Origin of the sequence: Actinoplanes flavus (assembly GCF_017592555.1) — a bacterium.
GTDB lineage: Bacteria > Actinomycetota > Actinomycetes > Mycobacteriales > Micromonosporaceae > Actinoplanes > Actinoplanes flavus.
Map to the genome: position 1 here is coordinate 247,699 of NZ_JAGFNS010000002.1, position 57,671 is coordinate 305,369.

At 69.9% G+C, this 57,671-nt stretch carries 56 protein-coding genes, 1 tRNA gene and 1 pseudogene (2 of these 58 only partly in view); 48 read left to right on the plus strand and 10 right to left on the minus strand.

What is annotated here, in order from left to right:
• The 22 genes and pseudogenes from J5X75_RS04135 to J5X75_RS04240 all read left to right on the plus strand — a co-directional run.
• Window positions 1-26: the 3' portion of a nucleotide kinase domain-containing protein gene (locus J5X75_RS04135; RefSeq protein ID WP_208465925.1), read on the plus strand. The gene continues 1,009 nt to the left of window position 1, outside the view; 26 of the gene's 1,035 nt are visible here — the last part of the coding sequence; its start codon lies beyond the left edge, outside the window; it ends in the stop codon at window positions 24-26.
• Window positions 27-173: 147 nt separating this feature from the next.
• Window positions 174-713, plus strand: a complete 540-nt coding sequence (locus tag J5X75_RS04140) for an NUDIX hydrolase (protein ID WP_208466152.1) — start codon at window positions 174-176, stop codon at window positions 711-713.
• 543 nt (window positions 714-1,256) lie between these two features.
• Entirely contained in the window at window positions 1,257-1,481 is a 225-nt protein-coding gene (locus J5X75_RS04145) for a hypothetical protein (RefSeq protein WP_208465926.1), read from the plus strand.
• Window positions 1,478-2,266 (plus strand): CDP-alcohol phosphatidyltransferase family protein, encoded by a 789-nt coding sequence (locus J5X75_RS04150; RefSeq protein ID WP_208465927.1) that lies wholly within the window; start codon window positions 1,478-1,480, stop codon window positions 2,264-2,266. The genes J5X75_RS04145 and J5X75_RS04150 overlap by 4 nt, the downstream gene beginning before the upstream one ends.
• On the plus strand, window positions 2,263-3,570 hold the full coding sequence (locus J5X75_RS04155) for an MFS transporter (protein ID WP_307797914.1): 1,308 nt from the start codon (window positions 2,263-2,265) through the stop codon (window positions 3,568-3,570). The genes J5X75_RS04150 and J5X75_RS04155 overlap by 4 nt, the downstream gene beginning before the upstream one ends.
• Entirely contained in the window at window positions 3,567-3,785 is a 219-nt protein-coding gene (locus J5X75_RS04160) for a hypothetical protein (protein ID WP_208465929.1), read from the plus strand. The genes J5X75_RS04155 and J5X75_RS04160 overlap by 4 nt, the downstream gene beginning before the upstream one ends.
• Before the next feature lie 28 nt (window positions 3,786-3,813).
• Window positions 3,814-4,296, plus strand: coding sequence for an NUDIX domain-containing protein (locus J5X75_RS04165; RefSeq protein WP_208465930.1), 483 nt, complete (start codon window positions 3,814-3,816; stop codon window positions 4,294-4,296).
• 53 nt (window positions 4,297-4,349) lie between these two features.
• On the plus strand, window positions 4,350-4,865 hold the full coding sequence (locus J5X75_RS04170) for an HIT family protein (protein WP_208465931.1): 516 nt from the start codon (window positions 4,350-4,352) through the stop codon (window positions 4,863-4,865).
• 2 nt (window positions 4,866-4,867) lie between these two features.
• A complete protein-coding gene (locus tag J5X75_RS04175; protein ID WP_208465932.1) occupies window positions 4,868-5,710 on the plus strand; it encodes a carbon-nitrogen hydrolase family protein in 843 nt (280 codons plus the stop codon).
• 23 nt (window positions 5,711-5,733) lie between these two features.
• Window positions 5,734-6,651: a protein-L-isoaspartate O-methyltransferase family protein gene (locus tag J5X75_RS04180; RefSeq protein ID WP_208465933.1), complete on the plus strand. Its 918-nt coding sequence runs from the start codon at window positions 5,734-5,736 to the stop codon at window positions 6,649-6,651.
• 302 nt (window positions 6,652-6,953) lie between these two features.
• Window positions 6,954-7,886, plus strand: coding sequence for a tyrosine-type recombinase/integrase (locus J5X75_RS04185; RefSeq protein ID WP_208465934.1), 933 nt, complete (start codon window positions 6,954-6,956; stop codon window positions 7,884-7,886).
• The gene (locus tag J5X75_RS45855) at window positions 7,883-10,498 is read left to right on the plus strand and encodes a tyrosine-type recombinase/integrase (protein WP_307797915.1); all 2,616 of its coding nucleotides are present in this window, start codon (window positions 7,883-7,885) and stop codon (window positions 10,496-10,498) included. Before J5X75_RS04185 ends, J5X75_RS45855 begins: the two co-directional genes overlap by 4 nt.
• Before the next feature lies 1 nt (window position 10,499).
• On the plus strand, window positions 10,500-11,138 hold the full coding sequence (locus tag J5X75_RS04195) for a DUF6262 family protein (RefSeq protein ID WP_208465935.1): 639 nt from the start codon (window positions 10,500-10,502) through the stop codon (window positions 11,136-11,138).
• 126 nt (window positions 11,139-11,264) lie between these two features.
• Window positions 11,265-11,579: a thioredoxin family protein gene (locus J5X75_RS04200; RefSeq protein ID WP_208465936.1), complete on the plus strand. Its 315-nt coding sequence runs from the start codon at window positions 11,265-11,267 to the stop codon at window positions 11,577-11,579.
• Entirely contained in the window at window positions 11,576-12,148 is a 573-nt protein-coding gene (locus tag J5X75_RS04205) for a bleomycin resistance protein (protein ID WP_208465937.1), read from the plus strand. Before J5X75_RS04200 ends, J5X75_RS04205 begins: the two co-directional genes overlap by 4 nt.
• Window positions 12,145-12,518 (plus strand): annotated as a pseudogene (locus tag J5X75_RS04210) (ArsR/SmtB family transcription factor). Before J5X75_RS04205 ends, J5X75_RS04210 begins: the two are co-directional and overlap by 4 nt.
• 281 nt (window positions 12,519-12,799) lie before the next feature.
• Window positions 12,800-13,063, plus strand: a complete 264-nt coding sequence (locus J5X75_RS04215) for a hypothetical protein (RefSeq protein ID WP_208465938.1) — start codon at window positions 12,800-12,802, stop codon at window positions 13,061-13,063.
• Window positions 13,064-13,106: 43 nt separating this feature from the next.
• Entirely contained in the window at window positions 13,107-13,997 is an 891-nt protein-coding gene (locus J5X75_RS04220) for an NUDIX hydrolase (protein WP_208465939.1), read from the plus strand.
• A complete protein-coding gene (locus J5X75_RS04225) occupies window positions 13,994-14,512 on the plus strand; it encodes a deaminase (RefSeq protein WP_208465940.1) in 519 nt (172 codons plus the stop codon). The genes J5X75_RS04220 and J5X75_RS04225 overlap by 4 nt, the downstream gene beginning before the upstream one ends.
• Window positions 14,513-14,585: 73 nt before the next feature.
• Window positions 14,586-15,251: a ribonuclease FAU-1 family protein gene (locus J5X75_RS04230; RefSeq protein WP_208465941.1), complete on the plus strand. Its 666-nt coding sequence runs from the start codon at window positions 14,586-14,588 to the stop codon at window positions 15,249-15,251.
• 172 nt (window positions 15,252-15,423) lie between these two features.
• A complete protein-coding gene (locus J5X75_RS04235) occupies window positions 15,424-16,278 on the plus strand; it encodes an AAA family ATPase (protein WP_307797916.1) in 855 nt (284 codons plus the stop codon).
• Window positions 16,175-17,116 carry a GNAT family N-acetyltransferase gene (locus J5X75_RS04240; protein WP_238487292.1) on the plus strand — a complete coding sequence of 314 codons (942 nt, stop codon included), beginning with the start codon at window positions 16,175-16,177 and terminating at the stop codon, window positions 17,114-17,116. The genes J5X75_RS04235 and J5X75_RS04240 overlap by 104 nt, the downstream gene beginning before the upstream one ends.
• A 147-nt stretch (window positions 17,117-17,263) precedes the next feature.
• Here the strand turns inward: J5X75_RS04240 and uppS are convergent, their stop codons facing one another.
• Window positions 17,264-18,244, minus strand: a complete 981-nt coding sequence (uppS, locus tag J5X75_RS04245) for a polyprenyl diphosphate synthase (protein ID WP_307797917.1) — start codon at window positions 18,242-18,244, stop codon at window positions 17,264-17,266.
• Between uppS and J5X75_RS04250 the strand changes: the two genes are divergently transcribed.
• The 4 genes from J5X75_RS04250 (at window position 18,153) to J5X75_RS04265 (ending at window position 21,033) form a co-directional block, all read left to right on the plus strand.
• Complete coding sequence (locus tag J5X75_RS04250) at window positions 18,153-18,365, plus strand: hypothetical protein (RefSeq protein ID WP_208466171.1); 213 nt, start codon at window positions 18,153-18,155, stop codon at window positions 18,363-18,365. The two genes, uppS and J5X75_RS04250, sit on opposite strands and share 92 nt — an antisense overlap.
• A 16-nt stretch (window positions 18,366-18,381) precedes the next feature.
• Window positions 18,382-19,191, plus strand: coding sequence for a phosphotransferase (locus J5X75_RS04255; protein WP_208465944.1), 810 nt, complete (start codon window positions 18,382-18,384; stop codon window positions 19,189-19,191).
• Between the two features lie 96 nt (window positions 19,192-19,287).
• Window positions 19,288-19,749 carry a peptidase inhibitor family I36 protein gene (locus J5X75_RS04260; protein WP_208465945.1) on the plus strand — a complete coding sequence of 154 codons (462 nt, stop codon included), beginning with the start codon at window positions 19,288-19,290 and terminating at the stop codon, window positions 19,747-19,749.
• An 843-nt stretch (window positions 19,750-20,592) separates the two neighbouring features.
• The gene (locus J5X75_RS04265; RefSeq protein WP_208465946.1) at window positions 20,593-21,033 is read left to right on the plus strand and encodes a hypothetical protein; all 441 of its coding nucleotides are present in this window, start codon (window positions 20,593-20,595) and stop codon (window positions 21,031-21,033) included.
• Window positions 21,034-21,233: 200 nt separating this feature from the next.
• On the opposite strand, the gene J5X75_RS04270 is transcribed toward J5X75_RS04265, so the two are convergent.
• Complete coding sequence (locus J5X75_RS04270) at window positions 21,234-21,512, minus strand: hypothetical protein (protein ID WP_208465947.1); 279 nt, start codon at window positions 21,510-21,512, stop codon at window positions 21,234-21,236.
• Between the two features lie 416 nt (window positions 21,513-21,928).
• On the opposite strand from J5X75_RS04270, the gene J5X75_RS04275 reads away from it, so the two are divergent.
• From J5X75_RS04275 to J5X75_RS04285, 3 genes are all read left to right on the plus strand, one after another.
• Entirely contained in the window at window positions 21,929-22,702 is a 774-nt protein-coding gene (locus tag J5X75_RS04275) for a poly-gamma-glutamate hydrolase family protein (RefSeq protein ID WP_208465948.1), read from the plus strand.
• Window positions 22,703-23,164: 462 nt separating this feature from the next.
• Window positions 23,165-23,605, plus strand: a complete 441-nt coding sequence (locus J5X75_RS04280; protein WP_208465949.1) for a DMT family transporter — start codon at window positions 23,165-23,167, stop codon at window positions 23,603-23,605.
• 158 nt (window positions 23,606-23,763) lie between these two features.
• Window positions 23,764-24,231 carry a class I SAM-dependent methyltransferase gene (locus J5X75_RS04285; RefSeq protein WP_208465950.1) on the plus strand — a complete coding sequence of 156 codons (468 nt, stop codon included), beginning with the start codon at window positions 23,764-23,766 and terminating at the stop codon, window positions 24,229-24,231.
• Window positions 24,232-24,256: 25 nt separating this feature from the next.
• Here J5X75_RS04285 and J5X75_RS04290 read toward each other — a convergent pair whose 3' ends face one another.
• Window positions 24,257-24,895 carry a hypothetical protein gene (locus J5X75_RS04290; protein ID WP_208465951.1) on the minus strand — a complete coding sequence of 213 codons (639 nt, stop codon included), beginning with the start codon at window positions 24,893-24,895 and terminating at the stop codon, window positions 24,257-24,259.
• 147 nt (window positions 24,896-25,042) lie between these two features.
• Window positions 25,043-26,287 (minus strand): IS110 family RNA-guided transposase, encoded by a 1,245-nt coding sequence (locus J5X75_RS04295; protein ID WP_208465952.1) that lies wholly within the window; start codon window positions 26,285-26,287, stop codon window positions 25,043-25,045.
• Window positions 26,288-26,815: 528 nt separating this feature from the next.
• Here J5X75_RS04295 and J5X75_RS04300 point away from each other — a divergent pair.
• From J5X75_RS04300 to J5X75_RS04310, 3 genes are all read left to right on the plus strand, one after another.
• Window positions 26,816-27,028, plus strand: a complete 213-nt coding sequence (locus tag J5X75_RS04300; RefSeq protein WP_208465953.1) for a helix-turn-helix transcriptional regulator — start codon at window positions 26,816-26,818, stop codon at window positions 27,026-27,028.
• A gap of 409 nt (window positions 27,029-27,437) precedes the next feature.
• Window positions 27,438-27,971: a hypothetical protein gene (locus tag J5X75_RS04305; protein ID WP_208465954.1), complete on the plus strand. Its 534-nt coding sequence runs from the start codon at window positions 27,438-27,440 to the stop codon at window positions 27,969-27,971.
• Entirely contained in the window at window positions 27,968-29,107 is a 1,140-nt protein-coding gene (locus J5X75_RS04310; RefSeq protein WP_307797918.1) for a tyrosine-type recombinase/integrase, read from the plus strand. Before J5X75_RS04305 ends, J5X75_RS04310 begins: the two co-directional genes overlap by 4 nt.
• Window positions 29,108-29,282: 175 nt before the next feature.
• On the opposite strand, the gene J5X75_RS04315 is transcribed toward J5X75_RS04310, so the two are convergent.
• Window positions 29,283-29,366, minus strand: a tRNA-Leu gene (locus J5X75_RS04315).
• 167 nt (window positions 29,367-29,533) lie between these two features.
• Here J5X75_RS04315 and J5X75_RS46605 point away from each other — a divergent pair.
• From J5X75_RS46605 to J5X75_RS04340, 5 genes are all read left to right on the plus strand, one after another.
• Window positions 29,534-31,816 carry a tetratricopeptide repeat protein gene (locus J5X75_RS46605; RefSeq protein ID WP_208465955.1) on the plus strand — a complete coding sequence of 761 codons (2,283 nt, stop codon included), beginning with the start codon at window positions 29,534-29,536 and terminating at the stop codon, window positions 31,814-31,816.
• Between the two features lie 89 nt (window positions 31,817-31,905).
• Entirely contained in the window at window positions 31,906-34,497 is a 2,592-nt protein-coding gene (locus J5X75_RS04325; RefSeq protein WP_208465956.1) for a fibronectin type III domain-containing protein, read from the plus strand.
• Window positions 34,491-35,465: an AAA family ATPase gene (locus J5X75_RS04330; protein ID WP_307797919.1), complete on the plus strand. Its 975-nt coding sequence runs from the start codon at window positions 34,491-34,493 to the stop codon at window positions 35,463-35,465. The genes J5X75_RS04325 and J5X75_RS04330 overlap by 7 nt, the downstream gene beginning before the upstream one ends.
• A 43-nt stretch (window positions 35,466-35,508) precedes the next feature.
• Entirely contained in the window at window positions 35,509-36,618 is a 1,110-nt protein-coding gene (locus J5X75_RS04335; RefSeq protein WP_208465958.1) for a DUF58 domain-containing protein, read from the plus strand.
• Entirely contained in the window at window positions 36,612-38,975 is a 2,364-nt protein-coding gene (locus tag J5X75_RS04340) for a transglutaminase TgpA family protein (RefSeq protein ID WP_208465959.1), read from the plus strand. The genes J5X75_RS04335 and J5X75_RS04340 overlap by 7 nt, the downstream gene beginning before the upstream one ends.
• A gap of 13 nt (window positions 38,976-38,988) precedes the next feature.
• Here J5X75_RS04340 and J5X75_RS04345 read toward each other — a convergent pair whose 3' ends face one another.
• From J5X75_RS04345 to J5X75_RS04365, 5 genes are all read right to left on the minus strand, one after another.
• Window positions 38,989-39,330, minus strand: coding sequence for a 4Fe-4S dicluster domain-containing protein (locus J5X75_RS04345; RefSeq protein WP_208465960.1), 342 nt, complete (start codon window positions 39,328-39,330; stop codon window positions 38,989-38,991).
• The gene (locus tag J5X75_RS04350) at window positions 39,327-40,904 is read right to left on the minus strand and encodes an FAD-dependent oxidoreductase (RefSeq protein WP_208465961.1); all 1,578 of its coding nucleotides are present in this window, start codon (window positions 40,902-40,904) and stop codon (window positions 39,327-39,329) included. Before J5X75_RS04350 ends, J5X75_RS04345 begins: the two co-directional genes overlap by 4 nt.
• A 348-nt stretch (window positions 40,905-41,252) precedes the next feature.
• Window positions 41,253-42,230, minus strand: coding sequence for a hypothetical protein (locus tag J5X75_RS04355; protein ID WP_208465962.1), 978 nt, complete (start codon window positions 42,228-42,230; stop codon window positions 41,253-41,255).
• Between the two features lie 84 nt (window positions 42,231-42,314).
• Window positions 42,315-42,650, minus strand: coding sequence for a hypothetical protein (locus tag J5X75_RS04360; RefSeq protein WP_208465963.1), 336 nt, complete (start codon window positions 42,648-42,650; stop codon window positions 42,315-42,317).
• A 2,406-nt stretch (window positions 42,651-45,056) separates the two neighbouring features.
• The gene (locus J5X75_RS04365) at window positions 45,057-46,085 is read right to left on the minus strand and encodes a polysaccharide deacetylase family protein (RefSeq protein ID WP_208465964.1); all 1,029 of its coding nucleotides are present in this window, start codon (window positions 46,083-46,085) and stop codon (window positions 45,057-45,059) included.
• Window positions 46,086-46,110: 25 nt separating this feature from the next.
• On the opposite strand from J5X75_RS04365, the gene J5X75_RS04370 reads away from it, so the two are divergent.
• The 11 genes from J5X75_RS04370 to J5X75_RS04420 all read left to right on the plus strand — a co-directional run.
• The gene (locus J5X75_RS04370; protein ID WP_208465965.1) at window positions 46,111-47,169 is read left to right on the plus strand and encodes a hypothetical protein; all 1,059 of its coding nucleotides are present in this window, start codon (window positions 46,111-46,113) and stop codon (window positions 47,167-47,169) included.
• Window positions 47,170-47,758: 589 nt separating this feature from the next.
• A complete protein-coding gene (locus tag J5X75_RS04375) occupies window positions 47,759-48,190 on the plus strand; it encodes a PPOX class F420-dependent oxidoreductase (protein ID WP_208465966.1) in 432 nt (143 codons plus the stop codon).
• A gap of 20 nt (window positions 48,191-48,210) precedes the next feature.
• The gene (locus J5X75_RS04380) at window positions 48,211-49,086 is read left to right on the plus strand and encodes a DUF6929 family protein (protein WP_208465967.1); all 876 of its coding nucleotides are present in this window, start codon (window positions 48,211-48,213) and stop codon (window positions 49,084-49,086) included.
• 183 nt (window positions 49,087-49,269) lie between these two features.
• On the plus strand, window positions 49,270-50,043 hold the full coding sequence (locus tag J5X75_RS04385) for a slipin family protein (protein ID WP_208465968.1): 774 nt from the start codon (window positions 49,270-49,272) through the stop codon (window positions 50,041-50,043).
• A 73-nt stretch (window positions 50,044-50,116) separates the two neighbouring features.
• Complete coding sequence (locus tag J5X75_RS04390; RefSeq protein ID WP_208465969.1) at window positions 50,117-50,665, plus strand: hypothetical protein; 549 nt, start codon at window positions 50,117-50,119, stop codon at window positions 50,663-50,665.
• Entirely contained in the window at window positions 50,665-51,342 is a 678-nt protein-coding gene (locus J5X75_RS04395) for a PIG-L deacetylase family protein (RefSeq protein ID WP_208465970.1), read from the plus strand. Before J5X75_RS04390 ends, J5X75_RS04395 begins: the two co-directional genes overlap by 1 nt.
• Window positions 51,339-52,670 carry a glycosyltransferase family 2 protein gene (locus J5X75_RS04400; RefSeq protein WP_208465971.1) on the plus strand — a complete coding sequence of 444 codons (1,332 nt, stop codon included), beginning with the start codon at window positions 51,339-51,341 and terminating at the stop codon, window positions 52,668-52,670. The genes J5X75_RS04395 and J5X75_RS04400 overlap by 4 nt, the downstream gene beginning before the upstream one ends.
• The gene (locus J5X75_RS04405) at window positions 52,667-54,850 is read left to right on the plus strand and encodes an ATP-grasp domain-containing protein (protein WP_208465972.1); all 2,184 of its coding nucleotides are present in this window, start codon (window positions 52,667-52,669) and stop codon (window positions 54,848-54,850) included. The genes J5X75_RS04400 and J5X75_RS04405 overlap by 4 nt, the downstream gene beginning before the upstream one ends.
• Window positions 54,847-55,998: a non-hydrolyzing UDP-N-acetylglucosamine 2-epimerase gene (wecB, locus tag J5X75_RS04410; RefSeq protein WP_208465973.1), complete on the plus strand. Its 1,152-nt coding sequence runs from the start codon at window positions 54,847-54,849 to the stop codon at window positions 55,996-55,998. The genes J5X75_RS04405 and wecB overlap by 4 nt, the downstream gene beginning before the upstream one ends.
• Complete coding sequence (locus tag J5X75_RS04415; RefSeq protein ID WP_208465974.1) at window positions 55,995-56,690, plus strand: HAD family hydrolase; 696 nt, start codon at window positions 55,995-55,997, stop codon at window positions 56,688-56,690. The genes wecB and J5X75_RS04415 overlap by 4 nt, the downstream gene beginning before the upstream one ends.
• Window positions 56,691-56,774: 84 nt before the next feature.
• A protein-coding gene (locus tag J5X75_RS04420; RefSeq protein ID WP_208465975.1) for a hypothetical protein crosses the window boundary here: on the plus strand, window positions 56,775-57,671 show its 5' end (the start). It continues 1,698 nt past the right edge of the window; the window shows 897 of its 2,595 coding nt (coding positions 1-897); the start codon lies at window positions 56,775-56,777; its stop codon lies off the right edge, out of view.

Consider the following 57,671-nt stretch of genomic DNA (forward strand, 5'->3'; position numbering starts at 1 on the left):
TCGAGCCCCAAGGAACGTTGTTCTAGAAAGAGATCGCGCCGGGTGGTGGTCGATGGCCAACATCTTCACGTCGGATAGGGCTACGCATACATGTGTGATCTTGGTGAGCAGAGCCCGGCAATCGTCGATTCATGATCCAAATGCGGGAGCCCTGCGACGGTCCACGGGCTCTGATGCGCTGCCGATGCGATGATCCGCACCACAGAACAATCGAAATCGGGAGGTGGCTCCTGAAAGGTATTCCACGTTTCGCCGTCCACGTCATCAGCAAGGCCCTGCAAACCTACTGGAAGGTTTGCAAGCCCAGGACCTTCGGCGTCAAGGCACTGATCCTGCACCCGGCCGACCCCGGGTTATGCGTAATGATCAGGCACTCCTACACCGATCAAGAGCGCTGGGGATTACCTGGTGGGGGCTATCGCCCTCGGAGGGAATCGGCCGAGGACGCTGTCCGTCGGGAGTGCATGGAGGAGCTGGGGGTCGAGTTTGCCGCAGCAGTCGATGTGCTAAAAGAAGTCGCGACGGAACTCGAAGGAAAACGAGACCATCTGACCATTTTCAGGGGCACCGCGTTGTCGGCTGAACTTCGGACGAATGAAGAGGTCGCGGAAGCCCGATGGACGCCCTCTGATTATTCCGGGATTCCTTCTGGAAGGCTGCTTTCTCGGTGGGCAAATATTGCCATTTCCGCCCACCGGGAAGCTAAGGCTTAGGCCGCGATGCTGAGCCTCAGTTCACGGGCTACCCGAACACCACAGCGCGCGTCTGTCCAGGTCGGCGACATAAATCCCCATGCAGATTCCCGGCGAATTCCTCTGTGTTTGGCCTTCCTGCCGGTTCCCTGGTGCTGGATCGTGGGCCTACACAACAACGCCTGACCCAATTTCGGAGAACGAGTCGTTCGGCATCAACGGTTCCACCGAGCGCCACCGCCAGTGATGGCCAGTTCACCGGCCCGTGCCGCCCGGGCCGGTTGGCTACAGCGCCGTTGGGTGACCCCGGCTGGTGGCGCCGACACGCGTAGTGCCAGGCCCGTCGAGCGTCCGTACGAGGGTTCGATCCCCAACGACTCGCAGGGGTAGCCCTCTCGAACGAATGTACTACCCGATGTGCGGACTTCGTCGTCTCGCCGACACCGCAGGCGCGTCGGCCCCCGATATCAGTAGAGACACGGCGCCCCGATCGGTGTCCGCATCCCTCCCGGCCATCGAGCCGGCAAAACGGATCGCCCCCAGAGGGCAGGAGGGCAAGGTCAGGTGAGTACCAGCGTCGACGACACCCGCCGGGGCATCGTCCCTACTCAGTCCGATGCGGGTGCGCAGCCCGAGCATCGGCCGATGTGGTGGGAGCAGAGGATGCAGGCCCACGCGGATGCCGGCCTGTTCAGCCTGTTCGCGAACATGCCGCGCCTGGTGGTGCAGGCGATGAGGATGGGCTGGCGTGTCGACCGGTGGCGCACCGAGGCCGGGGAGGCTCGGTGACCGGTGAACAGAAGGGCCGGGTATCGGCGGCGGCGCGGTTCCGGGCGCAGGCGCGCTCGGATGCGGGGTTGTTCACGCGTTGGGTGAACTATCCGGTGGCGGCCCAGTGGTGTGTGTTCGCGTACCGGATGCGGCTGCGGCCGACCACGCTGACGCTGGCGAACCTGCTGCTCGGCAGCGCCGGATCCGTCCTGGTGATCGCGGCTGCTCCGACGATCGCCGCTGGTCAGGCGCCGGGTGTGGCGGCTGCGGTGCTCGCGTGGTTGATGTGGCAGGCCGCGTACTGCTGTGACTGCGCGGACGGGCAACTCGCGCGGGTGACGGCCACCAGCACGCCTGCCGGTGCCCGTCTGGACGTGCTCTGCGACATCGGCGTGCAGATTATGCTGGTCACCGCGACCGCGGTGGCCGCCGCAGCCGGAAGGCCGGGCCTGCCGGTGTGGCTGCCCGTGGCGTTCGCCGGTACGTGGATGGTCAACCTGGTCACCTCCGTGATGGCCCGGCAGGGCAGCAACACCAGCCTGCTGGTCTCCGCCGGCTGGCCGGTGCAGGCGGTGAAGCTGACCCGTGACTACGGTTTTGTGCTCACCGTCATCGCCGGCACGCTTGCCGCCGCGCCTGACCAGCTGATGTGGCTGATGGCCGGTTTCACGCTGATCAACGGTGGTTTCCTGGTCGCGAGCATCATCCAGTCCACCCGAGCCGCTTGGTCCGGGAGCAGGCGTGCGACACCCACGGCAGGGTGTGATGGAGACACCGGACGCGGGCGGGGAGCGGCATGGTGACCACTGATCCCCAGCCGGACACTGTGCCCGCGGCGGTGCGGGCGCTGCGCCGCAGTGGCCCGCCGGTGCGGCAGGCGTGGGCGGCGTACGCGATCTCGCAAGCCGGTAGCGGTATCGGCGCCGGCGCCCTGCCTCTGGTGGCGATTCTGCTGCTGGACGCCTCGGACTGGCAGATCTCACTGCTGGCCGCGGTCGCGGGGATCGCCGGTGCCGTCGCAGTGGTGCCGCTCGGGCCATGGGTCGAGTTCCATCGCAAACGCCCGATCATGATCGGCGTGGATCTGCTGCGCGGTGTCACCCTGCTCAGTGTTCCGGTCGCCGCCTGGACCGGCGGGCTGACATTCGGTCAGTTGTGCCTGGTGGCCGCCGCGCAGACGGTCGGGACGATCGTGTCCTCGGCGGCCAGCACCGCATACCTGAGGTCGCTGGTACCCGGCGACCAGTTGGTGATGGTCAACTCGCGGTGGGAGAGCACCATGTGGACGGCCAGCACGCTCGGCCCACCAGCCGGCGGGATGCTCGCCTCCTGGCTCGGTGCGCTCGCCGCAGTCCTGATTGACGCGGCCAGTTTCCTGCTGTCGGCGGTCACGCTGGGCCGGGTCCGGCACCGCGAACCCGTACCCGTGCCCGTAATCGCGGGGCGTGGCCGGCACTCGATGGCCGAGATGACCGCGGGGTGGCGGCACATCGGCGTCCACCCGGTTCTTGTCCGGCTTTTCGGGCACGCCTTGATCTTCGGCGGCTGCATTGTCGCGTCCACACCGCTGATCGCCGTGCTCATGCTCCGCGATCTCGGGTTCAGCCCGGCGCAGTACGGCCTCGCCCTCGGTGTGCCGTGCGCGGCAGGGGTTCTCGGGTCAGTGCTGGCACCGCGAATCATCCGCTGGGCCGGGTTGATGCCGACCCTGCTCGCCGCGGGGGCAGCGCGCTGTCTGTGGATGGCCGTTATCCCGTTCGCCCCGGGTACGACTGCCGGCCTGGTGCTGATCATTGCCGCGGATACGGCGCTGCTGCTGTGCGCCGGAATCTTCAACCCCGCGTTTTCGACCTACCGGATGCGGGCGGTCGCCGACGGCTACCTGGCGCGGGTGACCGCCGCGTGGGCGGTCAGCAGCAAGGTCGCCCAACCCATAGTGATCGCGGCCGCCGGCGTGGTCGCCGCGGCGGTCGGCGCCCGGGTGGCGCTGCTGGGTCTAGCCGGTGTGCTGCTGGCCAGCATGGTCGTGTTGCCCTGGCGCAGCTGGACCACGCCAGACTCGGCCGTAAGCATCGGGCCAGTCCAGACAGCGGGAGCACAGCCGTGAGCGACCCGATGCGGAATGGCCGGTTCGCGCGGCCTCGCCGGCACGGCGACACCATCGAACGCGCGATCACTCCAGGGCAGGCCACGCCGGCTGCCAGGTTCCTGATCAAGGAGCTGGCGGCCACGCCGCCGGGCTGCCATCGCGTGCCGGCCAAGGTCGCCGAGGAGCCACGCGGCGAACCAGGCCAGCGCGCCACCTCCAGGACAGAGCTCTGATTTGCCGACCGCCTACCGAAGAGGAGAAATGAAGGTGACTGACCCGCACCCGCTTGAGCCGGCGGGGCCGCCGCCGCAGCACCCGGTGGACGTCTTCCTGCTGCTCACCGACGCCGACCGGATCCTGCTGGCGCTGCGCGAAGGCACCGGATACCGCGACGGATGGTGGAACGTGCCCAGCGGAAAGATGGAGTACAAAGAGGATGCTGTCGCCGGAGTTCGGCGGGAGGCGTACGAGGAGATCGGCGTGCGATTCGCCGACGACGAACCCCGTTTCGCTGGCGTTGTGCACCACCGCAATCCCGAAGGGCAGGGCCGGATCGCTCTGGTCTTCACGGCCGAGTTCGACGTCCGCCGTCACGGTGCACCCGTCAATCGTGAACCGCACAAATGCGCCGACATCCGATGGACCTCCATCAACGAATTGCCGGCCAACACCGTGCCTTACACCGTTGCCAGCATCGACCTCTGGCGCACCGGCGCCGGGCTACAGATCAGCGGCTGGCAATAGCCGCCCCGCGCGTCCCTTCACCGCGACCGAAGCAAGAACGGAGGAACCCGAAAATGACCGAACAGCGAGAAGAGTGGACCCGATGGCCGCATGACTGGCCGGCGAAGAAGGACGGGTCCGGCTGCGTCCTGTGCACCTTCGTCGGCAACGAGGATCCGGCCTGGGGCGTGCGCGTCTACACCGGGCGGGTCGCCAACGCCTACCTGGCCACGATCGGGCAGATCCGCGGCTACTGCTGGGTGATCTGGCGCGACGGCCATGTCTGCGAGCCCACCGACCTCGATCCTGCCGACGCCCAGCTGTTCTTCGCCGACATGCTCACCGTTGGCCGGGTCCTGCAGGAGCTGCTGGAGCCTGCCAAGCTGAACTTCGAGATCCTCGGCAATAAGGTGCCCCATCTGCACGCCCATGTCGTGCCACGGCCGGTAGTGGATCCGAACCCGGGGCATGCGCTGCCGTGGACCTATCTCAACGACGGCCACCCCGACCTCGACGACGTCCACCAACTCGCGGCGCAACTGCGTGTCCGGCTCGGCGAGTCCGGCGGCCCGGCGTCCGCGGGGCGGTGAGCGTGGCCGACCGAATCCGTATCGCCATCGCGCAGACTCCCGTCACCGTCGACCCGGCCATCAACGGCACCGCGATCCGGGCCGCCATCCGGCAGGCCGCCGACGGCGGCGCCCGGCTCGTCCACTTCGCCGAAGGCGCGCTGAGCGGCTACGCGGGTGCGGCCAAGCCGCACTATGCCGGATGGCGCATCGACTGGGAGCCGGTCGCCGACCAACTGGCCGCCACGATGGCCATGGCCGGTGAGCTCGGGGTGTGGGTCGTGGTCGGCGGCAACCACCGGCTCACCGGAGACTACCGGCCCCATAACTCGCTGTGGGTCATCGACGACAGCGGCCGGCTGGCTGACCGATACGACAAACGGCTGTTGTCACACAACGAGGTCACCGGCTTCTACACCCCGGGCGAGCACGTCTGCACTTTCACCGTGGACGGGTTCACCTTCGGCTGTCTGCTCTGTATCGAGGTCAACTTCCCCGAACTGTGGATGCGGCAGGCCGACCTCGGCGTGGACTGTGTGCTGTTCTCCAGCTTCTCCGAGGATCCGATCTTCGAGATCATCGTCCGCGGGCACGCCGCCACCACCGGCTGCTGGGTCAGCATGGCCGTACCCGCCCAATGCGCGCCAGCCGCGCCGTCGGCGCTGATCGGCCCGCACGGCTACCTGCTGCGCCGCGCCCGCCCGGACGGCCCGGACGTGCTCTGCGTCGATCTCGACCGCACCGATGCGGATCTGGACATCGCGTTGAACAAGGCCCGGCCGTGGCGAGCCACCGCACGGGCCGGGGACATCTACGCCACCCGCCGGGTCGCCGATGCCCGCAGCCTCGACCGCACCCTCCCCTGACCAGCTGACCGCGAGGAGCAGCCGTGACCGATCTCGACCGCGCGTTCGACGCCGTACCGCCCGGGTTCTACACCCACCACGTGGAGCACGGCGAGACCGTGCACCGGTCGGCGCCGGAGTCGATTCGCCGCGAGCTGGCCGCCCTGCAGGTCCGCGCCGGGGACCGGGTGCTCGAGATCGGCACGGGGTCCGGGTACAGCGGCGCGCTGCTCGCCGAGCTGTGCGGACCGCAGGGTCTGGTCACCAGCGTCGACATCAGCGATGAGCTCATCCGCCGCGCGACCGCCATCCATGCCGAACGTGGAGTCACCGGGATCGACTGCCGCGTAGCCGACGGCCTGGGCGGCTACCCCGCCGCAGCGCCGTTCCAGCGGGTCGTGTCGTGGTGTGCTCCGCCACGGCTTCCGCAGGCGTGGACCCGGCAGGTCGTCGATGGTGGGCGGATCGTCGCATGCCTGCCGATCGCGGCGTTGCCGTCCACCACACTGATCGCCACCGTCACCGTCGCGGCCGGGCAACCAGGTGTCGAGGCCGTCGCCGGGGGCGGCTACGCCCAGAGCACCCCCGTCGCGGTCGACGATGCCCTGACCGTTCCCGGCCGCTGGGTCGACTACTGCGACCGCCAGCCTGATCCGTCCTGGATCGGCATCTGCTGGCGTGCCGCCGATGACGCGCAGCACACCGGCGCCCGTACCGTCCTCGACCAACTGCTCCATCCCGGGCACACCGAAACGTATCGACAGATGGAGCAGGACTGGCGATCCTGGTACACCTATCTGGCTGCGCTCGGCGACCCGCAGCTGAGTCTGGTGTCGCTGCGCAACGAGATCCGCGGCCTCGGGCACACCACGCCCGGCTCGGCGGCGGTCATCCTGACCGACTTAACCGACCACCTTGCAGAGTGTTCGTCATGTTTGTCTGACTTGCCCGCATTCACATAGCGTGCGCCTTAACCGAACCCGTTGGGGATGTTCGGATTGTTGGCGGACGTGGGGGATACGTGGCCGGTCGGCTGGTGATGGGGGACCTCCGGGTGCAGGAGGTCCTGGGTAGCGACGGGCGGCGGGCCGTCACGATCATGAACGCTGACGGGTCGGTGCACGCTGCCGCGGAGGGCTTCCTACGTGATTGCGCCGGCGGGACGGACCGGACGTACGGATATTTGTTGGTGGACCACCTGCGGTGGCTGGAGTTCGAGGGGCTGGTCCCGGAGACGGTCCGGCTGCAGGATCTGCGCCGGTATATGGGCGCGGTGGGCGCTGAGTTCCGCGGTCCGTACGGCGGCGCGTGGCGGGTGGGTAAGCGGCCGTACGGGCAGAGCAGCTTGGAAACCGCGGCGGCGTGCCTGAAGGCGTTCTACCGGCACCAGGGCGGTCGTGGAGTCAACCCGCAGTTGGCCGAGGAGTTCAAGGGCGTTCGGCTGCCGACCAAGGCCGACCGGCGGCGAGCGTTTCTGGGGCATACGTTGCGCGAGTTGCCGACAAATCCGCTGCGCCCGGCCGGAACGGTGCGGCGGCATCCGAAGATGCCGCCTGATGGTGCCCGGCGTGAGTTGGTGAAGGCCGGCGGGTCGGCCCGGGATCGGATGGTGGTGACCTGGCTCGCCGACGGCGGTTTCCGCATCGGCGAACTGTGCGGGTTGCACCTGGCCGATCTGCATCTGAGGGAGGGCGCGGCGTGTGGCGAGTGCCGGACCGCGCATGTGCATATCTGTCACCGCGAGACCAATCCGAACCGCAGCCGTGCGAAGACGAAGCATCCCTGGCGGGTGGAAGCGGAGACCGTGCGCGGTGGTGCGATCCGGCGGGTGAGCCCGGCGATGATCCACACCTACTTCGAGTACGTCACAGTCGAGTACCCGCGAGACACCACGCACGGGATGCTGCTGGTTCAGCTGCATGGGCCACGTCGGGGCGAGCCGTGGGCGCCGGCCGCGGCGCGCGGGATGTTACGTCGTGCCGGCCTGCGGTCGGAACTCGGCCGGATCAACCCGCACGCCTTCCGGCACGCCTTCGCCAGCGCTGTTCTCGATGCTTCCGGCGGCAACACCGTCGTAGCGCGCGACGCCGGCGGCTGGGCCTCGGCGGCCACTGTCGATGAGATCTACGGTCACGTCGACGTCCACGACCCGGTCTTCTCGGCGGCCCTGTCCGCGGTCTGGGAGCAGCGGCCGTGATCCCGTCCACCGCTGTTCCCCTGACACTGCTCCCCACCGGTGATGCCAGCCGGATCAGCCGGGACCGGCTCGAACTGCTCACCGCGCTCATCGAGGCGCCGAGCTTCGACGCGCTCTACCGCGCCGACGTCATCACGTTTCCGCCCCATCACCCGGTCTACGGCTGGCAGTGCACCATCGACGGCTGCCGGCGGGTGGTCGCCGCGCACGGCAACGTCCTCTGCGTCGGCCACGGAAAACTGTGGCAGCAGGCCAAAGCGCGCGACGTAGGCCGAGCGGACTTCCTGGCCACCGCGGTCGCCCTGCCGGTCTTTGAACGGGCCAGGGTCCTCAGCTGCCGGGTGTGTCCCGACCGGCCGGCGGACCGAGCGACCTCACGGCTGTGCATCTACCACCAGTACCAGTGGAAGCTGCACCGCGGCGCCGGCGGAGCCGACGCTTCGTTCGATCAGTGGCTGACCACCCAGACTTCGCGCCCAGGGTATGGGGAATGCCGGGTCCGGGTGTGTCCCGACCTGGCTCGTTCTCCGCTGGGATTGTGCGCCCAGCACGAGGATCGCTACCGGGCGCAGGGCAGACCGGGCGGGGTCACCCTGCCCGGCCAGTGGGCCACGACCGCCCACACCCGCGCCGGTAGGCCCGTGCCGATCAGCTACCAGGACGAGGCGGCGTTCCTGCGCTGGTGCGCAGACGAGGATCCGGCCTATCGGATCGGCGTGATCAACCTGGTCGGGCTCGCCCCGCTGCTGAAAGCCGAACTGCGGTGGAGCCTGCACGCCCACACGCAACTCCCTAACCGCACCAACTGGGATCTGGCGACCATTCAGCGGTTCGTCAACTACTGCCGGGCACGCCGGCTGTCGTCGCTGTTCGACCTCGGCGCGGATGACGAGGGCAAGAGCAGGCTGAACACCATCATCCGCATGATCCGGTTCGAGGCCGTCAACGGGCTGCGGTGCATCTACTACAGTCCCGCTGACACCAAGGCCGCAGGCTTCATCGAGACCAGCCACTTCGGACGGCAGTTCACCGGCTGCCAGAGTCATTTCGACATCTCGGAGGTGTCTCAGCGCTGGCTTCGTGACCTGCTCTGGGAGCATCTGGCAGGGCTGCTGCGCTCGCCGGACTGCCCTCGCGGCCGCTACGTCTTCGACTCCTATCGGCGGGCGTGCGTCGAGTTCAGCCGTTTCCTTGCCGTGGAGGCCGAGGACCACGGTGATGACCCGCGGCTGCTGCGCCGCGAGCACGCCGAGCGGTTCGTCGCTGACCAGCGCCACCGTCAACGGCACGGCCTGCCCTCGCTGGCGGTGACCAACAGGGCCGGCGTGCCGTCGACGGTTACCGACGAAACCCGCCGCGCGGTCTTCAACCACCTGCGCAAGCTGTTGTTCGGCGCCCTGGACAGCGGCGCCGCCACCGACCTGGGGCTCTGTCCGACGTTCATCACCGCCATCCCGTTCGGTGGACCAGACCGCAAACAATCCCGCAGCCCGTTCTCCGACGAGGTCGCCCGCGCGCTCGCCGACGAGACGAATCTGCGGGAGTTCGCCAGCGCTCACGACCCCAACGACCGGGGGATGCGCGACGTCTGGGAAGCGATCATCTACACCGGCCGGCGCTGCAGCGAAATCGTCACCCTGCGGCTGGACTGCCTCGGCCGCTACGGTGACCTGCCGATGCTCTGGCACGACCAGACGAAGGTCGGCAACTACAACGAGGCCATCCGCATCCCCGAGGTGCTCTACACCCGGCTCGAGCAACGCGCCGCCAAGACGCAGCTGCGGTTCGAGCAGCGCCACGGCCGGCCCCCGACGCCCGCAGAACGCGGCAAGATCGCGTTGTTCCCGTCCGGCATCCGCAATCCGCGTGACGAGCGCTCGATCTCCTACGGACACTTCCACCGCTCGTTCCGCGTCTGGGTCGAACGGCTCGACCTGGGTTCCTGCGTCCCGCATCAGGCCAGGCACACCCTGGCGACGAATCTGCTGCGCGCCGGGGCCAGCCTCGCCCACATCCGCCGCTACCTCGGTCATCTCTCTGAACGCATGGCCGAGCACTACACCAAGATCGCCCACTCGGATCTCGAAGACGTCCTGCACACCGTGTGGGTCGCCGGGCCGGGCGCCGCCAACCCGGGCGAACCGTTGTCCAGCCCGACGTCGCAGCCTCTGAACCGCGACGAGGCCATGGCTCTCGCGCTGGACCTGTCTCGGCGTAGCACCCCCGCCGAGGGCGGCTTCTGCACGTTCCAGCCGGTCGTCAACGGCGACGCCTGCCCGTGGCAGCTCAACTGCCATACCTGCGACAAGTTCGTGCTCTCCGGCGCCGACCTGCTCTACTGGCGACGCAAACAGCAGCAGTGGCGCTCGATCGCCGAACGCGCACCCGACGACGCCACCGCCGACTACCTGCATCAAGTCTTCGAGCCGACCGCCCGCGCCATCGACGGCCTGGAGAAGGTCCTGGCCGGTCTCGGCCTGCTGGACGAAGCCCTCGCGCTGGACCTGCGCCGCCCACAGGACTACTTCCGGCGGCTGTGGAGCACCAACTTCCGCGCCACGGACCTCGCCGCCGTCGCCGAACGACCCGATCCTGACCTGGGGGAACGCTGACATGCCGTCCTCGCCCGCACCAGCGCGCACCGCGGCCGCGCTGCAGGCACGACACCGCGGCATCGACGCGATGCTGCATCGAGTCGGCGATGCCCTGCACCGTATGCGACGTGAACGATCGAAGATCACCTTCGCCGCGGTCGCCCGCCGCGCCGCCGTGTCGCGCACTTTCCTCTACCAGAACCCCCGAGCCCGCACGCTGGTCCAACAGGCCGGGGCCGATGCCACCGCCCACACCGTTCGCGATCACGAGCAGCGCGTCGCCGACGTCCAGGCGTCCTGGCGCGAACGGGCACTCAACGCCGAGGACGCCCTCAAAGCCGCCCATCACGAGGTCACCCGGCAGCGCACCACCATCGCCGATCTTCTCGGCAAGATCCGGGACCTCGAGCAAGACCTTCCACCCGACGGCGTTCAGCGGATCATCACCGACAACACCACGCTCAAGCAGCAGGTCCGCCAGCTCAACCAGGAGAACCGGGGGCTGCAGGACCGGCTGCGCGGCGCCCGCGACAACGCCCGATTCCTCGACAAACGCGTCGCCGACCTGGAAGCCGCCATCGCCGATGGTGCCCTCGTCAGCGGCGAGCAGCAGAGTCGACCGGCCGTGAAGGCACCCGCGGTCAGCGAGACGCGATGATCTTCGTCCCTTGTCGGGGGCCAGCGAGCCGTTGCGCTCCACCGGCCGCCCGTGGTTTCCCGCCGACCGGCTTCAGGTGAACCCGGCGTCTTCCGCGCACGGCCGGAGAGGAGCAGGATCGCAAGGGTGCAGGTGACGGTGTGGTACTTCGACGGTTGCCCGAACTGGCGGACGGCCGGACAGCGGCTGCGGCAGGCCCTGGACGAGGTCGGCCGCGGCGACGTGCCGATCAGCTTCACACCGGTGCACACCGATGCCGAGGCGGCCGCGATCGGCTTCGCCGGATCACCCAGCTTCACCATTGACGGCGCCGACCTGTTCGACACCGCTGCGCCAGCCGGCACGCTCGCCTGCCGGATCTACGCCACACCGGGCGGGCTTGCCGGGGTGCCCGAGGTGAGCGACCTGGTCGCCGCCCTCACCAAGAAGGTGACGTCATGACACGACCCGCCGACACTGTTCCCGACACCGGGTTCCGCCGCTGCGGCTGCTGCGGCCGGCAACGTCCGGCCGGGGAAGTCGCCGAACTCGGGGTCACCCCCGGCGTCTACATCTGCGCCGGCTGCGCACTCTGGGCCGCCCGCCGTGCCGGCCTGCTCTCCGCCCTACGCGAGATCCGGATCCGGGACCTGCTACCGAGCTTCCTCAACCGGGCGCAGGCACCACATACCGCCACGGCCGCGATCCCTATCCTGCCCAGCAGCGATCTCGACCGCACCGCCGCGTTCTACGCCCGGGCCGGGTTCACCGACGCCGACCACCACGACGGCTACCTGCTGCTGAACAACGACGGCGTCGAACTGCACTTCGCCCACCACGACACGGTCACGCCCGGCACCTGCTTCGTACACGTCGCCGACGCCACGAAGATGTGGAAACAGCTGCGCGAGCGGGGCGTGGACGGCGTCGGCGAGATCGCTGACCAGGACTACGGACTTCGTGAGTTCGTCCTGACCGACCCCGACGGCAACCGGGTCCGCATCGGCAGCGCGATCCCCGACGGGCAATGACGAGGCTGCTCACCGGCCGCCGCCGTCTCGGCATCGACGGCGACATCGCGAGGACGGTGGCGCTGTTCCGTTCGCTGGCCGACGAGACCCGGCTGCGGATCGTGGCCCGCCTCGCCGCAGGCGAGGCCCGGGTCGTCGACCTGACCGGTGAGCTGGGCCTGGCCCAGTCCACGGTTTCCAATCACCTGGCCTGCCTGCGCGACCGTGGCCTGGTCGACTTCCGCACCGAGGGCCAGCAGTCGTTCTACGCGCTGACCCGCCCCGAACTGATGGATCTGCTCCAAGCGGCCGAAGGCGTACCGCCGCGACCGGAGCCGCCGTTGCGCTGTGCCCTGCTCACGGCCCGGACACCCCAGCGGTGACCCGGTGAGCGCGCCGACCGGCACGGCGCCAAGCCCGCAACGGCGCGCGCAGCTCAACCGGCACAGTCGAGGAGCCCTACCCGCTCGCCGCGCACGGCACTGCGTACCGGACCTACGCCGCCCACGCCGGCCGGTTCTTTCCCGGCATCGGCCGCCTCACACCCGCCGACCAGACCGCCACCTAACGGCGCAGAGTTGAGCGCCGGAGACTCTCCAGGGATTCACTAACGGGTGATCTCACGCACCGGAGAACCGTCGCGCATGGGAACATCCCGTACATGTTTGCCACGTGTTCTTGCAGCTCAAAGCAGTAATGATCTCGAACGCGGTCGGAAAAACCGACGGCAGAATCATCGCCGACAGCCCGGCCTCGCCGTCCCTGCACACCTTGCGGTCCCGGCTGCAGCGATGGGAACACGCCGGCCGGCCGACGCCCGAGTCCTTCACCCGCATTCTCGTGCCGCACGACGGCCCCGGCCTCGCCGGCTGGGACCTGCGCGTCAGCCACGGCACCGTGACCACCCGCGCGGGAAACCTCGAACCAAACCGTTGACCCCCTTCTGTGCAGGCAGGCAACCGAGGTGGAAGGAAAGCCGATGAAGAGCCGGTACGGCACCATCGTCGTCGTTCACGTGCTGCTGCTCCGCCACGACGGCCAGGTTCTGTTGCTGCAACGCGCCGGCACTGGTGAAGCCGACGGCCAGCTGTGTCTGCCGGGTGGGCACCTCGAGGACGGGGAATCGGTTGTCGCCGGCGCGATCCGGGAGACGGCCGAGGAAACCGGTATCGAACTGGCCGAGGCGCATCTGGAGTTCGTTCATGTCGTGCACCGCCGTCACGGCGGGGACGACCCTCGGCTCGGCTTCTTCTTCCTCGCGACCGGTTGGCAAGGTCAGCCGGTCAACACCGAACCCCACAAGTGCGCGGGGCTGGTCTGGGCGGACCCGGCGAAGCCGCCCGCCACCACGATCGCGTACACGGTGGCCGCCCTGGCGCAGATCAGCAACGGCCGGCCGTTCTCGCTCGACGGATGGACAGACCGCTCACCTGCCCGCGTCCCCGTGCCGTGCACCAGGAGACCGGAAGCGTTCACGGTCGAGATCGAACGGCGGATCACCGCCGTGCAAGGCCTGCCCTCACCGGTACGCGCCCAGCGCGGTCTTCCCCCTATCCCGGCAGGCGACGGCATCGACGTGGTGCTCCGGGCCGGGATCGCGTTCGGCGAGGACCAGCTGACCGACCGCGGCTGGTTCGCCGACACCGACGCCACCGCGGAGATCCTCGACCGATGCTGTGCCGAGCTCAGCCGGCAGCCGTGGACCCAGGTGTTCGCGTTCCGGTCGACCTTCGAGCTGGTCGCCCGGCACCTGTACCGGCAACTCGCCGAACAGATACCGCAGCTCGCGTTCCTCGAACTGCGCGACGACACGTTCGGCGTGACCACCCGATACGCGCCGAACATCACGTGCGCCGGAGGATGCTCGTGACACCCGACGAGCTGGTCGCCGCCGCGATCGCAGCCGCCGAGGACGGCATGGCCGGTGGGGAGCTGCCTATCGGCGCGGTCGTCGAGACCGGTGGCTCCATCATCGCTACCGCCTTCACCCAGGACCAGACCCAGCAGCGGCGGCTGATCCACGCCGATCTGGTCGCCATGATCAGCGCTGACCGGCAGCTCGGGCTCGGCCCGCGGCCGCACCCGGTGCGGCTCGCGGTCAACCTCGAACCCTGCCTCATGTGCCTCGGCGCGGCCATGGCGCTCAAGGTCGACGAGATCTACTACGGGCTGGAGTCTCCCGCCGACGGCGGAACCCGGCTCGCCGCATCGTGGCCGGCGCACCCGGATCTGCCCTGGTACCGGCCGCCCCGCATGACCGGCGGCATCCGCCGCAGCGAGGTCCGCGACCAGTTCCGCCGCTACTGCCAGACCGCACCGGACTCCGGATTCCGGCGCTGGTCGCACACCCTGGCCCGACTTCCCGACCCTGGCGCCCCATGCTGACTCAGCAGCACAGCCACCCCATCGCGGTACCCGGCACGCTCTCTTTCTCTCACGCCCTGCAGTCATCTCGTGAATGGAGGCATCCCTGTTGACAGTCGTCTTCGAGACCGGTTCGACCGTCGTGCGACGCGACGTTCGTGACGGCAAGGTCTGGACTGCGGCCCCGCACCGCGTCTTTGCCGACGACGGGACCCGGTTGGTCGTCGTGACCTGGCCGGGCACCGCCGGCTACGCCCTGGCCAACTGGATCAGGTCGTTGACCGGCGGCGGCGAGCCGGCTCGCCGGCAGGCCGTCGCCGACCTGGCCGACGGCGCGTGGGAACTCGGCCGCTGGGTCTGGCGCGACACTATCGTTGTCACCTGGATCGGCCTGGACCCGGACTTCAGCCTCCAGCATTACCAGCCTGTTGACGGCAGCCCGGGACACTGGAAGATCAACTTTGAGCGGCCGGTGGTCCGCACCCCGGCCGGTATCGACACCTGCGACCTGCTGCTGGACCTCATCACCGACCCGTCCGGAATGTGGCGGTGGAAAGACGAAGCCGAGTATGACGAGATCCGGCACCGGGGTCTGGTCTCGGACACCGAACACGAGCGGGTGCAAGCCGCCCGCCAGCGGGCTATCGCCTTCACCGAAGCAGGCCAAGGGCCACTCGCCGAGGACTGGAGCAGCTGGCGGCCACCTGCCGATTGGCCGCTTGCGGCCTTGCCCGACGGTGTGCTGAACACCCACGAGTGACGCCGCGGCAGCGGCTTCGCCGCGCCTGCGTCTGGCACACGGCACCCCGCATCGCCCCGATGACAACGCCGAACACCTCCGGAAGGACAGCAGGAGTGGACACCACGGTCGAGAGCACCTCACCAGACCGGCTCCGCGCCGACCTGGTAGCAACCCTGACGGGAGACGCACGGTGACCACCGGATCGTGCACCGAACGCAATTCCGCGGGATCGCCGCTGCTGGTGGTGATTCGCGGCAACAGCGGTAGCGGGAAGACCACGACCGCGCGGGAAGTGCGCCGCCAGTACGGGGCGAGAGGGCTGGCTGTCATCGAGCAGGACCACTGCAGGAGGGTCATTCTCCGCGAACACGGTGGCGGCGGCGAAGATCGGGTCGCGCCGGGCTTCATCACCACCATGGCGAGGGCCGCGCTCGACGGCGGCTACCACGTGATCCTGGAAGGCATCCTGCACACCGGCCAGTACGGCGACCACCTGCGGGCACTGCTCGGCGAGCATCCCGGCCCGACCGCGTGCTATTTCCTGGACGTCACCTTCGACGAGACAGTACGACGGCACCTGAGCCGTGAGGAACCGATCCCGGTCGCCCCGGAGACCATGCGCGGCTGGTACGCCGGACAAGATCTGCTCGGTGTGCCCGGCGAGGTGGTGATCCCGGAGTACATGGGATTCCAGGAGGTCGTGACGACGATCCTGCACACCAGCGGCCTCGCCGAGGCGTCAGCGTTGACGCCGTGCCCGACTCGTTGCGCGTACTGTGCGCAGGAGGCCGCCGACGCCTACCTGCCGGCGAAAGCGGTGGGCACCGCACCACGGGCACAGCATGGGGCCAGCCGTGACCGAGTGGCTGCGACCACCACCGGAGGGTGCACTGGTCCGGTTGCGGCCACCGGCGGTCGGCGACACGCCGGCCTTGGTCGAGATGGCCACCGACGTACGGGTGCGCCGCTACATCGGCGGGCCTGTCGACGAGACGACCGCAATCGCGAAGGCGCACCGCAAGGTGACCGCTCCGGCGTGGGGTGAGTTCGTCGTCGTCGAGCGGGCCACCAGTCAGATCGCCGGCAGCGGCACCCTGGCCCGAAAACGCGGACCCTGGGAACTGAGCCTGCAACTCGGCCACGGGTACTGGGGACGAGGATATGCGCTGGAGACGGTGCTGCTGATCCGTGACTGGTTCTTCCAGCACACGAACGAGGATCTGCTGATCGCCACCACGCAGCGCGCGAACGAGGCCTGTCGCCGGCTGCTGCAACGCGCCGGTGGGCGCTTCGTCGGCACGTTCGAGCAGTACGACCGTGTCCAGGAGCGCTACGACTTCCACCGTCACACACCGCCCGCGGAAGCAACACCTTCCGCAGTGATGGAACGGCGTCTACCGGTCGCGTACCTTCTGGTGGGACTCACCGGCTCAGGCAAGACAACATACGCCAAACGGGTCCTGGAGCCAGCCGGAGTGATCCGGCTGTCGGTGGATGAACGGGTCTTCGCCCGTCACGGCCGCTACGGGGTCGATTACCCGGAACACACGTACTTCGAGAAAGAGGGCCCAGTCCTGGTCGAGGTGCGCGCGGAACTGAGGAAGTTGCTGCGCGATGGACGAGACGTGGTGATAGATCACGGGTTGTGGCGGCGACCAGACCGCAACGATTGGAAGGCCGTGGTGGCGTCCGCTGGCGGACAGGTGCGCCTGTTGTATTTCCCGGTTTCGAAGCACGAGTTGCTGCGCCGACTGAACGCCCGCAACACGCAAGACCACGCGAACGCCCTACTGGTGACGGCGGAAGCACTCGACGACTTCTACGCACGGTTCGACGAACCAGACGGCGAGGACGAGCAGGTCGTGCCGGTCGGCTCGTTCTAACGCGGCCGCCAGCCGGTCACGGCCGACCACCCCAGTTCCCACGCCATACATCAGACAAGCGGATCTTCCCTTGCCGTGGGGCGGCCGGCCCCACGCCCCATCGTCCCGTCCGGCCACGAGGCAATCGCTAGCGAGGTCTCGTCTGTCTTACAACCCGAATCGCCTGGTGCGCTGCGCGAAGTCGTTGATCGCTTCTTGGAAGTGGTGTTCGGTGTAGTCGGGCCAGAGCACGGGGGTGAAGTGCAATTCAGCCTGCGCCGACTGCCATGGCAGAAGGCCGGAAAGGCGGCGTTCTCCGGAGGTGCGGATGATGAGATCGACGCTCGGTTGCTGACCGTACGGGAAGAAGAGGGACGACAACGCAGCGTGAGCTGGCGGCTCTTGCGACGCTGCGGTTTGCGCGATGGCTTGTGTCAGCTCCCACTCGGGGCTGTATCCCGCGATCAGGTTGACGCTCATTCCGGATACGTCGCTGGTAGCTGAATGCGCATCGACGAGAGCTGCCGCCATGGCGGGCGGCAAGATCGACAGGTCCCCGACGGGAAGGAATCTGGCCGACCGAACGGTGGCGAGGTGCTGGATCACCTTGGTGAGGATCTCCACCATCGGTTCCAGCGTGGACGGATCTCGCTTGAGGTTGGCCGCGGACACCAGATACAGGCTCAGATGCCGAATCCGGCGATCCTTGCACCAGTTGATGACCTCGTCGGCCTTCCATGAGCCTCGCGAGTGCGCGACAGACGAAGGCAGCCCGCGCATCGTCGCCCACCGCCGATTCCCGTCCGGGAAGATCAAAACATGCTGCGGCCTCAACGGCGCCACCTCGTACCGGGAAAGAGCATCTTGAGCGCACGCATAGTAGATCCATGACGCTCGTTTCACGAGCCACATTTCGACGGCTGAACCATGCGCCGGGCGGTCATGACGGGATCGTCCCGGCGGCGGCGGGCACTTGTCGCGGGCCGGCGCGGACGATGCTCTCGACGCTCGTGCCCGACCGCTTCCAGCAGCGGTCGGCGAAAAGCCGGACAGAACCATGCCTGGCCGGGATGGTTCGGCGTACGGCCATCGGTCGGTGATCGACCACCGGGGTACTCGCGACCAAGACCGCATCCTTGCCGAGGGCATGGCGGACGGCTCCCCGATGGAGTGCACCCGCCAGGCGCTGAGGGCGACCGGCTATTACATCGACCCCGAGTTCTGGGACGGTGAGGCGAAGACCTGCTGCCCGCCGAACCCGGGGATCTGAGAGGACCACCTGATCGATGCGCATTGACTGGACCGCTCTGCCCGAGGCCGTCATCAAGCGGGTGGCCGACCGGATCGGCGGAACTCGCGCCATCCCCGCTACAACCGGCGACCACGCGGAGATAGCCGCAACCGTCACCGGGACGAACGGGCAGGTGTTCGTCAAGGCGGCCCACACCGATTTCGGTGTCCGGTCACTGCGCTTCGAACTGCGGGTGAGTGGGGCCATCAACGGGTCGCATTCGCCCGCGGTCGAGTGGCAGTTCGAGACGGACGGCTGGCTGGTGGCGGGTTTTGAACACTGTGACGGCCCGCATGCTGACCTGTCCCCCGGAAGTCCTGATTTGGAGCTGCTCGGGGAGGCGCTGGCAGCGCTCGGTAAAACACCGGCTCCAGATGTGTCGCTGTTCAGCCCGAAGGGGCGGCTCGGATTCGAACACCCGGCGATGGACGGCGACACGCTTGTTCACACCGACCTCGGACCGGCCAACCTGATCGTCACCCCGCGTGGCCTGCGGATCGTTGATTGGGCCATGGCGACAAAGGCCGCGCCGTGGGTCGAGCTGGCCATGCTGACCCAGTGGTTGATCAGCGGCGGCCACACTCCGGAACAGGCCGAACAGTGGCTGGCACAACATCCCTCGTGGCGGCGGACCGATCCCAAGGTCCTGGACTACTTCGCGATGAAGAACGCGGCGAAGTGGGCCGCCAAGTCGGCCGGCACAAGCACAAGGTGGATGCATGACCTCGCCTCATGGACGTCTCAATGGTCGGCGTACAGGCATCGAAGCAGCAGCGTCTCCGGCACCCTGCGCTACGCGGAATGAAGATGGCTGGGCCAGAACTTACTCAAATCACCCGATTGAGTGAGGCATCGTGGTAGTTCGGTGTCTGAGCTTGTAGGGCCGGTAGAAATCCGTTTCATGATCAAGAAACTCGCACTGACTCTGACCGCTGCACTGGCTGCCGGCCTTGCGGTTGGCGCACCGGCTGCTGCCTCCGATGACTCTTTGGTCCGGTCGATCAAGGGTCATGGCATCGACGCGTGCCCTGCGGAGTCGCTGTGCCTGTATGAGCACTCCAAGTACAACGGCGACTCGGACGCTTCCATCTGGGTCGTATCCGACGACGTCCAGCGGTTGAGTGAGCACGGCGCCGACGACACGGCGTCCTCGGCCTACCTCAATGCGCCGAACCGCTGGTCCGTGTCCCTCTGGCGTGACGTGGTCTGGTGCGGTGACCACGTCAGGCTCAACCAAGTAGTCCGGGGAGTGCCCTCCCTGCACGATGCGTACGGCTACACGGGCTGCCTCGGTGAGGAGAAGCAATCACACTCAAAAATCCGCCTTAACGACTCCGTGAGTTCCGTCCTCTTCCTCAAGTAGTAGGGCGCTGCCCGGCCCGGGTGCCTCGCTCGGGTCGGGCACGGCAGCGGCTTCCCGCGCCCCGCGTCTGGCACAAGGCACCCCCGTATCGCCCCGATGAGCTTCGACCCGTTACCGCTCCAGTTCACGCCGCCCGGCCCAGACCCCTGACCGCAAGCGCCGATCAGTCTGCCGAACAGTGCGTGCGACGAACTCGACGGAAGCCCAAGCAGCCAGGGTGAACAGGTTCCAGACAGTGCCGCCCACCAACCCGGCCAGCAGCAGCGCAACGCCACCATCGCCGACCAGATCCTCTTGCGGGCCTTGGTCAGGTGCCGGTCGGGCTGTCGGCGGTCTGCGATGCGGGTGATGCCCGGTGCGACCGGGACGACGGCGACCATACGCTCGGCGTGCCGCGGCCCGGAAAGGGCTGCAGAGACAGAAGAACCCCGCGGCCGGGATCAACGATGGCGGTCGTTGAAAGTGGCTCACGCGGGGTTCTGCACTGAGAGGTGAGTAGACTTCACCAACTTACCGCTCACGATCTCCCCAAGCCCCCACCTGGTCAAGCGCCTCGCCGTGTGCTCTACGCCACTCAGGTTGCAATATCGGCGCCCGCTGTCGACGATGCGCCGCCACGTCCAGGCCGGTGGTCAGGACGACCAGTTCGGTCGTGCCGCGGCAGTTCATCAGGACACCGACGACACTGCTGTCGCGTCGCTCAGGCCGCCGGAGATCCCCAAAAAGCTAGCCCCCTGCGATCCGCCACGTTCGTTGTCGTCTGGCACAAACTGGGGAGATAGCCAATCGATCAACATTGTTAGCTTCCTTCGGTCAGTGCCCCCTCGCACGAGGAGATACACGATGACCACCAAGCAAAAAGTCGCCGCCGGAGCGCTTTCGGTAATCGCGGCGACCGCGACCCTTGCCGGGGTTGCCAGCCCGGCCCAGGCCGCTTACCCGACCACTACCTTCACCTTGAAGTACGGCAACAGCTACGCGTCCGGCAACCTCACCTGGTACAACCGGAGCGTAAGGGTCGCCGGTAACATCGCGGTCACCGCCGGCAACTGTCGGTGGATAGAAGCTGGCACCTACTACCTCGACAGCAAGGGCGAGCACTACATCGACAGTGACGCGCGAGGCCCCTACTGCAACAGCGGCAGCTCGACGATTATCGATCAGTTCGACTTCACCGTGCTGGCCGACATCTCCGGTGGGGCCGAGATGGTGAAGGTCGAGTTCGGCGAGGACTTGGTCAACCCCTTTGTCTCCAAGAAGTGCTTCAAGGCGACGCCCTGCTGAGCAGGTTGATCTTTGGTCAAGGCGAAGGAGCCCGGTCCGTGGAACTCACGGACCGGGCGCTTCTGTGCCGGGGCCAGAGGAGTTGATCTGACGCTGGGACCTTCGAGCAAAGACCGCTACATCCCGGCGCGGTGCAGGGCCAGCATCACGACATCGAGAGATGACGAGCCCCAGGTGACAGATCGTGATTCCGCGTCAGGTCAGTTCAAGACAGCGGCGTCGAAGGCGATGCCGTAACCGATCGATGAGGTGCCGCACTTCCCCTTGACGGCCTGGGCTTGGATCGAGAGCGCCTGCGCACCCGCGGTGGCAGCCTTGACCGGCACGGTCTCGTCCGGACGCAGGTCCCACCGGCCGATCTGCATACCGTCAACCGCGATCACGGTACGCACGGTCAGCCCTTTCGGCGTGCCCGGATCGAGGGCGAGTGCCGCCGACATGCGGGCGTATTCCGATCTCAAGTCGAACGTCGTCGTCACTGGCGAGCCCTCGCAGCCGACCCAGAAGGAGGTGCTCTCCGTCGACGTTCGGCCTCCAGAGGTCGCTTCTCGTTGCTGGCCGGATGGCCCGCCGGCGTTGGTGGTGGATCACAAGGCGCGCAGCCAGGTCCGGCCGGGGGTCTGCGTCACGGTGCCGTCCGGTTGACGATCTGTGATCGCATCGCGGACTTCTGTCCATCCGGCGGCCGGCAGGCCGACGAGCATAAGGACGATTATCGCGAGCCATCCGAGGCATCCCGAGCCACCGCCGTCGACAGAGACCTGCCGGCCCGACGGCCAGATCCTGTTGCTGCGACGTGACGGCACCGGTGAAGCAGACGGACGGGCGGACACCCACTGGTCGCCTCACCGCCGCGACCGCATCGGGCATCATGTGCGTCGTCCGATTCTGTCCGATGCCCACGGGGGATCTCATGCACCAGCGCACACCGTCCATACTCAGCGCCCTGGCCGTGATCGGGGTGCTGGCCGCCGGATTCCTCGTCACCGGTCGACGGCCCGCTGCGGCACCACAGCCGGTGGCCGCCGCTCCCAGCGCCTCCTGGACGATGGCCGAGTATCCGTCGCTCACAGCGCTGCGCAAGGTGGAGCCGCCAGCGAACTACGCCGTCAGCACCACGATCACCGGTTCCCCGCTGATCGTGATCGCCCCGCACGGCGGCGGCATCGAGATCCGCACCAGCGAGATCGCCGCAGCGATCGCGCAGACCGACCACTCGCAGTGCCACTTCAAGGGCCTGCTGCCCACCGGCAACCACCCGCGCCTGCACGTCACCAGCGAGCACTGGGACCTCGAGGAGTGCCTGATCCTGATCCGCCAGCGGCCGCACGCGCTGTCGATCCACGGCTTCAAGGACGACAACAACCGCATCGTGTACGTCGGTGGCCGCGACACCGCCACCGGTGCCAGGGTGACCGCGGCCCTGACCGCGGCCGGTTTCCGGGTGGAGGCCGCGCCCGCTGACATCGCCGGGACGTCGCCGGACAACTTCGTCAACAAGGACGCCGACGGCATGGGCGTACAACTGGAACTGAGCACCGCGCTGCGCAAGGACCTGGTGGCGGCGGCGGGCGGCCAGCCCTCGAAGTGCACGGCGGAACTCCCGCAGTGCGGGGAGGCGTTCGTGCAGGCGATCCGTTCGGTCTATCCGGACACCTCCGGCTGGTGACAGGTCGTACGCACCCGGCACGGTCCGGGGGCGTCTCCTGCTTCCCGGTCCGGGTCGGTGATCGGGGTAGGCGACGGTGCGAGTGGCCGGACGTTGCCGATGCCCTGATGCAGGGTGCAGGGTGTCGGCGGCCAAGACAGGGAGAAGTTCGCGCCGGTGTTCGGACGCACTCCAGATGATCGGCGTTCAACGACACCCGCACGCCGTCGCCGTGCACCGGCAGTAACCGGCGACCGACGGTTCCAGCGCGTCCCTGATCGCGGCGTGGATCGCCAGCGCGGTGCGGTCGAACCATTGTCAACAGCGACGGGCTCTTGATCTCGACGGCACCGCCCTTCGATCTGGCCCTGACACTCGGTTGCCCCCAGCATCGATGGCCGACCAGGCACTACCTCAGCCCACGACCTACGTCTTCTGTCGCGACAACCCGGGACAACCGAAGACAACTATCGACTGCCGTTCATGATCGGATTGACTCGGTCCATGGTTGGCTGGCTATGGATGGCAGGGGCGATCCTCACCGAGGTTGTCGCTACAGCCGGGTTGACGTACTCCCAGGGACTGACCCGGGCACCGGTCGTGGCGGTGACGGCCGCTCTGTACGTGGCGTCATACGTGTGTCTGGCGCGTGCCTTGCATGCCGGAGTGGAGATCTCGGTCGGCTACGCGGTGTGGAGCGGCGTCGGGACCGCGGCCCTTGCCCTGATCGGCGTCGTGCTGTTCGGCGAACACCTCACCCCAGGCCGGGTAGCCGCCATCGGTTTGATCGTCTGCGGGGTGGTGCTGCTGCAGCTGACGGCGATGCCCGAACACACCTCAGCAGTCGGCCCGCCAGCGCGAGCTGATCCCGTCCCGCCGCCGACCGCGCTGACGGTGGACGGCCTTCTGCCCAGGAGTCCATGATGAGCATTCAACGAATACCGGCATATCTGAACCGTGACACTCGCCGGTTCCTTGCGGCAGCGGTCCGGTCGCCCGGGGAGATCGGCGCGATCGCACCCAGCGGCCGGCACCTCGCGGCGTGCGCCGCGTCACTGATCAGCCCCGGCCAGGGGCACACGGTGATCGAGCTGGGACCCGGTGGTGGCGCCATCACCGACGCCTTACATGAGCGGTTGACCACGGTCGACACTCTGCTCGCGGTCGAACGCAACCCGGCTATGGCAGCGCACCTGAGTACCACCAGATCCTGGCTGAAGGTGATCGCGGGCGATGCCGCCGATCTGCCCAGCCTGGCGGCCAGGGCCGGGCACCCCCGGGCGGACCTCATCATCAGCGCCCTGCCCTGGAGCATCATCCCCGATGCCGACCAACGCAACCTGCTGACGGCGATCATCAACGTGCTGAACCCCGGCGGCGTCCTCGCGACCGTGCTGACCATGCCGGTGCTGTACCTGCCGATCGTCCGGCAGCTACGCCGACGCCTTGGGGAGTCGTTCACGTCGGTGACCCACCGAACGGTTTGGCGCAACCTTCCGCCGGCCCGCCTGTATATCTCGCGGGGCCCGTTGTCCCCGGGAGCGCGGTGACCGCGGTAGGGGCGATTGGTGGCGCTCAGGCGTTGAAGGGCGCGCCCTGAAGAGCTTCCCGGATCGCCGCTTCGTGGCCGCGCCGTGGCAGGTTCTCCATGAGCTGGTGGGCGAGGTGTCCGGTTGCTGCGGCACGGTGGTCCGCGTCGACCGTGCCGATGCGGGAGAGCATGGTCAGCGCGTCCAGGTCCGGGCTGGTGTAGCCGCAGGCGGTGAGGTGGCGTCGGAGACTTAATCCGAGCGGCAGCAGCGCCTGATCGCTGTCCATGGTCGGGTTATGGCTGAGGACGTTAGTGAGCGCGGTGATGTGGTGTTGGAGTGTGGTGTCTCCGGCGGTGTCTGGATGGTTGTGGCAGTAGCCTGCGACGCCGTGTCCGCCGAGGTAGCCGGCCAGGCGGATGGTGCCGCAGTAGACGGCCGCTGCCGTGGTGGGTGTCGCGTTGGTGTGGCTGCCGATCATGGCGGTGCCCCAGCGCAGCGCGATGCGGGCGGCGTCGGCGGCCCGCTGTTTGTCGTCAAGGGCTATCGCCGCGTTGATTAGAGCGGTGAGGGGCCCGTCGTGATGGGCGGCCGGGACGAGGGCGCCGATGTCGGCCATGCGGGGTCGGCGTGGTTGTAGAAGGAGGCTGGTCAATTCCTGGATCATGGGCGTGTCGGTGGGCATGTCGGCTCCTGTCGAGTTCGGCCTGGTGGTTGGTCTGTGCTGCGGAGGCCGAGGGGGATGACCGGGCGCCGCTCCCACGTAAGAGCTCGTGGCTCGGGATCTACTCAGACGTCTCCGGTCATCCTCCGCGGCCTCCGCGGCGGTTGGCTATTCGAGCTGTGGTGGGCTGGTGAAGGCGTGGTGTTCGTCGAAGTGAGTGCCGATGGCCAGGCAGTGGTGCAGTCCGGTGAGCAGGCGGGCGCTGACGCGGCGTAGTGCGCCGGCGTAGGTGTCGCCGGCGGCGCGGCGCTGGTTGTACCGGGCGCGGGCGCCGGGTGACCGGGTCAGGGAACAGAACGCCCACTGGTGGCAGACGGCTTTGAGCCGCCGGTTGCAGACGTATCGGTGGGCCACATGGCTGCTGTTGCCGCTGGACCAGGTCAGCGGTGCGATCCCGGCATAGGCACGCAGGCCGCGCGCGGTGGCGAACCGACGGGGATCGTCGCCGAGTTCGGCCAGCAGACGGGCGCCGCCGAGAGGGCCACAGCCAGGGAACGACAGGTAGATCGGGGCGTGTGGATGCTGCAGGAACGCATCGGTCAATTCGGTCGTGAGTCGGTCGGTGGTCTCGCAGGCGTGGTTGAACTGCTCCAGCAATGCGCGGACCTCTACGGCGGTGGCCTTCTCGATCTCGCGGGGTAGCCGCAGGACCGGCTGGGCAAAAAGATCGCATAGCCGGTAGGCCTCGTCATCGACGAGCCGCAGCCGGACCGGTTCGAGGATCTTGGAGAGGCGGTACTGGGTCAGCCGTGCCGCGGCTTCGGCTGTCGGGCCGGCCTCGAGGACCGCCCGCGCTTCGAGGCGGCGCAGCCCGAAGTCGCGGCCTTCCCAGGCGACCAGTGCGGTGGGGTGGACCTGGTGCAACAGCCGGCGAAGTTTCGCCTGTAGTTGCTCGCGCAGTAGCTGTGACCGGTACTGGGCGCCGGCCAGCACGGTGATGGCCTCTGCGGCCGCGCTGGTGTCCGGGAGCGGCTGGAGCTCGCCCCACTTGTCGCGCAGCAGCCTCGCCAGCAGTTCCGCATCCGAGCGGTCGGCCTTCTTCTTCGTCACCGACCGGTAGGCGCGGAAGCGGGCCATGTCGGTCGGTGGAATCTGGAACACCGTCTGGCCACGGGCTCGCAGCGCCTGGACCAACAGGCCGGCGTTAGTCTCGATCGCTATCGGGACCTGCTTGCGGCTGTGCTGGTGGCTGGCGAGCAGCCCGGACAGCAGCGTGAACAGCTCACGCACGCCATCGGGGGAGGCGGCGATCCGCAGGTGGCGCACGGTAGTGCTGCGGGTGTCGATCACCGCGACGTCGTTCAGCTGGTCGGCCCAGTCGATCCCGCAGAAGAAGCGCGGTGGCCGTTGCATGCATGTCTCCGATCCCGGGCACGGTGGGGTGACTCCAGCCGAACCGCCGAGATGACGCGCATAGCCGCCGAACACGACGGAACTCACCGTTGCCGGCGAAATGCCGGTGGGAAGTCATGTCGTGCGACAGCATGCCGCTGATTCTCGGGCAGATACTGAAGTGAGCACCCCCGCGTGCGCGGGGAGGAGAAGCACCATGACCGGCAGCTCGATAGGTCATGGCAGGGACCGCCGTCCTGCTGAGGAACGCCGACGTCCGATGTGGACTGTAGCGAGTCACCCGCCGCGACTGCCACCTCGATCGGCACCCGGTTCGGTCGCGGAGGGCGGACGCGTCTGTGATTGCCGTGTGCGCGCCGGGGCAAGGGACGGCTAGGTTCGCCTGCCCGGCGAGGCCACACCGACAGAGTGGGCCTTGCTTCCTTGAGCGGCGGGATGTACGCGCTGCGGAGCTCCATTCACCCCATCAGGGCTAGCTGCGCGACCAGTGGTCTTTGCGCGGCTTGTCGTAACGCTATAGTCATGGGCATGTCAGTGAAACCGATTCGTCTCATGGGTGCACACGAGATCCGCATCCGCCTCGGCGGCGTCAGCCGCCAACGCGCTTACCAGATCACCAGCCGGCAAGACTTTCCCGTGCCGATCGCGGACTTGGTTCAAGGCAAGGTCTGGCTGACCGAGGACGTCGAAGCCTGGATGAAGGCACACCGGCGTGACGCGTCCGACGACGACGAGAACTGAGAACGCCTCGTCCTTGGTCTTCCTGAGGTTCTCGGACGGGAACGGTGATGCCGCGTGTGGAGCTCCGCAAGGCGGCCGATAGCTGTCCAATGCGCGAACCTAGCGCGGCGGCTGCCGTGACGGGCCAGGTGACGGCCGCTCTGTGAACCCGGCCCACGCTCGAAAATACCAACCGGGCCTCCCGGATTCCGGTCCATCACGATGGTGTCGTAGGTCTGCACGGCCGCGGCTGACCGGAAAGCCCGCGACGATGGCAGAGGTGATCCATTTGTGGGCGCGCGTTCGTCACATGGCCGAGGCCCTCACACCGCTGCCGCTGGCAAGAGGGACAACCGGGGACAACCCGAGACAAGCGCAGTCAACTATCGGGTGAAGGCCGACAACCGCTCTGCTCTACAGCAGGAGATCGGTGCAGATCTCCCACGAACCCGACGTCCGGGCGAACGAGGGAGCAGAACGAATGCGTCATGACATAGCGGACTGGCCACTGGTAGGCAGCCACAGATCGCGTCGCGCCGCGTCGGCAGACCTCGTGCGCCTACCCATGCCAACATCCGCTGACCTTCAGCGACAGCCCGACGAATCCGTCCATTACGCCGTTACCTCCATCGACAATCGCGGCCGCATGGCGGCAGCAACCCTGCTCCACACACTGGGCTGGAAGCCTGGCGACCTCATCAAATTCACCGTCGATTCCCAACGACTGATCACCGCCACACGTATCACCCCACCCCAACGAGTCGGCGACGCCGCGCCCAGCAGAGCCATTCGCATCCGCGGCCACCTGAACATGCCAGCGACCGCCCGCCATCGAGCAGCCATCGCCCCTGGCGACCGGCTCCTGCTCGCCGCTGACAACACCGGCACCTTGCGCATCTTCTCGCCGCGAATGGTCTCCCTGCTCCTGCGGCCCCACTTTGACCCGCAAAGCCCGCATTCGTGAGCGCCGCCGATGCAACCGGCAGCCACCAGGAATCCACGAACATAGCCCTGGTCACCGCTCTGATGGCGCAACTCAACGTCACCGCCGAACAGATCACCAACGGCGCGTCGAGTTCCCCACGCAAGCCTGCACCGACCTTCGCCGAATTCATCCCTCACGTCGTAGACGCCGTCACGCCTGGAACCCGTCGGGCCTACAGCACCTACTGGCAACGGATCCTCGAGCAGTGGGGGCATCGCCGCCTCGACGAACCCACCCCCACCGAGATCCAGCAGTTCGCCCAGCGCACCCGCGAATCGGCCGCCCGGCGGCGCAACTCCCGCGGCGGAGGAGCAGCTGCCGAACATCTCATCGCAGCCCTGCGTTGCATCTACCACTACGCCCGCAACGATCGGCTCATCGACGCCGACGACAATCCCGCCGCCCGCGTCCGCAAACCTCGCCGACAGCGAAGCCTCCGTGAAGCACTCCCTGAGCGAGCGGTAGCCCAGATCATCACGGTCGCCTCAGAGACCGGCAATGACCCTGACCTGGACCTCCTAATCCTGCGTTTCCACCTGGAGACCGCCTGTCGCCAAGGCGGAGCACTCCAGGCACGCCGACGCGACCTCGACACCGAACAGTGCCTGATCCTGTTGCGCGAGAAAGGGCAGACCGAACGCTGGCAGCCCATCTCCCCGACCTTGGCGGCAGCACTCGCCACTCACTTCAGCGAACGCGGCGACGGCAACCCCGCCAGCCAGATTTTGCGATACCGCAACGGCCGCCCAGTCGGCAAACGTCGGTACGACAACCTCTGGAACCGCATCCGCAGCTACCTGCCGTGGGCTGACAGCCACCAGGTCAGCGCCCACTGGCTTCGCCACACCACCCTCACCTGGGTCGAACGGCACTTCGGCCAGTCGATCGCTCACCGCTACGCAGGCCATGCCGACCCCAGCCGGCAGGCCACCATCAGCGTCTACACCAAAGCCACGCTGCGTGAAGTTGCCCAAGCACTGGCCGCGCTCACCGGCGAGCCCCATCCACTGGCCGACGGCGACCCCATGACCGTGATGCTGACAGCGAGACTGGGGGAGCAGGCGCAACTCCCGGCTGCGACCGGGGATGAGCCGGACGGAACGCCGCATTCATAGTGGTCGGCGTCACAGAAGTTGCATACTGCCTGCTTGAAGGATTGCAGATCCAGCGAAGTAAGGGCTCCCCGCTGCGGGGAGCCCTTACTTCGTTGCTGTGTTTTACGGCTGATCAGCCTGGTGGCTATCATGTGCCACATGAACACCCATCATGGGCATGGGTGCCGCATTTCTGTGTCCGAGGGGGGACTTGAACCCCCACGCCCGTTAAGGGCACTAGCACCTCAAGCTAGCGCGTCTGCCATTCCGCCACCCGGACTTGCTCTGAACAGCTTACCGGGGCCGTCACCGTGGCTTTCACCCGGGTTTCGGCTGCCCAGCGGGCCGCACAGGTGAGAACTATATACGGCTCCCGGGTGGGGTCGAAGCGGGGGTCGAAACCGTCACGGGGATCGGATGTGGCGTTGGGCGGGATGAGCGGGCAGCATGGCGGACGTGTCGCAGCCGTCCCCTCTCACTCCGGCCCTCGAGCGGGCCCGTGGTCTGATCGCCGCGGGCAATCTCGACGCGGCTCAGGTGCTGCTTGAACGGGCTGTCGAGCTCGGGCGGGAGAAGCTCGGGGAGGACGAACCGGACGTTCTTACCGCTCAGCGGGAGCTTGCCGGGGTCTATCTGCGGGGCGATGATCCGATGGGCGCGCGCCGGGTGCTGGAGGACGCCTACGCGGCCGGGCAGTGGCGGCTTGGGGACGCTGATCCGCTCATGCTGCACATCTCCCATGATCTGGGCGTCGTAGCTCAAGAGCTCGGGAACCGGCATGAAGCGCGCAAAGCATTCGGGCGTGTCGCCGAGCACGGGCCGGCGGTTCTCGGCGACGGGGACCGGCTGGTCGCCCGGGCGCGGGCTCATCTCTCCGAAGATCCTTCAACCCCGACGGTACGGCCGACAGCACCGCCCCCAACCGCTCCGCCGGCCTCGGCGCCGCGCCCCGGTCCCACGCCGGCTACTGCGCCGGGACCACATCCGGCCCCAGCGCCCGGCCCGGCTCACGGCCAGGGACCCGCTCCTGTGCCCGGCCCGGCTCACGGCCAGGGACCCGCTCCTGTGCCCGGCCCGACTCACGGCCAGGGACCCGCTCCTGTGCCCGGCCCGACTCACGGCCAGGGGCCCGCTCCTGTGCCCGGCCCGGCTCACGGCCAGGGACCTACTCCTGTGCCCGGCCCGGCTCACGGCCACGGGCCTACTCCTGTGCCCGGCCCGGCTCACGGCCACGGGCCTACTCCTGTGCCCGGCCCGGTTCATGGTCATGGACTCACTCCTGTGCCCGGCCAGGCTGAGCCTGTGCCCGGCTCGGCTCCTGTGCCCGGCCCGATCCGCGGGCAGGGGCCGTCCTCGGTGCCCGGTGTTCCTGCTTCGCGGCCGGGATCGGGGTTCCTGCCGGCGCCTGGCCCCGCTCCGTCACCCTCGCCGGATTCGCGTGGGGCGATGGAGCGGGTGACCGAGATGTTGCCGCTGGTCCGGTCCGAGTCGGTGGCTTCCGCGCAGCCTGGCCCGGTCACGACGCGGCCGGGGATGCCGCCCGCTGGACCGTGGACGGGTGCTCCCGTCACACCGAGCGTCGACGGACACGCGTACCTGGCTGATGCGACGGCGAGCCCTGCCGTCCCGCCCGTGTCCCCACCGGGCCGGCCGCACGGTCACCCGGCAGCACAGCCGGGCCATCCGGACGCGGCGTCCACGCAGGCGGGCACTCACGCGGGCCATGCCCAGCCGGGCTATTCCGATCCCACGTCCGGGCCTGCGGGTGGTCGCGCGAACCAGGCTCAGCAAAGTTTCGAGGATCCCGCGTCCGGGTGGGCCGGTGTTCAGGGGGGTCAGTCGGCGTCCACGCGCGCGGGCACTCACCCGGGTCAGGGTCGACCGGGGTATCCGGATTCCGTGGCCGGGTCTGCCAGTGTTCAAGCTGGTCGGGTGGTGTCGGGGCCCGCGGGTGGTCACGCGGGTCAGGGTCATCCGGGGCCGGGGCCGGGGCCGGGGCTGGGGTCGGGGCTGGGGTCGGGGTCGGGGCTGGGGTCGGGGCTGGGGTCGGGGCCGGGGGCGGGGCCGCACGGGGGCCGGCCGCCCGCCGGCTATGCGGGCCCGGGAACGGGTCAGGCGCCTTCCGCGTACGCGGGTGCGCAGCCGAACGCCGGCGCTGCGGGTCAGGTGCCGGGGTACGCGGCGCGGCAACCCGGCGTGTGGCAGCAGCAGGCCGGGGGATACCCGGGGGTGGCTCAGCCCGCGGCGGGTGCGCTCACCCCGTACCCCATCGAAGGAAACAAAAGCGGGAGTCGCGCCATCGCGGTGGCCCTCACCGTGCTCGCGACGCTGGTCGCCGTGATCGCCGTCGGGGCGCTCGTCGTGGTGCTCGCGGACCGGTCGCGGGAGCCGGTGGCGCAGGAGACCGGTGCCGCCGTCGATCCGAGTGTGCCCGTTCTGGGTGGGGCGCCGCCGACCGGGCTGGAGCTGGACGACCGCGGGACCAGTGTGGGTCTGACCTGGGTGGATCCGGCGAAGCGCAAGGCGTCGTTCATCATCACGATGGCCAAGCGGGGTGAGCAGCTGAAGGCGGTCGGGCACGTCGGGCCGGGGAAGGTGGCGTTCGTGGAGTACGGGCTCAACGCCAACCTCGACTACTGCTTCGCAGTGGTGGCCGTCTATTCGGCCGAGCAGATGTCCAGCTCTGTCCAGGAGTGCACGAACCGGGGGACCACTCGTCCACAGCGATGAGACACGGGTACCCGCGAGCGAACGGCCTTCCCTATGATGGCCTGCGTCCTTGAGGCGGATCGACCGGAATCGACAGGAGGACAGCCGCGGTGACCAGCGCAGAGGCGGTACGGAGGCGACGCCTGCCCAGCCGGGGGCAACTGGTCACGATAGCCACCGTGCTCGTGCTGGTGGCCGGGCTCGGGCTCACCGTGCGCGGGCTCGGCACCGCTGACAAGGCGCTGGCCAGCTTCGACGCGGCGTCCTGGGTGTGGAGCAAGGGCAAGGGCGAGCTGGCCCGGATCAACGGCACGGCGGCCCGCATCGACACCCGCGCCGATGTCAATCAGGCCCGCGGGCACGCGTTGCAGGTGAGCCAGAGTGACCGGTTCGTGCTGTTGCGTGACGTCAACACCGGCGCGATCGCCTCGATGGACCTCACCGATCTTCTGGCGTACTGGAATCAGCAGTCGGAGCCGGGCATCGGCGTGAGCGTGGCCCTGCACGACGACAGCGCGTTCATCGTCGACGCCGTGCAGGGCAAGGTGCAGCAGGTCGACCCGGGTTCGTTGCAGCCGGTGGGGGAGGCGTTGCAGTTCCCGCCGGGCATCAGCGGTGGCCTCTTCGACGGGACGGGCCGGCTGTGGATCGCCGCGCCGAGTGAGGGCACGGTCACCGCGATCGACCCGGGCGCGGCCGCCCCGGTGCGGGTGCGCACCGACTCGGTGGCCGCCGCCAGCCACGACCTGGTCGTCTCCGCCCTGGACGAGGGTGTCGCCGTGCTGAACCGCACCACCAACGCGCTCACCGTGATCGGGGAGAACGGGCCGGGGCAGCCGGCCACGCTGCCGCTGACCGGGCCGGGCGAGCTGCCCGAGCGCACCGAGGGTGACGTCATCGCGATCACCGTGCCGGACGAGCGGCGCGTCTACACCGTCGCCACCGACGGGAACGGGGTGCGCGACGTCACCGTTCCGGACGACGGCGGCGACCTGGGGCCGGCCGTGCCGTACGAGGGTTATCTGTATGTGCCGGAGGACGACGGCACGGTGCACGTCATCAACCAGGACGGCAGGCCCGAGCAGCCGATCGACTTCGAGCAGCCGGGCGGCGAGCTGGAGCTGGAGGTGCGCGAGGAGCACCTGTTCATCAACGCGCCCGGCTCCACGACGGCCCGCGTCGTCGACGGCAACCACACGGTCCGCCCGGTCAACAAGGAGCGCGACGACGTCGTCGGCGGTGACCCGCCCAAGGTGAAGACGCCGCCCGCCCCGCCGAAGCGGGAGAAGCCGAAGAAGCCGGTCGCCGCCAAGCCGGGCGCGCCCCGCGGTGTCCGCGCCGCCGCCGGTAACGCCGAGGTCCGGGTGTCGTGGCAGTCGGCGGCGGACAACGGCGCCCCGATCACCCGGTACGTGGTGGCCGGCGCCGGGCGGACCTTCCCGGTCGGCGCCGACCAGCGGTCGCTCGTGGTCGACGGGCTGACGAACGGGCAGACGTACCGGTTCGAAGTGCACGCCGTGAACCGCAAGGGCGACGGGCCCGGCCGGATGAGCAACGCGGTGATGCCGACGGCCGAGGTGCCGGACCCGCCGGGCACGCCGGTCGCCGAGGCGAAGGCCGACGGCACGGTCGGCGTCACCTGGCCGGCCGCCAACGGCCAGGGCCGCAAGATCCAGCGGTACGCGGTGACCGCCATCTCGGAGGGTGTCAGCTCCCCGATCGGCGAGTCGACCACCACCACTCTCGCGGTGCCCGCCGGCCAGCTCGAGTTCGGCAAGCAGTACGCGTTCACCGTGGTCGCGGTCAACGACAAGGGCGCCGGTTCGAAGGCGTCCGCGGTCAGCAACACGATCGTGCCGTTCAGCAAGCCGGCCAAGCCGGAGAACGTGGAGGCCGCCACGGTCGCCGCGCAGGCCGGCGCGATCAGCGTCACCTGGACGGCGCCGGCCGACAACGGCCGCCCGATCACCGAGTACGTGGTGAAGGCCGGCGGTAAGGAGACGAAGGTCGCCGAGACCTCGGTCACCCTGACCGGGCTCGGGACGGGCGCCACCGTGCAGGTCGAGGTGACCGCGGTCAACGAGGCCGGTCCCGGTGACGCGGCGACCGCGACCGCCCGCACCGTCGCCGTGCCGACGGTCACCATGACCGGCGTCGACCCGACGTTCAACACGGCGAAGGTGTCGTTCACCGTCAACAACGGCGGCGGCACGGCCACCTGCACACTCACCGTCTCCGGCGGCGGCAGGGGCTCGTCGGGCAGCTGCACCAGCCTCGGCGCCAGCGGGCTGAAGCCGAGCACCGCCTACACGTTCACGGTCACCGCCAAGAACGCGGCCGGCAGCGCCGCGAAGAACATGGCGAAGACCACCGACGCCCTGTACGGGACGGCCACCTGCATCAACGGCGACACCGGCGACCAGAGGACCTATTGCGACAAGGACGTCTCCGGCCGCAACGGCAACGAGATCTTCAAGGTCACCCGGCAGGACGACGACCAGCAGGCGGGCTGGGTCAAGAACGGGGTCCGGCTCCAGGCGTACTGCAAGAAGACCGGTGAAGAGGTCTACGCGTACGTCTACAACAAGAACAAGAGAAGCACGTGGTGGATCCAGGTGAACTACGAGGGCAAGACCTACATCCCGTGGGCGTGGCTGAACCTCGACGGCGGGGACGACCTGGCGGACCTGCCGACGTGCTGACGCCCGCTCACGTACAGGGATTCGCCGAGGTCGCCGGGGAACTGGCCAACCGGATCGGCACCGTTGTCCTGGGTAAGCCGGAGGTGGTCCGGCTCGCCCTCACCGCGCTGTTCGCCCAGGGGCACGTCCTGCTCGAGGACGTGCCCGGCGTCGGCAAGACCACGCTGGCCCGGGCGCTTGCCGCGTCGATCCGCGGGCAGTGGCGGCGTATCCAGTTCACTCCGGACCTGCTGCCCTCCGACGTCTCCGGCGTCACCGTGTTCAACCAGGCCAGCCGTGGTTTCGAGTTCCACCCCGGGCCGGTCTTCGCGAACCTGGTGATCGCCGACGAGATCAACCGGGCGTCCCCGAAGACCCAGTCGGCGCTGCTCGAGGTGATGGAGGAACGCCGGGTCACCGTCGACGGCGTGCCGCACCCGGTGCCGCAGCCGTTCCTGGTCGTCGCCACCCAGAACCCGGTCGAGATGGACGGCACCTACCGTCTGCCCGAGGCCCAGCTCGACCGCTTCCTGGTCAAACTGTCCGTCGGCTACCCCGACGAGGACGTCGAGATCGAGGTGCTGCGCGGGGCGGCCGTCCGGTCCCCGGACTCCCTCGAACCGGTCACCGACACCACCATGATCGGCGAGATGGCGCGGATGGTCGCGGCCGTCCACATCGCCGACCCCCTCTACGCGTACGCCGTGCGCCTGGCCGCCGCCACCAGGAACCATCCACAGGTCCGCGTCGGCGTCAGCCCCCGTGGGGTGATCGCGCTGACCCGTGCCGCCAGCGCCTATGCGCTGATCAACGGCCGGGCCTTCGTGCTGCCCGAGGACTTCAAGGACCTGATCGAGCCGGTCTTCGCGCACCGGGTGCTGCTGTCCGCCGACGCCCAGCTGCGTGGGGTGACCGCGGCCGACGTGCTCGCCGACGCGCTGCGGTCGGTGCCCGTCCCACTGCCCGACCACCAGCACCTCCCGGCCTGATCCGTTGCCCGGCCCTCACCACCCGAGACGACAGCGCAGTGGGATGACCGCCCGCGGTGCCGCCCTGGCCGTCACCGCCGTGATCCTGCTCGTGGCCGGCTTCCGCTACGGCTACCCCGACCTGGCACTTCTGGGGGCGGCCGCCGGGATCGCGGTCGTCGCGGCGCTGGTCTTCGGGTTCTGGCGGCCCCGGCTCGGCGTCACCCGCGTCGCCGAACCCGACCGGGTGGCCCGCGGCGAACCCGCCGACGTCACCCTCACCATCAGCAACACCAGCAGGGTGCGGGCGGCCAGCCTGATCGCCACCGACCGCTGCGGCACCGCGACCGTCGACGTGCCGCTGCTGCGCCTGCGGGCCGGGCACGACACCGTCGAGAGCTATCCGGTGCCGACGCACCGGCGCGGGCTGGTGCCGATCGGGCCGCTGCACGTCACCCGCCGTGACCCGCTCGGGCTGATCACCCTGAACCGGGCCTACGGCGGCACCACGATCGTCCGCGTCTACCCGCGCGTGCACCCGATGCGGGCGGTCCCGGCCGGGCTCACCCGCAGCCTCGACGGGCGGGTCGACAAGGTGCCGCAGGGCACGATCACCTTCGACACGCTGCGGGAGTACGTGCCCGGCGACGAACTGCGGCGGGTCCACTGGCGCAGCAGCGCCAAGGTCGGTGAGCTCATGGTCCGCGAACAGCTCGACACCTCCGAGCCGCAGATCGTCGTCCTGCTCGACGACCGGGCCGCCGCCCACCGCGGGGACAGCTTCGAGGACGCCTGCGAGGCGGCCGCGTCGATCGTCGTCGCCGCGGTGCGCGAGGACCTGCCGGTCACCCTGCATCTGGTCGCGGCCACGCTCACCGGGCCGCATCTGGACGTGCTGACCGAGGCGACCCTCGGCGACGGGGATCTCGACGCCACGCTGCGTCACCTGCGGGCGCGGAAGCTCGGCGACACACTGATCTTCCTGACCGGGCCGGGCGGGCGCGACGATCTCGGTGCGCTCGGTGGGCTGCGCTCGGCGTACCCCATCGCTCTGGCCGGAATCCTCGGCGACCGCGACTCCTCGCCGGCCGCGCCCACCGACCGCCTGTTGGTGATCGAGGCCGCCGACGGCGCCGAGTTCGCCGCCGCCTGGGACGGGGTCCGCGGATGGTGACCCGGGTGCTGCGGCGGGCCGTCGTGCCGGTCGCGCTGGCCGGAATGCTCATGCTGGCCGGGGCGGCGCTCGGCGGCATCTACGCCGACGGTCTGCTGTTCCGGCTGGTGGCGGGCGCGGCGATCGGCTCGGTGACGGTCGGGGTCGCGGCCCGGCGGCTGCCCTCGTGGACGGTGGCGCCGATCTCGGCCGCGCTGCTCGGCGGATATGCGGCGCTCGCCCTCTCGCTGGCCGCCGGGGACGACGGGCTGACCCTGACGGTCGCCCGGGACGCGCTCGCCAACGGGATTCCGCGCCTGCTCACCGCTATGATCCCGATCGAGCCGACGCCGGACACCGTGATCATCGCGGTGGGCGCGGTGTGGGTGGCGGGTCTCGCCGCCACCGAGATCGCGGTACGCGGCGGGCGGGTGCTGCTCGGCTGTCTGCCTCCGGCGCTGGTCTACGCGGGTGCGCTCTACGTGGTCGGGCCCAACGCCTCGGCCGCGACGACCTCGACGCTGACCTTCGCCGGACTGGTCGTGGCCGCGCTCGCCAGCACCTCGGTGACCGGCGCGACGTCGCACGCGGCCGTGCGGGCGCGGGCGCTCGGTGGCGCGGCCGCCGGGCTGGCGGTCGTTCTCGGCCTGATCGCGGCGACCGGTCCGTGGATCGCCGGCCGGGTCACCGCGACACCGGTCGACCCCCGGCGGTACGTGCAGCCGCCCCGCGTCGACAGCCTGGACGAGAGCCCGCTCAACCGGATCTCGGGGTGGGCGCTCGACCCGGCGCAGCAGTTGCTGGAGTTCCGGCCGGGCCTCGTGCCGGCGGCCGCTCCCCGCACCACGGCCCCCGCTGTCTCCGCGTCCGCCGCACCCGGAAGGCCCCGCGCGTCCGGAAAGCCCGGCGCCTCGGACCGGCCGGCCGCGCCCGGCCAGCCTGAAGTGCGGCTTCGTCTGGCCGTCCTCTCCGACTACGACGGGGTCACCTGGCGCGTCGGCGGGATCTACCGGAACGCCGGCCGTGTGCTGCCCGCGCCGACCGCGCCGGCCGGTGTGCGGGTCGCCGAGTCGCAGCAACAGATCACCATCACCGGACTGACCGGGCGGCTGCTGCCCGCCGTGCCGACGCCGACCCGGATCACCGGGGCACGGGTCGCCTACGACGCGGCGACCGGCACCCTGATCCGGCCGGAAGGACTCAGCGACGGGCTGCGCTACACGGCCCTCTCCCAGACACAGACGCCTGACCTCGGTCTGCTGCCGATCGCCGAGGTACCGTCCGGGGACGCCTGGGTCCGCTATCTGAAGGTCGGCCCGAACACACCCCAGCAGATCGAAGGGCTCGCCGAGCATCTCGCCGAGGGGTACAGCGCCGCCTACGACCGGGCCGTGGTGATCGAGCAGTTCCTGGCCGAGCACTACCGGCACGTGGCCGACGCGCCGAGCGGGCACGCCTATCCGAACCTCGCCCACTTCCTCTTCGGGCGGCGCGACCTCGGTGGCCAGAAAGGCACCTCGGAACAGTTCGCGGCGGCGTACGCGCTGCTGGCCAGACTGACCGGTCTGCCCAGCCGGGTGGTCGTCGGGTTCACGGCGCCGGCCGCGGGTGGGGCGGTCACCGCCGGTGACGCGCTCGCCTGGCCGGAGGTGTACTTCGACGGCGTCGGGTGGGTGGCCTTCGACCCGATGCCGAAGAGCGACACCGTCCGGCCGGTCGAGGAGGACTACACCCCGCCGAAGCCCACCCCGCCGCCGTCGCCGTCGGACACCCCGGCGCCGACCGCCGAGGAGTCGTCGGCCCCACCGTCCGCGGTCGTGGCCGCACCGACCGCGGGTGGGCCGTCCACCGTGCTGGTCGCCTCCGGCGCCTCCGGTGGGGTGGTGTTCGTGCTGGTGGGAGCGGCCCTGGCGGTGGTCTCGCTGCGGTCGGCCCAACGGCGTCGGCGGCTCACCTTCGGGGATCCGGCTCAGCGGATCACCGGGGCGTGGCTGGAGTTCACGGATGCGCTGCGGCTGGCCGGGCATCCGGTTCCGTCGCATCTGTCGGCCACCGAGGCGGCCGGGCACGCGTCCGCGCTGCCCCCGCCATCGCAACGAACCGGTCTGCTCCGCCGGGCCGTCCCGGTCACGCCACCCGCGCCGGCACCGGAACCGGCGCCGCTGCCGCCGCTGGATGCGCTGGTGGACGCGATCAACACGGCCGGATTCGCGCCGGAGGCCGCCGACGCGGGACAGGCGGACCGAGCGGGGGAGCAGGCGGTCGCCTACGCCACCGCGCTGCGGGCACGTCGCAACCGGTGGCAACGGATGCTGTGGACCGTACGCCCGGGGCCGTTGCGGTGGAACCGCCCACCCGGCGGCAAGCCGCCGGGCTGACAGGTGACCCGCCTTACGTGGCGGCGGGACGGAGTTCGGGGCCGACCGCCAGGCGGGCGCCCGGTTTCCGGCCACGGCCCCAGCCGAGTTCCCGTCGGTAGCTGCCGAGCAGCCCCGTGCCGGCCAGGTGTTCCTCGTCGCGCAGCGGGGAGTCGGCCGGCACCGGATGCGTGTGCGGGGCGACGAACAGGGCGTCCGCCGGGCAGTGCGCCTCGCACATGAAGCAGGTCTGGCAGTCGCTCTGCCGGGCGATCACCGGGATCCCGCCAGGGCCGGCCTCGAACACGTTGGTCGGGCACACCGCGATGCAGACGTCACAGCTCACGCAGCGTTCGGTGGAGACGACCTCGATCACGACGCCACCGCCAGTTCCCGGCCGGTGACCGTCTCGGGGCGGGTCCACAGCCGGTCCAGGCCGCCGACCGTGAGCCGGTGGTACTGGTTCGGGTCCAGCCGCGGGAACTCCTCACGACGGGCCATGCCACGGCTCTCGGTACGGGCGAGCGCGCTCGTGTACATCCACCGGGCGTGCGCCACCATGGCCGCCGCCTGCCGCACACCGGGCAGGTCACCGCCGGTCGCGACGGCGCCGCCACGCCGGCCGTCCCAGACCGCGTCGAGGTGGGCGAGGGCCGGTTCCAGGCGGGAGGCCGTACGCAGGTAGTTCTTGTCGTACGGGTGCACCTCACGCCGGATGACGTCGAGCGCATCGGTCCGGTCGAAAGGCCGCTGGATACCGGCCTCCCCGACCCCGGTGAGCCTCCGCCGGTTCGCGGTCGCCCCCAGCGCGGTCGCGAAGGCGGCGGCGCCCCGTCCGGCGAAAGTGCCGGACGACATCGCCCACGCCGAGTTGTGGCTGCCGCCGCCGGTGAAGGCGCCGCACACCAGCTCGCGGGTGGCGGCGTCACCGGCCGCGTACAGGCCGGGCACCGTGGTGGCGCAGTCGTCGGCGATGATCCGGATGCCGCCGGTGCCCCGGACCGTGCCCTCCAGCAGCAGCGTGACCGGGAACTTCTCGGTGAACGGGTTGATCCCGAGCCGGTCGAAGGTGAGGAAGAAGTTCGGCTGCCCGAGCCGCATCTGCCGCTGCTGTTCCGGGGTGGCCCGGTCGATCTGGCACAGCACGGTCCCGGTACGCAGCAGCTCCTTCGCGATCACCGAGCGGCCGCCCTGACTGCCGGCCCCCTCGAGCCACGTCCCGTCACCGCGGAAGAACGTCGCGAACCCGTAGTAGGCGGTCTTGGTGACCGAGGTGAAGGCGGGCGCGATGGCGTACGCCGTGGAGAACTCCATCCCGGACATCTCGGCCCCCGCCTCGGCCGCGAACAGGGCGCCGTCGCCGGTCGCGACGTCACAGCCGAGCGCCTTGCTCAGGAACGCGCATCCGCCGGTGGCCAGCACCACCGCCCCGGCCCGGACCCGGTAGCCGGTGCCGTGCTGCCGCCGGTGCCCGCGTACCCCGGCGACCGTGCCGGTGCCGTCGACCAGCAGTTCGGTGACCGGGCTGTGGTCGAGGACCCGCACCCCGGCCCGTTTGATCCAGGACCGCATCCGGCGCATGTACTCCGGCCCCTGCACACCCCGCTTGTGCGGCACGCCGTCGACGATCGGGAACGGGTAGCGGGCCTCGGCCTCGAGACGGTTCATGTTCTCGTACGTCTGGTCCAGCACCCGGGCCATCCAGCGCCGGTCCTGGAGGAAGCCGCCGAGCTTCTCCCGGCTGGCCATCGCCTTCTCCCGCTCTTCCGGGTCGGGTTGCACGTACCAGACGCCGGTGCCGCCGGACGCGGTCGGCCCGCTGGTGCCGCAGTAGCCCTTGTCCAGCAGCAGCACGTCGGCGCCGGCCTCGGCGGCGGTCAGCGCGGCCCACGTGCCGGCCGGGCCGCCGCCGACCACGACCACGTCGGCGGTCAGATCCAGATTGATCATCGGGGGTCCTCCGGTTCGGTGGCGACGCCCAGCCCGGCCGGCAGCTCGCGGCGCGGGGTGAGCAGTCGGGGGTGGTCGATCAGGCGGGGCCGGGGAGCGCCGGCGATGAGCTCCGCGCCGCTCGATCAGCCGGAACTCGCGGGCGTCGTTCATCGGGAAGCCGACGCCGAGGGCCTGGCGCGGCCCGGCAGCCGAGCACGGAAGACGACATGGAGGCTCCTTCGCATTCCTACGGGAGCAGCAGGAACACCGAAAGCCTTATTCTCTAAAACCCATCTGTCAAGTAGGGAATCGAGGGGTGGGAACGTCCTGCGTGGTCACCGAGCGCGGAGCCGCCGGTGAACCCGGTCAGCTCAGCGAGACTCCGGACCGCGGGCTTCCACTTCGCTCACCGGCAACCCGCCGGTACGCCACCGCGGCCAGCCCCACCGCCAGGACGAGGACGGCCAGATCGCTGACCACGCCCAGCACCGTGGACGTCGGCACATAGGCCGGAGCGAAGGCGGCCCCGGCCGCGGCGACGATCAGCCCGGCCGACCAGCCGGCCACCCCATGGCGGAGCGACCACCCGGCCCGCCGGGACCAGGCCGACACCAGGACGACCGCCGACACGACGACGACCACCCGCACGCCGACTCCCCACCAGCCGGTCACGAACCACAGACCCGCGTGGACGCCCAGCAGGACCGACCCGAACAGCAGCGGATGCGGCACCCACCCGGCGCCCGCTCGCGGCGTGCGCCGCCACCGGGGCAGCAGCGCCACACCGACCAGCACGACGATCACCGCGACGGCGAGCCCCGCCTGCGCCGGAGACAGCACGAACCCCTTCCGGCCGTCCTCGTCGTCCGCGAAGATCAGCCAACTGCCCAGCAGATAGAGCACACCGACGACGACCAGGCCGCGCCCACCCAGCCAGGGCCGGTGCCGGTACCGGTACGGCGTGAACGCCTCCACCAGCATGATCGGCGCACAGATGCTCAGCAGAACGTGATTGCCGACGTAGTCGAACGCCCGCTCCGCGAACCCCGGAGTGGACCCCGCGAACTCGGTGTCGTCCAGAAACCCCGGATTGAACAGCGACTGATCCACCAGCCCCGCCTGCACCACCCCGAACGCCGCCGCGAGCAGCACGATCACCGGCCAGCCGCCCCCACCGCGACGGGCCACCTCCCGGATGAGCACCGCCGCACCGCCGTAGAGCGGCCCCAGGAACAGCACCAGAAGCGGATACCAGGTGACCGGAAAGCCGCCCCACGACGCCTCCGCCGCCCACGGCGCCAGCATTAGCAGCGCCACCACCGGCGCCCACCGCGCACGTTCCATCCCGTCGCCTCCCGTCCAGCTCGCGAGACTCCCACTCTCGCGAACCGCCCGAAGGCGCAGAACCGACCAAAGTCGATGAAGGCGTCAACCGACGTACATGTATCCGTAGAGCAGAGCGAACACCCCCACCGCCGGAAGCAGACTCAGCGCCCACCCCGAAACCGCCGCGATCCTCGCTCCCCGAAACCGGAACAGCATCGCCCCCAGGAACAACGCCAGAAGAACAGCCCAGATCAGGGCGGTGCCGATGACAGAGCCCGTCCCGTTGTCGCTGAGCCGCTCCATCCACGCCACCTCGGCCCCCGCGACCATGTAGAAGAACGGAACCGCCCCCGCGATCACCCACAACGTCCTGCCGAACACCGACGCGGCAACCCGCAGACCCCGCTCGTCCCCGATCATGGCGACATTCTCACCCATCACTTCAACCCCATTCCCGGTACGGGCTACCCGAACCCGCCGTACCAGACCCGCGAGCCCCTGCCCACTCCCGCCTTTGCCGCGCCCGCCGGGCTGAGCTGCCCACTCACCCACCTCCTCCGCGCCTGCCGGGCTGAGCTGCCCACTCGCCCGCCTCCTCCGCAGCCGCACGGCACATCGCCGGGGTCGGCGCCCTGCCGCCCATCGTCAGCGCCGCCATTCCAGCCGGTCAGACAGGAGGCGGGGAGAAATGTGCTGATCCCAACGGCGTTGACGTGCGCGCCCGAGCTCTTGAACGCGTTGACCGCGACCGCGGTTGGCTACGTCGTGATGAGCAACCCGGACAGCTTGAACGTCATGGTGGAGCTCTCCGACCGCCATGAGGCGGCCGAGGCGATCAGCGCGAACCTCGGCCACACCACACTGATCACCGGCAACGCCAAGAAATGCCTCGACCGGCCGCCTACGAAATCGACGACCTGCTCAACGGCCCCATCGAACCGCAACTCGACGACGAGGAATCCCGCTGCGCGATGGAGGACACGCTGTCACAACCACGTGCGACCGTCGCCGACGACGAGATGCTCCGACTCACCATCGACCGACGGTCCAGCACACACCGATCCGCCCGACCATGCCGCATTCCTCGTGATCCATAGAATCGCCGGTGTTTCGAAGTGCCGAACACCAGGCCGATGGACCGGTCGAACCCGAATTCCATCCAACGCTGAAACAGTGACGCCCCGTTGGAGCCCTACGATATTCTCCCCGCCTTCTCAATGATCAACTTCCGAACCGGAACCGCAAGCGTAAGGGAATTGTAAAAGGTGGCTTCGGCATGATCATCCGCTTACACTTCGAAGCCGGCTTGCGGAAGAATCATGGCATGGGACAAGGGTCGCTGTTCAGTCGGAGCATGATCGCTGAGATGCGCGATCCGACGAGGGCGCGCAACTATTCCCCGACTCATGAGGAATTCCGTCGTGCCCAGCAACGGCGTCGCGCTGTCGGCCTCAAACGCCGCCACGACGAAAAGCTCCGCCGGCTCCGAAACCTCAACACCGCCTCTCCGGCCGTCAATACCGTCTCCCCAGCCGTCAGCGCTGGCACCGTGGCCGTCAGTACCGGCTCTCCAGCCGTCAGCGCTGGCGCTGTGGCAGTCAGTAGCGGCTCTCCAGCCGTCAGCGCTGGCGCTGTGGCCGTCAGTACCGGCTCTCCAGCCGTCAGAATCGGCACTGCGGCCGTTAGTGCAGGCACTGCGGCCGTCAACATCGACACCGCGACCGTCAACGCCGGCACCCTGGCCGTCAGCGATCCGGTCCACCCGGCAACACCCGTCCAGCAGCCGACTACCCCCGCTCCGCAGCTCGGATCTCCGACCCCACACACCCCGCGTGAACAGCAGTCGTCCCCCATGACTGAAACCTGCGGCACCTCCAAGGCGTCGCCTGACTCACAGACGGTGGCTGGCTCATCGCCGCAGGTGGAGCGGCCGTCCACGCCGTTGCAGTGTCCGGGGGCAGTCGCCGTAACGGCACCACACGTCCGGCCGCAGGCGCCGAGAGGGCCGATCCGGGCGGCATGCGTCGCAGCTGTGCTCCACGTCCGGCCGCAGGTGCCGTCATGGCGGGCCTTGGCTGCCTGCCGGGTTGCCCGCTCAGGAAGCTCATCGTCGCAGGTAGGGTGGCCGCCCACATCGTTGCAGCGACCGGGGGCAGGCGTCCACGCCGTTGCAGCGACCGGGGCAGTCGCCGTAACGGCGCCGCGCGTCCGGCGGCAGGCGTCGAGGGGACCGACCCCAGCGGCATCCGTCGTAGCCGTGCCTCGCCTCCGGCCGCAGGCTTCAGGAGGCCCATGCTGGCCGGTGGGCTTCGGCCGGCAGCTCGGCGAACACCGAATGCGCGGGCGGCTTCCGGGCTCGCGTCGACACCCGTCAAACGCGGCGCCGCCGGCCTTCCGTTCGGCGGCGCGTTCCGGTGGAAAGCCGCGACCCGGAAACCGTGCGGTCCAGTCACAACCGCTTCTTCCCGGGCTGCTGCTTTTTCAGAATCATTATCATCGGTACCGAACGGTAGCCGAGGCGACAACCGATGCGGCCGGTGTCACAGGAATGCGGCCGAATACCGTCGGATTTCCGGGCTGGTTTCGTCGCGCTTTCCTTGGAGTGAGTCGCGCTTACCTTGGAGGAATGGAATTCGGAGACAGTCGTGCTCCGATTCGCGGAGACAGCCTGAATCCGGTGACCATCGTCCGCGCGCTCGCATTGGCGAGTCCGGGCATCGGCTGCTGCATCCGGCGACGATGTGGAGGTGTTGCACGGCCGTCCGCGAAGACGTGCCGCCGGTGTTCGTGGCAAAGCGGCGATCCCGGCCCGGATTCCTGACCCGAGGCCGGGTGCGTCGGCGGTCACATGAGGGCGACGAACTTCAAACCCTTGGCCTGGAGGGCTGGGATGACGGTTTTCAGGGAAGCCAGCGTTTGGGAGCGGTCGCCGCCGCCGTCGTGGCAGAGCAGGATCTGGCCGGGCTTGGCCGCGAGCAGGCGGTTGGTGATGTGGGCGACGCCGGGGCGGGCCCAGTCGCGCGGGTCGGTGGTCCAGTCCATCGGGATCACGCCGCTCTTGGAGACCGATTCGGCCAGCCCGTTGGACCAGGCGCCGCCGGGGGAGCGGAACAGGTTCGGGGCCTGCCCGGTGGTGCTGTAGATCTTGTCCTGAGCCCGGTGGATCTCCTTGAGCATCACGTGAGGCGGCAGCTTGGCCAGCTTGATCGGGTGGCTCCAGGTGTGGTTGGCGATCTGGTGGCCATCGGCGGCGACGTCACGGGCGGTGGATTCGTGACCGAGGACCTGATTGCCGATCATGCAGAACAGGGCCGGGACGTGGTGTTTCTCCAGCAGACGCAGGATCTTGGGCGTCCACACCGGATGCGGGCCGTCGTCAATGGTGAGCGCGATGGCGTCGGTGGGGAACGGGTCTCCCGGGACCACCTTGCGGAAGTCCCTCAGGGTGTGCACCGGCACCTTGATGACCGGGGTCGTGGGCTTGGGCGTGGTGGGCGCCGGGGCCGGGCTCTGCGAGGGAGGGGGTTCGCTGACGACCAGGTTGGGGGCTTTGCCAGTCGCTTCCGGCTCGCCGCGACCGGCCAGGGCGGCGATCGTGCCACCGATGAGGGCGGTGCCGCCGACGGCCGGGATCGCCCAGAGCAGGCGGCGGCGAGTGACAGACTTCGACGGTACGACGGGAGGGCCGGCCGGCAGAGCGATCGTCGGCTCGGCGGGCGGCGGAGTGACGGTCGGCGCGGACCGCGGGGCCGGTACCGGCGGGAGGCCGACCGTCGGCTCCGACGTGGACTGCAACGCCGCTCTGGGCGGGATCGGCAGGGCGATGGTCGGCTCCGGGGCGGGCGACGACTCCCGGCTGATCGGCAGTGCCACCGTCGATTCCGGCGAGACCCGCGGCTTGGGCAGCGCGATCGTCGGCTCGGCCCCGGCAGAGATCACCGTCGTCGGCTCGGACTCCTCTGCCCCAGCCGCAGCAGTCGCCGCCGCAGCCATCTCCGTTGTGGAGAGGGCAACCGTCTCCTCGGACTCCTCCGCCCCGGCCGCGGTAGTCGCCGCCGAAGCCGTCTCCGTTGTGGAGAGGGCAACCGTCTCCTCGGACTCCTCCGCCCCGGCCGCGGTAGTCGCCGCCGAAGCCGTCTCCGTTGTGGAGAGTGCGACCGTCTTCTCGGACTGCTCTGGTCCGGCCGCGGTAGTCGGTGCCGTGCCCGTTTCCGTTGCGGAGAGGGCGACCGTAGGCTCGGATTGCTCCGCCGTGGCCTTTTCCTCTGCGGAGAAGGCGACCGTCTTCTCGGACTCCTCCGCTCCGGCCGCGGTAGTCGCCGCCGCAGCCGTCTCCGTTGTGGAGAGTGCGGCCGTCGGCTCGGATTTGTTCGCGGTGGCCGTTTTCTCTGCGGAGGGGGCGACCGTCTTCTCGGATTCCGCTGCCCCAGCTGCGGTGGTCGGTGCCGTGCCCGTCTCCGTTGCAGACAGGGCGACCGTCGGCTCGGAAGCCTCCGCCGCAGCCGTCTCCTCCGCGGGGAGGGTGGCTGTCTCTTCAGCCGCCTCCGCCGAGAGGGTGGCAGCCTCCTCCGCCGAGGCTGTGACCGCGGCGTCGGTGATCTCGGCCGTCGGCAGAGTCACCGTCGGCTTGGGCTCGTCGCCTTCGGGATCCGCGGCGGGAGAAGTCGCCGCCAGATCAACCGTCGGTTCGGTCCCGGCCGAGGACGACGCGTCGGTGGGCAGGGTGACCGTCGGCTCACCCGCGCTGGAGTCGCCGGGTTCGCTCGAGGCGACCGTGGGTTCAGCCGACTCGGGTTCCGCCGACGTGCTGTCCTGGGGCGCGGGGGTGGGCCTATCGGTGTTCATCGGTGGGATTGTCGCGCGCACGGTCAAATCGGTCTTCATCTGTGCCTTGCCTGTGAACCACCCGTTCCGGCGGGATCCGCGTGCCGCAACCTGCGACGAGAGCAATAGGTGATCATGCGGTCACCGTCGGCGGGAGGGGCGCCGGAGAACGTGGCATCCACCACATCCCTCGATCAGCGGATGCGAATGTCCTGCCGGGAACGGGTCGGGGCGTTCAGTTTGACGAGGTCGTCGCGCTGGACGGGCGGCTCGGCCAGGAACCGGTCGGTGGGTGCGGGGCCGGGCAGGTCGGCGATGTTGAGGACCCTTGAGACACCAGCGGCCCCACGTGCCGGGCGGCAGGTCGAGGACGACACGCTCGGGCCGGCGCGGGAAGACCGTGACGCACCGGCACAAACACGCCGGTGACCGTGAGGTGACCGTCGGGGGAGTGGGCCAGGCGGACGCCGGCCCAGGCGGGAACGATGTCGCCGACGGTCGGCACCGGGGCGAAATCGTCCTTCTCATACGCTGTGACCTGGTGGAAAACGGCGCCCGGCGTGAGCGGAACGGCGTTGCGCCGGACCGCGCCCGGGGCGCCGCGGGAGCGTTTGGACCACTCGGTGAGGACACGCTGCACGACGATCACCCGGTCACCGTGGCGGACCGGACGACCGTGCGGCAATCGGAATACCGTCGGGTCACGCCGGCTTGGGGCAGTTATGAGCGCTGATCAGTTCGATCCTCGTGAGTTGCTGGCCGCCAGCCGGCTCGGTGTGCTGGCGACGATCAAGGCCAACGGCCTGCCGCAGCTGTCGCCGGTGACGCCCTATTACGACCGGGATGCCGACACGATCTACGTGTCCGTCGTCGAAGGGCGGGCCAAGACCGTCAACCTGCGCCGTGATCCACGGGCCGCCCTCGAGGTGACCAGCGCGGACGGCTGGTCGTGGGCCACCGCCGAGGGGCCGGTGACGCTGACCGGGCCGGGCGCCGATCCGTACGGGCCGGAGGTCGAGGCCCTCGTCGGCTACTACCGTAGTGCGGCCGGCGAGCACCCGGACTGGGACGAGTACCGGCAGGCGATGGTGTCCGACCGGCGGGTGCTGTTGGCTCTCCGGGTGAACCGCGTCTACGGCGCGAAACTTCGCTGAACAGTGGCAGGATCAGGGTCGTGCGACTGGAGATCGAGGACAGCACGACCCTGACCTTCGACGACGGCTCACCGGTGCGGTCCGCGTCGGCGATCGCCCCGTTCGGCGACGGCTGGCTGGTGGTGCAGGACGACGCCACCCACGCCGCCTGGTGGCGACCGGATTCGATCACTCCGGTCCGTGTCATGGACTCGATCGACGGGCTGGACGCGTTCAGCGCCGCGAACGGCACCAAACACTTGAAACCGGACTTCGAGGCGGCCTGTGCCCTGCCCGGTGGACAGGTGCTGCTGCTCGGCTCCGGCTCCTCGCCGAACCGGATGCGCGCCTCCCTGGTCGGCCCGTCCGGCTACACGGTCGCCGACCTGCGGCCGGTCTACCTCGCGGTCGCCGCCGCCCTCGGGCTCACCGAGGAGCAGCTCAACCTGGAGGGCGCCTGCCTGGTGGGGGACCGGCTGCGCTGGTTCCAGCGCGGCAACCGGACGGCCGGCGCGCCGGGCGCCTCCGCCGACGTGGACGCGGCCGCCCTGCTCGCCGCGGTCCGCGGGGAGGCCCCGGCCGACCTGGTCCGGGTCGGCGAGGTCCGGGCGCACGATCTCGGCGACGTCGACGGCGTGGCCTTGGCGGTGACCGACGCGGTCACCCTGCCGGACGGGCGGGTGCTGGTCAGCGCCGCCGCCGAGGACACCCCGAACGCGGTCGACGACGGCCCGGTCCTCGCTTCCGGGCTGGCCCTGCTCGATGGCGGGTTCGTGGAGATCCCCGGCGCCGAGAAGGTGGAGGGGCTGGCGATCCGGGAGGTCACCGACGACGGCGTCCGTCTCTACGCGGTGGTCGACGCCGACGACCACGAGGCGCCGTCACGGCGGCTGGCCCTGCGACTGATATTGCGTTGAACGTACCCCCGGGGGTTTGCCATGCTCGGTGCGGCCCCGGCGGCTTCAGAAGAAAGCGCCTAAGCAGCGTGCGCACTGGCGATGAAACCACGCTTGTTCGCTGCCATCCTCCGCGACCGATCCTTCACATCGGAACCGCTACGGGGCCACCCTTTCTTTTCTTCAGTGCAGAGGTGTGTGTCCATGTCCAGTGAGGTGATCATCCGCAGCGGTTTCCGTGGCCTGCGCTACGTCGACGGCCGGTTCGACCAGGCCCTCGAGCCCGGCCGGTACGACGTGCCGGCCGGCCGGTTCGGCCGCCGGGCGCCGAGGGTCGAGATTCTCACCGTCGACCTGCGTGAGCGTGAGCTCAACATCAAGGGCCAGGAGATCCTGACCGTCGACAAGGTCGCGGTCCGCGTCAACATCATCACCCACTTCCGGGTCGTCGATCCGGTCGCCGCCGTGGAGCGGGTGACCGACTACGGCGACCGCGTCTACAGCGACGTCCAGCTCGCCGCCCGGCGTTCGCTGGCGTCCATGACGCTCGAGGGCATCCTCACCAACCGCAACCAGCTCAGTGAGGACATCCTGCGCGACGTCGAGGGCGTCTCGGCCGGTTACGGCGTCGAGATCATCCGCGCCGACGTGAAGGACCTGATCTTCCCGGGCAACCTTCAGGACGTCATGAACCGAGTGCTGACCGCCCAGCGGCTCGCCGAGGCGCAGATGATCGAGGCGCGTACCAAGGCGGACCGGGAGCGGCTCGCCGCGGAGGCCGACGCCGAGGCGAAGCGGATCCGCGCCGACGCCGAGGTCGACGCGCTGCGCCGGCTCGCCGACGCGGCCCAGGCGTACGCCGAGCACCCGGCCCTGCTGCGGCTGCGCGAGCTGGAGACGCTCGGGGCGCTCGGCGCCAACGCGGCGGCCCGTCTGTACATCGGCTTCGACAAGCACAGTGATCAGCTGAACGAGTAGACCTCCTCAAGCCGGTGACGGCGCGACCGATCAAAGACGTCGCGCTATCACTCGGACCCGGAGGTCATCTGTCATGCGTCTCGTTCCGCCCCTGCTACGCCGGCCCCGTGCCGCGCTGGCGGCCGGCGCCGTCGCCCTGGTCGCGGCCCTCACGGCGGCCCTGCTGTTCAACGGCGGCCCGGCCGCGGCCACCTGGAAGACCCTGTCCGGCACCCCGACCTGCGACTGTGTCGTCAAGGACAGCGGCACCGGGAAGTACCGGGCGGTCTTCGGCTACGTCAGCAACGCGTCCGGCAACGGCACCATCGCGGCCGGCGACAACAACCGTCTCGCGCTGGCCGGCGGCACCACGTCCACCGACGCCAAGGTCACCACCGTCTTCCAGCCGGGCACCCACAAGGCGGCCTTCGCCACCGGCTGGGTCACCAAGGAGACCAGCGTGACGTGGAAGGTGGGCGGCAAGGAGGTCACCGCCAACTGGAAGCGCCCGACCTGCGGCAACGACGTCAGCCTGCCGGCCGGCGGCAACGGCTTCGGCCCGATCCTGGCGTTCCTGGCGGCCGGTGTCGTCGCCGGCGCGGTGGCGGTGTGGCGTAGGCGCCGGGCGGCCCGGGTCGCCTGATGCGCAATGTGCTGGCGGTCGGGGCGCATCCCGACGACATCGAGCTCGGCTGCGGCGGAGCCCTGGCGGCCCACCGGGCCGCCGGGGACGCGGTGACGATGCTGGTGGTCACCGGTGGTCAGAGCGGTCCGGGCGCCACAGCCGGCCGCCGCGCCGAGGCGGAGGCCGCCGCGTGCAGCCTCGACTGCCTGCTCATCTGGGGGAACCTGGTGGACTGCGCGGTCAACGCCGACGCCGCCACCATCGCCCTCATCGAACGGGCTCTGGAGAAGACCGGGGCCGACGTCGTCTACGTGCACGCGCCCGACGACTCGCACCAGGACCACCGGGCGGTCGCCGCGGCCACCGTCTCGGCGGCCCGGCACACCCGCCGGGTGCTGCACTACCGCAGCCCGTCCACCACGAGGTTCGAGCCGTCGGTGTACGTCGACATCGGCGCCCACCTGGACCGCAAGATCGACGCCTTGTCGTGTCACGCCAGCCAGGTGGAGAACTCCGCCATGGTCGACCCCGAGGTGGTGGCCGCGTCGGCCCGCCACTTCGGGGCGCAGGCCCGCGTACGGTACGCCGAGGCGTTCGTCCCCGGCCGGTTCGTCTGGGATCTGGCCACCGTGCCGGTCCTCCCCGACACCCTGATGGGGACCGGCGACTACCTGATGACCAGGACAGCGGCGTGACCGGGCGGGGGCGCCGCCGGGCGGTGTCCCCGCACCACCGCCTGGGACTGCTCGCCCACCTCGCCGTCTTCGCGGTCACCGTCGCGGTCCTCGGGCTGGACTCCACGCTCGGCTGGATCGCGACCGTACTCAACGTGGTCTTCCTGCTGTTCTTCTTCCGGCACCTCGGGTTCGCGGTCGCCGCCGCCCGCTGGACCGAACGCGACCTGGACGCCCCGCTCGTGGGCGCCGAGTCGTTCACCCCGCCGGTGGCCGTGCTGGTCGCCTGCAAGGACGAGGAACTCGTCGTCGACGGCATGGTCGCGGCCCTGCTGGCGCTCGACTACCCGGGCTCGGCGCTGACCGTCGTGGTCGTCGACGACGCCTCCACCGACGGCACCGGCGCCCGCCTGGACGCCTGGTCGGCCGCCGACCCGCGGCTGCGCGTGCTGCACCGGCAGCCCGGCGCGGGCGGCGGCAAGTCGGGTGCGCTCAACGACGCCCTCGCCCTCGTCGACCACGCTCAGATCGCGGTCATCTTCGACGCCGACCACCAGCCCGAACCGGACGTGCTGCGCCGGCTGGTACGCCACTTCCGCGATCCCAAGGTCGGTGCCGTCATGGGCCGGTGCGTGGTGCGCAACGGCGTCGAGTCGTCGCTGGCCTCCACCATCTTCATCGACTACCTGTCCGGCTACCTGGTCAACGAGTACGGCCGGCAGGCGCTCTTCGAACTCCCGGCGTACGGCGGGGCGAACTGCGCCGTACGGACCGACCTGATCCGGGCGCTCGGCGGCTGGAACCCGCACACCGTCACCGAGGACACCGACCTCACGCTGCGGCTGCTGCTCGACGGACGGCGGGTCCGCTACGACCCGTCGGCGGTCGACTTCGAAGAGGCGGTGCTGTCCTCGCGGCGGTTCTGGAAGCAGCGCTACCGCTGGGCGCGTGGCCACCAGAAGTGCCTGCGCGACTATTGGCGGCCGATCCTCACGACCCGTCATCTGTCGCCGATGGAGAAGCTCGAGACGATGCTCTTCCTCTGGGTCTACCACGTACCGGTGCTGTGTGGTCTTGGTCTTCTCCTCATCGTCCTGCGCGCCTTCGGGATCGGCGACCAGTCGGCGATCTCCATGGTGTCGCTGTCGGCGCTGCTCTTCGCCGGCCCGTTCACCGAGCTGGCGGTCGGGCTGGTGCTGGGCCGGGTGGAACGGAGGGCGGTGTGGATGCTGATCGGGTTCATCCCGGCCTTCGGGATGTCCATCCTGACCGCCACCAAGGCCTACCTCGACGGCATGTGGGGCACCCTCTACACCTGGTCGAAGACGGCCCGGTCGGGTGTCACATGAGCCGCGTCGAGAACCGTCTGAACGCGACCCTCGCCAAGCGCCGCTGGAAGCCGGCCGCCACACCGCTGCGGCGCCGGCTCGTGCTGCTCGAGATGCTCGGCGCGGTGGCCGGCTGTGTCGGCGGCTACCTGCTCTTCATCGACCCGGTACGCCGCTTCGAAGTCACCCTGGCCTCCCGGATCATCGACCTGCTCGGCGTCGACCGGGTGTCCGGCGCGCTCGGTGACGGCTTCGTCGTCTTCGGCCCGAACCTGGAACCGGTCGTCGCCGAGATGACCGGATCCTGCTCGATCCTGAGCAGTGTCCTGGCCCTGGCCGCCCTGGCCGTCGTCGCTCTCCGGCAGCGGCCGCAAGCCCTCGCCGGTTTCCTGGCGGCCGCCGTCTTCGTCCTCGCCGCCAACCAGGTCCGGCTGCTCGGCTCCCTGCTGACCGGCCGCTACTTCGCCGTCGACGCGCTGGTCTTCTTCCACGACTGGATCGGCGCGGTCCTCAACTTCGCCTACACGCTGATCGGACTCCTCATCATGATCGGACTGACGATGTACGACGCCCAGCGCGCCGAGCAGGACCGCACCGGGCGCCACACCGCCGACCGGCCGGCCGCCTGGGCCCGCCCCGGTCTCGGCCACCGGGTGCCGGTCGAGGACACCCGGGAACCCGGTGTGCAGATCACCGCCGTGGTCTACCGGCGGATCCTGCCCAAGGCGGTGTCGCGCCGTCTGGCCCGCCGCCGCGAGCAGCGCCGCATCGACTACCGGGTCGGCCACGAGACCCCGGCCCGCCGCGCCGAGATCATCCGCGAGCTGGCCGGCAAGGGCCTCGGCGTGCACACCGCCACCCTGCTGGCGGTCGCCTCGTACGAAACGGATCCGCTGGTCCTGGACACCCTGGCCGGTGTGGTCGCCGCCCGCCAGTGGGAGCCGATCGCCGGCGGCGACGTCATCGCGCTGCGCCTGTGGGCCCGCGCCTGGCTGATGCGCGCCCCCCGGCAGCGGTCCGTCGCCGAGACCGGCCGCCTCGTCGCCGTCACCGGAGCCGGCGGCCCGGCCGGTGTCGCCGTCGTCAAAGCCCTCCAGGCGGCCGGCGACCACGTGCTCGCCCTCGACGCCGACCCCGACGCGGTCGGGTTGCGCCTGGCCGGCCGCGGCGCCGTACTGCCCCGCGCCGACCACCCCGGCTACGCGGAAGCCCTGCTCGCCGTCCTCGACGAGCACCGGCCGGCCGCGCTGATCTGCACGGTCGCCGAGGAGTACGCCGCCCTCGCCCCGCTCATCTCCGCCATGGACGAGCGGGGCGTGCGGACCTGGCTGCCCGACCCGGCCACCGCGGAACGCTGCCTCGACAAGGTCGCCTTCGCGAGGACCATGCACGCCGCCGGCATACCGCACCCGGCGACCGCCTGGACCCCGGCCACCGTCGGCCTCGTCCCCGGCCCCTGGGTGGTCAAGCCGGCCCGCGGCCGCGGCAGCCGCGACGTGATCCTGGTCGACGACCCGGCCGCGCTCGGCCACGCCTTCGCCTCGGTGCCCGGCGCCATCGCGCAGACCCGCGTCACCGGCCGCGAATTCACCGCGGACGCCCTGGTCGGGCCGGACGGCACACTGCTCGCCTGCGTACCGCGGTGGCGTGACGAGACCCGGGGCGGCACCTCCGTGCGCGGCACCACGTTCACCTCGGTCGCGGTCACCGAGACGGTGGCCGCCACCCTGCGGGCGGTCGGGCTCACCGGGCCCGCCAACGTGCAGGGCTTCGTCGGCGACTCCGGGAACGTCACCGTCGTCGAGGTGAACCCGCGCTTCTCCGGCGGCCTGCCGCTCACCCTCGCGGCCGGGGCCGACGTCGTCGGCGCCTACCTGGCCGCGGTCCTCGACCCGTCGGCGCCGCTGCCCACGCTCGGCTTCCAGCCGGGCGTGCGGATGGCCCGCCACTTCGCCGAGGTCTACTACGCGGCCGACGGCACGCCGGTCCCCGACCCGCTCGACCCGGTCACCTGCTCTGTTCCCGACTTCCCCGCGGCCACGCCGGGCGTTCCCTCACCCTCCGCGCCCGGCTCCGGCCCGGCGTCCCTCCAAACCCCTTCCCCGGTACGGGCGGAGCACAGCGATCCCGCCGGTTCCGTGGCCGCGAACGGTCCGGCCGCGTACCGGGTGCCCGGCGAGCTCCTGGCGGCGGCCCGATGAGGCGGCGTCACGTGCTGGTGCCCTTCGGCACCCGGCCCGAGGTCATCAAGCTCGCCCCGGTCGTGCACGCCCTGCGCGCCGCCGGGCACCGGGTCACCGCGGTCGACACCGGCCAGCACCAGGACGCCGTGATGAGCGGCGACATCCAGCGCACCCTCGGCCTCGCCCCGGACCTGCGCCTGGCGCGACCGAACGGCCTCGGCGGCCTGGTCACCGCGGCCGCCGAGGTGTTCGCCGGCGCCGCGTCGTCGGCCGACCTGGTGCTGGCGCTCGGCGACACGCACACCGTGCCCGCCTACGCCCTGGCCGCCCGCGGGGCCGGCATCCCGTTCGCGCACCTCGAAGCCGGTCTGCGCAGCTTCAACCCGCGCAGCCTCGAAGAGGTCAACCGCCGGGTCGCGGCGGCCACCGCCCAACTCCACTTCGCACCCACGGACCGGGCCGCCGCGTTTCTGCGCGCGGAGGGCGTACCCGTGGAAAGGATCTTCGTGGTCGGCAACCCGGTGATCGACACCCTCCGGGCGAAGGGCGTCCGGCCGGTGCCGCCCGCCGACCGCACCGGGGTGCTGGTCACCGCCCACCGCGCGTCCAACGTCGACGACCCGGCCCGGCTGGCCCGCCTCGTCGACGTCGTCGGCCGCCTCGCCGCGATCGGCCCGGTCCGCTTCCCCGTCCATCCGCGCACCCGCGCCCGCCTGCACGACCACGGCCTGGCCGGCCGCCTGGCCGCACTGCCCGGCGTGACCTGCGAGGACCCGCTGCCCTATGACGACCTGCTGGCCGCCCTGGCCGGTGCCCGGGTGGTGGTCACCGACTCCGGCGGCCTCCAGGAGGAGGCGGCCTACCTGGGCGTGCCGGTCGTGGTGCTGCGCCGCTCCACCCCACGCTGGGAGGGCGTCGAGGCCGGAACCGCCGTCCTCACCGGCATCAGCGGCGACGACGAGGCCGACCGCGCGGTGGCCGCCGCCCACCACCTGAGCACTCCCGCCGAGCTGTCCCGGGTGGCCGCGCTGCCCTGCCCGTACGGTGACGGCCACACCGGCGCCCGGGTCGCCGCCCTGCTGGCGGACCCGGCCCTCGACCCGCTGCTCGCACTCGACGAACCCGACCACACCGACGGCACTCTCCCCTGGGCACCGGCGTCATGAACCTCTTCGCGAAGCCTCCACTGGCCGTCGTCATCGACCTCGACGACACCCTCTACCCCCAGTCCACCTACCTGTACGGGGCCTCCCGCGCGGTGGGCCGGGCGGGCGCCGCCGCCGGACTCGACCAGGTCCGCCTCAGCCGTGCGGTCCGCCGCCAGCTGGTCGCCGGTTCGGACCGGGGCGGCACCATCGACCGGGCCCTGGCCGCCTACGGCATCGGCCCCGACCTGGCCGCCGACCTGATCCCCACGCTGGTCGCCGCGTTCACCACCTACCGCCCCCGCCGCCTGCCGAGCTACCCCGGCGCACGGGACGCGCTGGCCGCGATCAGCGCCCGCTACCCGGTCGCCTGCCTCACCGACGGCAACCCGGCGATCCAGCGGGCCAAACTCGCCGCCACCGGCCTGGCGGACGCCTTCGCCACCATCGTCATCACCGACGAGCTGGGCGGCCGCACGCTGCGCAAACCCCACCCCGAGGGCCTGCGGCAGGTGGCCGAGACGCTCGGCGTACCCCCCTCGGACCTGGTCGTGATCGGCGACCGCCCCGGCAAGGACATGGCCGTGGCAGCGGCCTTGGGCGCCCGCTCCATCCGGGTCCGCACCGGCGAGTACGCCGACGCCCCCGACGAGCCCCCGGCCACCGCCTGCGCCCCCGACCTGGCCGCCGCCGCCACTCTCCTCGGCGCCTGAGTAATTACTTTCCAAGAGCAAGATCATCGATGCTAAGCTCCGTCGCCCCCGCTCGCCGAGAGCCGGGGACATCGGGGAGAAATCATGCATCGCACTGTCCGGGCGTTGCTGTCCGCGGCCGTCGCCGCGCTGAGCGCCACCACCGTCCTCGCCGGACTTCCGGCCGCCCCCGCGCAGGCCGCGACCTACGGCAGCCTTCCGTTGACCGCCTGGTCCTACACCGACCGGGCGCAACCGGCCACACCGAACCCGAACCCGGCCGGCGACTTCCTCATCGGCAGCACCGAGGAGCACACCGGCCGCGCCTACTTCACCTTCGACCTGACCCCGCTCAAGGGACAGGTCCTGCACCGGGTCACCTTCAACACCAGCGAGCGTACGGTGAACGACTGCTCCCGGGTCGCGCCCATCGAGGTGTGGCGCACCCGGAAGGTCACCGAGACGACGACCTGGCAGCACCCGCCGAAGGAGCTGGAACTGCTCGCCGAGCGCTCCTTCGGCAAGGGCGGCATCTGCCCCGGGGCGTACCTCGGGATCGACATGATCCCCGCGATCCAGGCGGCCTTCGCCCGGGGCGAGAAGAAGCTCACCATCGAGGTGCGTGTCGACGCCGCCGCCGAGGGTGACACCGGCGTCGGCCGGACGATGGCGCAGGCGAAGATGAGCTACGCCGCCAACCACGCGCCCCGGATCAGCGGGCTGAAGCTGGCCTACCCGGACGCGGGCTGCGGAACGCTCGAACGGCACCCGACGGCCGGCAGCTGGATGCGGGTGCAGGCCACGGTCACTGACGCCGACCCCAACGACTACCCCCAGACCGTGTACGCGTACTGGCCCGTCGACCGCCCGGACCAGCGCAAGGAGTCCCTGTCGCAGAGCCTGAACCTCAGCGGGATCGAGGACGGCACGGTGGTCGCCTGGACCGCACAGGGCCGGGACTACGACGACGCCGGACCGTGGGGACGAACCTGCTACTTCACC

Bases quoted from the DNA above. Each gene is read 5' to 3' on its own strand.
- wecB (WP_208465973.1), top strand. From the start codon at position 54,847: ATGAGGCGGCGTCACGTGCTGGTGCCCTTCGGCACCCGGCCCGAGGTC.
- J5X75_RS04375 (WP_208465966.1), top strand. From the start codon at position 47,759: ATGAGCGCTGATCAGTTCGATCCTCGTGAGTTGCTGGCCGCCAGCCGG.
- J5X75_RS04185 (WP_208465934.1), top strand. From the start codon at position 6,954: ATGGGCGCGGTGGGCGCTGAGTTCCGCGGTCCGTACGGCGGCGCGTGG.
- J5X75_RS04295 (WP_208465952.1), bottom strand. From the start codon at position 26,287: ATGCAACGGCCACCGCGCTTCTTCTGCGGGATCGACTGGGCCGACCAG.
- J5X75_RS04300 (WP_208465953.1), top strand. From the start codon at position 26,816: ATGTCAGTGAAACCGATTCGTCTCATGGGTGCACACGAGATCCGCATC.
- J5X75_RS04220 (WP_208465939.1), top strand. From the start codon at position 13,107: ATGAAGAGCCGGTACGGCACCATCGTCGTCGTTCACGTGCTGCTGCTC.
- J5X75_RS04415 (WP_208465974.1), top strand. From the start codon at position 55,995: ATGAACCTCTTCGCGAAGCCTCCACTGGCCGTCGTCATCGACCTCGAC.
- J5X75_RS04265 (WP_208465946.1), top strand. From the start codon at position 20,593: ATGACCACCAAGCAAAAAGTCGCCGCCGGAGCGCTTTCGGTAATCGCG.
- J5X75_RS04165 (WP_208465930.1), top strand. From the start codon at position 3,814: ATGAAGGTGACTGACCCGCACCCGCTTGAGCCGGCGGGGCCGCCGCCG.
- J5X75_RS04205 (WP_208465937.1), top strand. From the start codon at position 11,576: ATGACACGACCCGCCGACACTGTTCCCGACACCGGGTTCCGCCGCTGC.
- uppS (WP_307797917.1), bottom strand. From the start codon at position 18,244: ATGCCCTCGGCAAGGATGCGGTCTTGGTCGCGAGTACCCCGGTGGTCG.
- J5X75_RS04350 (WP_208465961.1), bottom strand. From the start codon at position 40,904: ATGATCAATCTGGATCTGACCGCCGACGTGGTCGTGGTCGGCGGCGGC.
- J5X75_RS04250 (WP_208466171.1), top strand. From the start codon at position 18,153: ATGCCTGGCCGGGATGGTTCGGCGTACGGCCATCGGTCGGTGATCGAC.
- J5X75_RS46605 (WP_208465955.1), top strand. From the start codon at position 29,534: ATGGCGGACGTGTCGCAGCCGTCCCCTCTCACTCCGGCCCTCGAGCGG.
- J5X75_RS04385 (WP_208465968.1), top strand. From the start codon at position 49,270: ATGTCCAGTGAGGTGATCATCCGCAGCGGTTTCCGTGGCCTGCGCTAC.
- J5X75_RS04140 (WP_208466152.1), top strand. From the start codon at position 174: ATGCGCTGCCGATGCGATGATCCGCACCACAGAACAATCGAAATCGGG.
- J5X75_RS04360 (WP_208465963.1), bottom strand. From the start codon at position 42,650: ATGGGTGAGAATGTCGCCATGATCGGGGACGAGCGGGGTCTGCGGGTT.
- J5X75_RS04340 (WP_208465959.1), top strand. From the start codon at position 36,612: ATGGTGACCCGGGTGCTGCGGCGGGCCGTCGTGCCGGTCGCGCTGGCC.
- J5X75_RS04240 (WP_238487292.1), top strand. From the start codon at position 16,175: ATGGCCACCGACGTACGGGTGCGCCGCTACATCGGCGGGCCTGTCGAC.
- J5X75_RS04405 (WP_208465972.1), top strand. From the start codon at position 52,667: ATGAGCCGCGTCGAGAACCGTCTGAACGCGACCCTCGCCAAGCGCCGC.
- J5X75_RS04280 (WP_208465949.1), top strand. From the start codon at position 23,165: ATGATCGGATTGACTCGGTCCATGGTTGGCTGGCTATGGATGGCAGGG.
- J5X75_RS04255 (WP_208465944.1), top strand. From the start codon at position 18,382: ATGCGCATTGACTGGACCGCTCTGCCCGAGGCCGTCATCAAGCGGGTG.
- J5X75_RS04170 (WP_208465931.1), top strand. From the start codon at position 4,350: ATGACCGAACAGCGAGAAGAGTGGACCCGATGGCCGCATGACTGGCCG.
- J5X75_RS04395 (WP_208465970.1), top strand. From the start codon at position 50,665: ATGCGCAATGTGCTGGCGGTCGGGGCGCATCCCGACGACATCGAGCTC.
- J5X75_RS04335 (WP_208465958.1), top strand. From the start codon at position 35,509: ATGACCGCCCGCGGTGCCGCCCTGGCCGTCACCGCCGTGATCCTGCTC.
- J5X75_RS04390 (WP_208465969.1), top strand. From the start codon at position 50,117: ATGCGTCTCGTTCCGCCCCTGCTACGCCGGCCCCGTGCCGCGCTGGCG.
- J5X75_RS04355 (WP_208465962.1), bottom strand. From the start codon at position 42,230: ATGGAACGTGCGCGGTGGGCGCCGGTGGTGGCGCTGCTAATGCTGGCG.
- J5X75_RS04290 (WP_208465951.1), bottom strand. From the start codon at position 24,895: ATGCCCACCGACACGCCCATGATCCAGGAATTGACCAGCCTCCTTCTA.
- J5X75_RS04195 (WP_208465935.1), top strand. From the start codon at position 10,500: ATGCCGTCCTCGCCCGCACCAGCGCGCACCGCGGCCGCGCTGCAGGCA.
- J5X75_RS04260 (WP_208465945.1), top strand. From the start codon at position 19,288: ATGATCAAGAAACTCGCACTGACTCTGACCGCTGCACTGGCTGCCGGC.
- J5X75_RS04230 (WP_208465941.1), top strand. From the start codon at position 14,586: ATGGAGGCATCCCTGTTGACAGTCGTCTTCGAGACCGGTTCGACCGTC.
- J5X75_RS04275 (WP_208465948.1), top strand. From the start codon at position 21,929: ATGCCCACGGGGGATCTCATGCACCAGCGCACACCGTCCATACTCAGC.